The following is a 55,754-nucleotide window of genomic DNA, read 5'->3' as shown; positions in this document are numbered from 1 at the left end:
AACCTGACGCTCATCGACATGCCGTTGGGAAAAGTGCTGTACGAATCGGGCGGCCAGCTTCATCACGTCTATTTTCCGACCACGTCGATCGTGTCGCTGCTGTACGTGATGGAGGACGGCTCGTCTGCGGAAATCGCGATCGTCGGGCATGAGGGAATGATCGGTGTGTCGCTGTTCATGGGCGGCGAAACGACGCCGAGTCGCGCCGTCGTGCAAAGCGCTGGGCAGGCCTACCGGCTCGACGCGAGCGTCCTGAAAGAAGAATTCAGGCGTGGCAATGCGATGCAACGCCTGTTGTTGCGCTATACCCAGGCGCTCATCACGCAGATGGCGCAGACTGCGGTGTGCAACCGCCATCATTCCATCGATCAGCAGCTGTGCCGCTGGCTGCTGCTCAGCCTCGACCGCCTGCCTTCGAACCAGTTGCGCATGACGCAGGAACTGATCGCCAACATGCTGGGCGTGCGGCGGTCGGGCGTGACGGAGGCTGCTTTGAAGCTGCAGGACGCGGGCCTCATCCGCTACAACTACGGCCATATCCAAGTGCTGGACCGACCCGGGCTCGAAAAGCGCGTGTGCGAATGCTATGCGGTGGTCAAACGCGAATTCGACCGCCTGCTTCCCGATCTGAAGCGACTCTAGCCGCCACTGAGCCGCATCGTGCCGGCCTTTCCCGCAACTGCCCTCGATGTCCGAGAAGGCCCGGAAGCGGCCGATCGACACCTTGCCGCCAACCTCGCCTCATCCGGCGACCCAGTACGGCGCCCGGTTGTAGTACTGGTGAAGCGACAATCCCCACTGCGATTGCGTCATCACCGGCCAATGCTCGTCGTCGAAGCCAGGGGTACTTTTGACATGCGCGGCGGTCACGTCCAGGTGGAAACATTTGTCACCGACATCGTATTTCATCGCACTCCACGGAATGGCACAAAGCATCTCGCCCATGCCGCCGCTGGACGCTACCGCGTAGGCAATTTTGCCGTGGTGCAAATCGAGCACGATGTCGAACACGTTGCCGATATCCTCACCGTCCGACGCGATGATCTTGCTGCCCCTCAGGACATCGGCGGTCGTCACCATATGACCGGGTTCATCGCCAGCATCGCGTTCGACGAGCTTGCCCCCGTTGCCGTCATCCCCGGATCGGTCGGGGGTGTGGAGCATCCTCATGATGTCCTCCTTGGACAAGTTCCGGGAATATCCGTCTCGTGCACGGCCTCGACATCGAAAGCGGCACTCGACGTACGAGGAAACGCTGCGCGCACCGGCATTGGAAGTCGGTACGGTTCCGTACCCGGGCACCTCGGGAATGTTGGCTCGCCGGCGCTCCGACCGATTCCGCCACGCTTATCGATATCGCCGAATACCGGCGACGACTCGATCCTTCGTAGTCTCGCGGGGCGCTGCCCCTGCGCTAGCGGTGCTTGATGTGCAACGACTTCCGGTGATGCTTTCGATGGGCCGGGCGGGAGATCATCCTCGTGACACCACCGATCGACGGCGGATCGCTGGCGGGGAACGTTCCCTCCACCGCCTCGTCGACATTGCGCTCGCTCTTGCCACCGTTCGTATGCTGCTCTCGATACCTGCTGCGCATAACCGCCTCCGTGGAGTTGATGGTCGGATCGGGCCGGATTCATCTGGCCCACCAGCGTGAAACGCCCCCGGTCACGATGCCAGCATAGGCCCGATTGGAATATTCCGCCCGGTGCTAGCGTGATCCGCCGGACATCGCGAAACGGCCACGTACACCGGCAAACCGTCCGGCATCGGACAGACTGAGCCCGCGCATCCCGCGTATAGCTGGGCTACCGGGCCGAAATTCGCCGCCGACCGGATGCGTTGCGGTACGTCGACTTCTCCCCAATTTTTCACCAGGATCCGCCACGACACTCGTTCTTCTCGCCCTCCCCCGACAGATTGCCGGCGCGTTCTCCGTGGCGGCGACAGTCGCCCTCGGCGCGGCCGTCTTCCCCTCACTCTCGAATGCCGGCGGCTCCGCACCGGATCAAGCACCGCCCCACATCATGACCGTAGCGGCGCAAAGGTCGATCGACGGGCGCATCAGCAGCCTGCACCAGCGGCTTGGCATCACGCCTGGCCAGGAATCGCTGTGGCAGCCGGTGGCGCAGGTGATGCGCGACAACGCGAACGCGATGGAATCGCTCAGGAAGGCACGTAGCGATCACGCGAACGACATGAGCGCGATGGACGATCTTCATTCCTATGGCGAAGTCGCCAACGTGCACGCAGATGGCGTCAAAAAGCTGACCACGGCGTTTCAGCCGCTTTACGACAAGATGTCCGATACGCAAAAGCAGAACGCGGATGCGATTTTCCGTGGCAACGGTCGCCACCTGATCAAGAAGCAATAGTTCCGGACCTTCCGCCGATACCGACTGTCGATGACAGCCGCTGACCGGCAGATTGCGGATCGTACACGGGAGAACATGATGGACGTTTCTATCGGACACGCACGTCGAACCACGATGGCGCCGAGATCGGGCATGCGACTTGCCGGCATGATCGTTGCGATCGGCTGCCTTGTCGTCGCACCGCAATTGCATGCGGAAAGAATGAATCACGGCGGAGATCAGGGCAATCACGAACACATGAAGCATCAAGGCGGCCGCCACTACGACCATCACCGGTATGGCGGCGACGGCTACTACGGCGGCGAGGATGATGCCTATGCCGCGCCGCCGTTGGTTTACGCGCCGGCACCGGCGCCCGGCGTCTCGCTGTTCATCCCGCTGCGGCTGCGTTGACGCACGCACCGAATCCTGTCGCCGGGTACGCCCGTCGGCACGTCGGCGCGGCGATCCTCACTGCTTCGTGATCCTGATGACGAAGCTGGCGAGGAGGTGTTGCGACATGCCGGGAGGGGCGGTTCGCGCCCGTGCGCGCTTTGTACGGTTTCGTACCGCATCGGGCATTCGTCGCGTGTAGCGTCTCAATCATGCCGGCCACCCGAGGGGACGCGCTCGGCAGGCATCGCTCCGCATCGGCGGGCGAACGGCTGGATACCACTGCACGGCAGGCAGGTCAGCCGGATCACCGAAGTGCCGGGCATCGCTCTGACGAGGACATCATGTTGCGAAGCATCCGAAGGTTGCACGGAGACACGGTTCGAGCGAAGGACGGCGATATCGGGCATATCCACCAGGCCTACTTCGACGACGACAACTGGTGCATCCGCTACCTCGTCGTCGAGACCGGCGATTGGCTGCACGACAGGCAGGTGCTGGTCTCGCCGTATTCCGTCACGCATGCCGATCCCGAAACCCGCACGCTCTACGTCAGCCTCACGCAACAGCAAGTGAGAGACAGCCCGAATCTGGACACGCACAAGCCGGTATCGCGCCAGCACGAGATCGAGTACCTGCGTTACTACAACTACCCGACTTACTGGGGCGGCCCGAACCTTTGGGGGATGGGAGCTTACCCGGCTTTCGATCCGGCCGGACCGTCGCAGGATCTCGATGCCGGCGACCCGCTGTTCTCGCACGGCGCGCCGGCCAGCGCGCCGGCGGATACGCATTTGCGCAGCACCGGCGAGGTCGACGGATATCGGCTCGAAGCCACGGACGGACATATCGGTCACGTGTCCGACTTCATTTACGACGATGAAGCCTGGGTGATCCGCTATCTGGCGATCGACACGTCGAGCTGGTGGTCGACCGGCAAGGAAGTCCTGATCGCGACGCACTGGCTTGACCAGGTGGAATGGCCTACGGAAACGGTGTCGGCCACGCTCACGCGCGACGCGATCCGCCGCAGCCCTCCCTACGACGACTCGCAGCTTGTGCATCGAAGCTACGAAATCGAGTTGCACGAATTCTACGGCAAGCACGGCTACTGGCCCCGAGACCGATAACGCGGACGACGGGCCGTCAACGCAACCACCATCCCGTGCGGGATGTTGCGTGACCGAACGCCAAGGAGCAGTTGCATGACCTCAACCGATTTCCCGTCAATCGAAGGGGCGGCACTCGATGCGCTCTGCATCAATACGCTGCGCTTCCTGTCGATCGATGCCGTGCAGAAAGCGGCGAGCGGCCATCCAGGCCTGCCGCTCGGCGCCGCGCCGATGGCCTATGCGCTATGGATGCGCCATCTCAAGCATCACCCGGCCAATCCGGCATGGTTCGATCGCGATCGCTTCATCCTGTCGGCCGGACATGGATCGATGCTGTTGTACAGCCTGCTCCACCTCACCGGCTACGACCTGCCGCTCGATCAGATCGGCCGCTTCCGGCAATCGGGCAGCCTCACGCCCGGCCATCCGGAGCGCGGCCTCACGCCGGGTGTCGAGACGACGACCGGCCCGCTCGGCCAGGGTTTCGCCAACGCCGTCGGCATGGCGATGGCGGAAACGCAGCTCGCCGCGTGCTACAACCGTCCCGGCTTCGAGATCGTGGATCACCACACCTACGCACTCGTCAGCGACGGCGACCTGATGGAAGGCGTCGCGGCGGAAGCCGCATCGCTTGCCGGCCATCTCCGGCTCGGCAAGCTGATCTGCCTGTACGACGACAATCGCGTCACGCTGTCCGCCGGCACCGCGATCACCTTCACCGAAGATCGCGCACAACGGTTCGACGCCTACGGCTGGCATACCGAAACGGTCGAAGACGGCAACGACCTGGCCGCCATCGATGCGGCGCTGGTCAACGCACGCGCCGAGCAGCGGCGTCCGTCGTTGATCCTCGTGCGCACGCATCTCGGCTACGGCTCGCCCAACCGGCAAGACACGTACCAGGCTCACGGATCGCCACTCGGCGATGCCGAGGTGCGCCTGACCAAGCACAACCTCGGCTGGCCGCCCGATCCCGCGTTTCATATTCCCCCACCGGCGCTCGCGCATTTTCGCCGGGCGCTGGCGGAGGGGCGAGTACGGGAAGAGCAGTGGAACGCGCGGTTCGAGGCCTATACGCGCGCGTTCCCCGAGCTGGCTCAGATGCTGCTGAACACTGTGCACGGCACGCTGCCCGACGGTTGGGACCGCGATATCCCGGTCTTTCCGGCCGATCCGAAAGGCATTGCGACACGGGTCGCATCCGGCAAGGTGCTGAACGCCCTCGCCTCCCGCGTCCCGTCGCTGGTCGGCGGCTCCGCCGACCTGAACCCCTCCACCTTCACCGCGCTAACCGGGCTCGGCGATTTCGAGGCCGCCGGCGTGAACGCGCTCGACCGGCAAGGCTCCGACGGCGGCGGCTGGAGCCGTAGCGGCCGCAATCTGCATTTCGGCGTGCGCGAGCATGCGATGGGCGCGATCCTGAACGGCTTGGCGGCCCACGGTGGCATCCGGCCATTCGGCGCGACCTTTCTGATCTTTTCCGACTACATGCGTCCGCCGATCCGGCTCGCCGCATTGATGCGTCTGCAGGTGATCTACGTGTTCACGCACGACAGTCTCGCCGTCGGCGAGGACGGTGCGACACATCAGCCGATGGAGCAGCTTGCCGGACTGCGTGCGGTCCCGGGCCTGCTGGTGATTCGACCGGCCGATGCCAATGAAACCGCCGTTGCGTGGCGTGTGGCGCTCGAAGCGCGGGAGCGACCGACTGCGCTGGTACTGACCCGCCAGGACGTGCCGACCATCGATCGCCTCCGGTTCGCGCCGGCCGAGGGCTTGCGGCGTGGCGGCTACGTCTTGGCCGATGCCCCCGATGGCCACCCCACGCTGATCCTGATCGCGACGGGCTCGGAAGTCACGCTCGCGCTGGCGGCACAAGTCGAATTGCTCGCGCGCGGCGTAGCGGTTCGGGTGGTGTCGCTGCCCTGTTGGAGATTGTTCGACGCTCAGCCCCAGCCGTATCAGGACGCCGTGCTGCCGAAGTCGGTCGGCGCGCGGCTGGCGATCGAAGCGGGTGTGTCACAAGGCTGGCACCGCTATGTCGGCGATCGTGGCGACGTACTCGGCATCGCGGGTTTCGGCGCGTCGGCGCCGGGCGCCGAGCTGATGCGAGATTTCGGCTTCACGGTCGAGAACGTCTGCGACCACGCACTGAAACTGCTCGCCTGATCCGTGGACGGCCCGTACGCGTATCAACCGTTCGGGCCGCCGCTGGCATGGCACATACCGGCTTCGAATACCGCGTCGACCATCGATTGGACATCGGACACGATGCGCCACGTGATCCGCTCCGCTCTCCTGTATGAGGCACTGTCGCATTCTCGTTCGCGCACGGGCCGTGACTGCCGACATGCGCGTGGCGGACGGCGGGCGCCGGGATCTTCCACAACCAACCGAACGCGCGAAGCGCCGCCCATTCCGCCACCCGCCATGCTCAAGCGGTGGCCGGCTTGCCAGCTCGGCGCTCGAGCATGAGAATAAGGGCGATGATGCTGACGAAATGCATGCGTTCAGATGGCGTCAGACTGCCGTGTTCCAGAATCGATTCCAGCCTAATTCGCCAGAGTGCCCATGGCGCAGGCTCACCAGGCGCGACGCGTGCAATGAGTCGTTCGAGTGAACGCAGGTCTCCCTCGATTGCTGGGTGGGCCATGGCCATGCTCCGATTGTCGTGAGGAACGGCGAACAGTCTATGACGAAGCACCGCGCCGCTCTGCCCGCTACCGTACATCGCGCGCGCGGGCCACTTCCCGGCAGCGACGGCCGCAATGCAGGCACCCGGCGCGATACGGTGCGACGGGCGCGGGGGCATCGGCGCCCCGTCCGGCGCGAGCCGTCCCGTGCGTGCCGCGCACCACCTCCACGACGCCGCATGGCGACCTGCGGCCGACACGCGGCGAGCGCAACGTGATCCACGCGAGGTATGCAAAGTGACCGAAACGATCGGATGCCTCATCTTCGGAGCCCTGCTGATTTTCATGGGACTCATCGGATCGTCGCTCAAGCGCCTGCCGCTGAGTGCGGCCATGGTGTATCTCGGGATCGGCTTTCTGGTCGGACCGGCCGGCACCGGCTTCCTGTCGCTGACATTGCCGGACGACGTCACGAACTTGCGCATTGCTGCCGAAATCGGCTTGCTGATCTCGTTGTTCGCGATCGGCCTGAGGCTGCGTGTCCCGCCCGCCGATCCCCGCTGGATGCTGCCGCTGCGGCTCGGCGTCGTCGCGATGATCTTCACCGTCGCGTCGATTGCCGCTCTCGGCGTGTTGGTGCTGCATTTGAGTCTCGGCGTCGCGGTACTGCTAGGCGCGATGATCGCGCCGACCGACCCCGTGCTCGCTCATGACGTCGGCGTGCGCGACGCGGGTGACGTCGAGCAGGTGCGTTTTTCGTTGTCCGGCGAAGGCGGAATCAACGACGGCACGGCCTACCCGTGCGCGGTACTCGGCCTGCTTTTGTGCGGTTCCGGCACGACGTCGGCGCTTCACTGGAGCATGGTTGGCAATATTGCATGGGGCATCACGTCCGGTGCGGGCGCAGGCTGGCTGCTCGGCTTCGTCACGGCCCGGCTCGTCGCATTCCTGCGCAGCCGTCACGGCCAGGCGCTCGGCCTCGAAGGGTTCTTCGCGCTCGGCCTGATCATGCTGTCGTACGGTGTGGCGCTCGCCATTCATGGCTACGGGTTCCTGGCCGTGTTCGCGGCGGGCGTCGCGATGCGGCGCGTCGAACATCGAACGAGCGGCCAGAAGACGTCGAAGGAGACGGTCGGCGTCGTGAACAGCGAGGATGTCGAAGCCACCGCCACCGATCCCGACAAAGCCCATGCATTCGTCGCGGAATCGGTCATGGGATTCACGATCGAGCTTGAACACATCGTCGAAGCCGTCCTGATCCTGCTGATCGGCGCGCTCGTCTCACGGTATTGGCTCGACATGCTCACCTGGACTGTCGCGGCCGTTGTCGCGACACTGCTGTTCGTCATCCGGCCGGCCGCCATCCAGCTCGCGCTGATCGGCTCCCGGGCGTCGCACCACCAGCGCCGGCTGATCAGCTGGTTCGGCATTCGCGGCGTGGGTTCCCTGTATTACCTGACGCTGGCCATCGAGCAAGGGCCGCGTGCGCAACTGTTGCCGCTGGTTCCGTGGGTACTGGCCATCATCGCCATGTCGATCGTGCTGCACGGCATTTCAGCCGCGCCGCTGATGCGTCGTTATGCGCGAGACCCAGGACGGGCATAGTGACGCGATGCGTGGGCGGGTCCAACGGTTTGGAGCGATGCCACACCCGACACTCAAGGTGCCGGGCGACAGTCCTTCCATGAACTTGCAGCGTCGATGATGTCCCGCGTCACAGCCTGCCCAGCAGCATCAGGATGAGTAACACGACCAATACCAGGCCCAGCAATCCGCTTGGACCATAACCCCAGCCGTTGCTGTAGCGCCAGGTCGGGATCACCCCGACCATCAGCAGCACGACAACGATCAGTAGAAGCAGTCCCAGCGACATGTCGTCTCTCCTCAATCAATCCGGCCGGTCATGCCGCGATGCGTCCGCATCGATGGCCTCGCCGAATGCAATCGAAACGATGTTTCCGTCGATACGCTCCCGTGCGATTCCACGTCGACGCGCACACGCGCCGTTCGTCGCCGGTCGCGTCGAAATTCGCGGCGCCGCATCTCGAATGCCGGAGTTCCCCGGACGAAAGTCGTCCCGCTTCTTCATGCAGGGCTCGTGCGCGATGCACCCGGTTCGGGACGTGCATCGGCTCTTTCGATATCAAGGTAGGCGGACGCTGGCGTGGAGTCTGTCCGGCAACGTACCGGACGCACGGCACCGCGCGACCGATCGACCTGTCGACACCGACGAGCCGACGATCGTGGGTACCGCCTGCGAGGTTCGTCACCTGCTTTTTCGGGTGGCGGGGCCCGGTTCAGTGGAGATGCCCTCCGAACAAACCGAGCAACCCGATGACGATCAGGTAGATCGCAACGATGTAATTCAACAGCCGTGGCACGACGAGAATCAGAATGCCGGCGATCAGCGAAACCAGTGGGCCCGCGCTCGTGAGGATGTGCATATGCCCTCCGCAAGATTGACAACGACAGATGGATACGAATCCGCGCTGCCTCCGATGCTCGTTACAGCGACTTGAGCCAGGTGACACGCGGGCTCTTGGCGGTCGTGCAAGAGCGCGCAAGGAGCGAGCCGACGCCGGCGGCGGTGATGTGGCATTCGTCGATCTGGCGGCCGCTCGCGTCGGATGTGCCGGTCGTCGTGCATCCCTGCACCACGACGCGGATAGCAAGACGCGATCCCGGCGTACCTCATGTAAGTGTTCGTCGCTGTATGATTCGCCTCAGGCTGTGCGTGGATATCCCCGACGCTACACACTGGCGAACGTGAATGCGGTACGAAAGCGTACCAAGCATGTAAAAACAGACAACCACCCTTCGTAGCGATCGACCCGGGAGCCGCCCGCATACACCTGCTCGCGTGGCGGTGCCGGTTCACGTACGGCATCGTACCGACTTCCATCACGAATGCGCTCAACCTGTATTCCGGCATCCTGATTGTCGCGCGCCAAAGCACCCGGTACGACGCTTCGATGGTTCAGGATTTCGCACCGGTGAAACAAGCGATCCATGTCAAGGAACAAGATGATGAACAGGGACCAGATGAGAGGCCGCATCGCGGAAGCGAAGGGCAAACTGAAGGAAATGGTCGGCAGAATCATGGGGAATCGATCGACCAGGATGCAGGGCAAGGTCGAACAGGTCGTCGGAAAGACGCAAGCGTCATTCGGTGACGCGAAAGAGCAACTCAGGAAGCGGTCGTAGGATGCTCACGCGAACGGTTCGGTTCTGTCGCACCGCGCGATCGGGCAACGTGACGCGAATTCACCGGATGTTGACGGCGCGTGCAGGCAACATCCGGCACTACCCGCCTCCCGACCGACCTTCACGATACCGCAATGCGTCGAGGGTGGTCGCTGTGCACGTCGGCAAGCGGCTTGTGCTGCGCGTCTCCCACGCCGGGAAAGAACGCGTCCCGGACACCTTTCGCCGAGGTCGCATCCACTGCAAGCGTCTCCTGGTCGCTCGACTTGGCCGGATCGGAACACAAGCCTCGCCAGCGCATAAAGGTGAGCATCGGCTTTTCCGTCCATTCGCCGTCGCCGAACTTCGCAAACGCCGTGTCTCCGCTCACCAGTCGAACCTCATACCATCCGTCGCGCACAGGCGCATATTGGTCCAGCGTAAACCATCGTGTAGATGGGATTTTCATCGTTGCCTCATGGGTCCATGGATCGTTGTACAGGACAAACCCGGTCGACGCGTGCGCGCTAATCGGCGCACCGATTCAGCCACAGCCGGCCTGCGGCGGTCATGTTGATCGAACCGCCGGTGCGCGACTCGTATGCAAGCCCGTGAGTCAACAGTTCATCGGCTATGACGCGTGGAATATCGGCTTGTGAATCGGGAATCCGATCAAGCGATTTGAGGGTCTCGACGACCTCGGGTGAAAGTGGGATGCACATGGCGGCCTCCTCGGTATTGACTTCATGTTGAACCGAACGACACGCGCGGGTCTGTACGGTATCGACTATTTGGACGCAGGTTTTGCGGCACCTCGCTGACGCCCGATGATCAACCTGAATCGACAATATGATTCGGTATCCGATATTTTGTATTGCGCAACCGGTTTCGAACGCGCACACTACAGAGACCTGCCGGTTCGTTGTCAAGGCATCGGCGCCCTCGAATCCTTCGGCGCCAACGGTTGCTCTGTCAGGAGCACATCATGACCATTCCCACTCTCGAATATCGCGGCCGTGAACTCCGCGTCTATTCACAAATGCTTTTCCCGCCGTTCGGCGATCCCCACGCCCCCGGTCCGAAACGCTTCGGTTCAATCGTACGCATCGACACGATTCCGTCGACCTCGGCAACGGCGCCGCGTTACTCGACCATTTTCGAGCATGGCGCTCCGCAAACGGCGGCGCTCGCCCTCGATCTGGCGATGCAATTCGGCAAGGACATCGTCGACGGCAGAATCGCCCCTACGGCGATCTGATCCATCCGCCGCATCGGACTCGATGCGGCGTCTCGCGACGCGAGCACATCTCACTCAGGAGCGATCCATGAAATATTACTCAAGCACCTCGATCGACCGGCGCGATGACGCAACCCGGCAAAAACAGCGGGACGATCTCGCGCGTGCCGACGTCGAACGCGCCGAAAAGCGCATCCGTCAGGATGCCGGCATCAACTCCAATGCGAGCAAGTGGCGTTATTTGCGCCCCGACAATCGGGCGAGATGAGCGACGGATGCGCCACGCGCCGTGGCACACCGGTCCCGCACCGCAGGTCGCGGGCGGGCCGGGATCACGCATACCGGCGCAGGTGTATCGAGAATTCGGCGATCGCGTCGATGCCGCTCTGCTCCGCGCAGCGGCACCAATCCTGTAACTGAGCCAGCAATTGCTCGTGCGACGCGTGTGGCCACGTCCATAGCTCGAGCAACGCGTCGTACATATCCGCATACACGCGTATTCGCCGGTTGGCATTGGGGCTCGTCAGCACGCGCAGGTCGGGCTTGTTCCGATGGCCCCAGGCCTGGCGCAGCCAGCGTTTCATGCCGAGCGCGAACGCGCGTTTGTCGTCTCGACTCATGTCCTCGACGCGGCGCAGTTCCCGCCGGCAGGCGGACTCGAGCGTGCGCGCAAAGGCGGCCATCACCGCATGCAGGTTGCGGATGACCGCTTGCAGCGTCGCGTCGTCGGCGACTGCCTTGACCGGGAGCAGGCGCGGCTGCGTTGCGACTCGCCGAACGGTCGCCAGCCGCAATGCCGCCAGCAGGCGGATGTACGCCCAGCCGATATCGAACTCGAACCAGCGATTCGACAGCCTGGCGGACGTCACGTACGCGTGATGATTGTTGTGCAGCTCTTCGCCGCCGATCAGGATGCCCAGCGGGAAAAGGTTGGTACTCGCATCGGGTGTCGCGAAATTCCGATAGCCGCTGAAATGGCCTAAGCCATTGATCACGCCACCGGCCCAGAACGGAATCCATATCATCTGGATCGCCCACGCCGCCACGCCGGGCAACCCGAACAGCCCGACGTCGATCACGACCAGCAGCCCGACGCCGAGATTCGGATAGCGGGCATAGACGTGGCGTTCGAGCCAGTCGTCCGGCGTCCCCGATCCGTATCTGCGCGCCGTTTCCTCGTTCCGCACTTCCGCACGGTACAGTTCCGCGCCGCGCAGCAGCACGGTCGCGAGGCCGCGGGTTCGCGGGCTATGCGGATCGTCCGGGGTCTCGCTCCGCGCGTGATGCTTGCGATGCACCGCGACCCATTGCGAGGTCAGCATGCCGGTCGTCAACCACAGCCAGAACCGGAAGAAGTGACTGATGCACGGGTGCAGATCCAGCGCCCGGTGCGCCTGGCAGCGGTGCAGGTACACGGTCACGCTGATGATGGTGACATGCGTGAGCACGAACACGACCCACGCAAGCTGCAACCAGGACAGCCTCAGTTCGCCGTTCAGAAGAAATGCCGACATTCCGTTCGCACTCCGCGCCACACTGGTATCCGCGCACGCTTCGCCGTGACGACGCGTGCGCGTGCCGATTCCCTGCCCTTCGACGAGCCTCCTATTTCCCGACCTGATTGCCGACAACCCCTCCGACGACGGCACCGCCAACGGTGCCCAACGCACTGCCGCCCGTCAGGACCGCACCGGCGACGCCGCCGACACCAGCCCCGATCACGGTATCCGTTCCGCGGTGGGACATGTCGCCGCAACCCGCCAGTACGATCATCGTTATGGTGACTATCGCCGTCCCGACCGGCACGGAATGTAGCTTTCTCGTGATCATCTCCTCGGGTCGCCGCTACGCTGTCCGATCCCGCACGGCGCGCGGCCCCCCCTGGGCTGACGTCCCGATGAAATTCGAGACGTCGAATCACGATGGGGGGTAATTCGCGCGAAGTCCGTCCGCTAACGTACCGGACTGGATGCCGGCCGACCGTCTCACGGAAGCGCCGCTTGCACCGCGCCCGGCGCCAAAGCCGGCGTTGACCTGACTTCCTTGTAGTCGACATCGCGCGGCGAACAGCTCCCTGAGCCTTGCCGATCACGGCCGTCCCTGGCTCGTCAGGAAATCGGGCTTATTTTCAGCTACCGTACCGTCAAGCTGCGAACGACGAGATACGATAGTGAATCCCGCTCACTCCCCGCTGCGCTCGAAGCGACCAGACAACGCCATCGCGCCAGATGCGAGCCTAGGAACCACGCATGCCAGACATCCCCCCCATCACTGAAAATCACCTGCTTGCCGCACTGCCGGAGAACGAGCTTGCACGCATCATCCCGAACCTGACGATCGTCGACATGCCGCTCGGGAAAGTGCTGTACGAATCGGGCGGCCAGCTTCATCACGTCTATTTTCCGACCACGACGATCGTGTCGCTGCTGTACGTGATGGAGGATGGCTCGTCTGCGGAAATCGCGATCGTCGGGCATGAGGGCATGATCGGCGTGTCGCTGTTCATGGGTGGTGAAACGACGCCGAGTCGCGCCGTCGTGCAAAGCGCTGGGCAGGCCTACCGGCTCGACGCGAGCGTCCTGAAAGAAGAATTCCGGCGCGGCAACTCGATGCAGCGTCTGTTGTTGCGCTATACGCAGGCGCTCATCACGCAGATGGCGCAGACCGCGGTATGCAACCGTCATCACTCGATCGATCAGCAGCTGTGTCGCTGGCTGCTGCTCAGCCTCGACCGTCTGCCATCGAACCAGTTGCGCATGACGCAGGAGCTGATCGCCAACATGCTGGGCGTGCGCAGGTCGGGCGTGACGGAAGCGGCATTGAAACTGCAGGACGCTGGCCTCATCCGCTACAACTACGGCCATATCGAGGTGCTGGACCGACCCGGGCTCGAAAAGCGTGTGTGCGAATGCTACAGCGTGGTCAAACGCGAATTCGATCGCCTGCTTCCTGACCTGAAGCGGCTCTAGGAATCCGTCAGCAACGGCGCTGGCCGACACTGCGCGGCATCGTACCGACTTCTTCGTCCGGCCCGGTCATCCTGTATTCGACACGCGTGCGTCGTCGATGCCGATACGCCCGCGCAAGGCGAATTCACGGGAGCAGGCAGATGAACGACCGCAAGCAGAAAGACGACGCTGTCGGGCAGCAACGCCGTAAATACGAGCAGGACAATGCAACGGACGACGGTATGCCCGCCGCGCCCGAAGTGCCGACGCATACGTGCCCGACCGAGCAAGAACGATTGCGGACCGCGAAGCAACGGATCGCCGATTCGAGAAAGCGCTGGGGTATGGCCTATCCGCCGAATTGAGCACGCACTGTGATCATGATACGGCGTTGCTCCCGACACAGGCGGAGCATGACATTCGCGCTCCGCGTTGTCGTGCGCGCGTCCCGCAGGCTACGTCGCCGACGTTCCGGCATCGGGCCTACTGGCACAGGCGGATCAAGAATTCGGCAATGGCCTTGATCCGCGCTGTTCCGTTCGGGTCACGATTCCATGCCAGTAGCCCTGCAAACGTCCGGCGAACTTTTGCAGGGCGGCCATCCCGCTTTCCCGAGCCTGTTCGAATCATTGCCTCCCAAGCCTTTTTCGCCCAGGCCGGCTTGCGGTAGAACTTTGCCGCGACGCGATACAGATCAATGATGATTTCTGCTTGCGGGCACTGTGCCTTGATCCCCAGCTCATAGGCCGTAGTCATGTCGATGGTGACCGTTTCGATGCGCGCGGCGATGCCTTCAGGCAACTGTTCGATGCAGGTTCGAAACGTGTCGCGCGAGCCATCCATCCCCCCCAACCCACAGCACTCACCGGCCAATCGGATCGGCCATTCCCCACGCTTTAACCAATAACTCGCCCAGCAACCCGGCGCCTGAAGTGCCTAGGGTCGAGTAATTATCTTTCCCGCTCCCTTTAAGGTCAGGCGTCAGATTACGCAATCGCCCTCAAGCCCTCCACGATTTTCCGCGAAGCATCTTGATGAAGGGCGGTAAAGTGATCGAGAAAGATTGCCTTTTCAAGTTCGATTGAAGGCGGCATCGTACGGATGCCCTGCCCGCTAGACGCGCCGGTCACACTAACTTGCGGAAGATGGCGTCGAATTTGTTTCTGGAAAAGCAACGGCCGGAAAGTTCATCCGCGAACCGGTTATCCTGGAACCACTGGATCAAGCAGTGCCACTGGCGCATCGATTCGACGGCGATCATGCGATAGGGAACCCCGGAGTCATTCCGGACGGCGATCTGCATGCGGGGAAGCGACGCCCACAGGCGGACGGTCTCGATCGAAAGCCCCGCCACGATTTCCGCGTCGAACGTCGCGAGGCTCGCGCCGGCGAGGATGCGGCTTTTCGTGGCGACGAGCGGCAGCACGGCCTGGTCGGGGATCACGCCGGCGACATCCGATGGCGATGCGAGCAGACCCTCATCACAAGCCAGTGCCGTTCGTTTACAACGAAAGGCGTGCCCTCGGTCCAGCACACGATGACGTAACCGTTCGAATGCGCGAGGTATCGCAGGCGTCTGCCGCTACCGCCATCCACGCGATCCCTGCAATCGAATGCTGGTTTCCTGACGGTAGTGGGCAAATCGTCGGGATTGAGTCTGTCGTGCACAACGGCAAATGTGCCCTTTTCCAGAATGAGGGCCGCACGCTCGCCATTCGCCCGACAGCGCTTCAATTCGGCGAGCGCCAGTCCGGCCAGACTCTGCGGACCGAACGTCTGCGCCAGTCGGGCAGCCAGTGCTTCGATATTCATGTCGCCGCTCCCCCAGCAATCGCTTAGCCACCCTTCGATGGATGGCTTAATCATCATCAATCGGTATGCCGATCGATCCGTCTGAGTGCTTGAGCAGTCTAGTATCGTGCGAACAATTCTTCTGTCCGCTACCGTGCCCGGGATTTGCCGCCGAGCGCAGCACGCGGCCGCGCGGCGTGGAATAGCCGGTCAACAGATTGCGGGCGGTGCAGCCGGTTCAGGTGGGCTGCCGTCGGGCTCATCAACGAGCATCCGGAGAATTTGCTGCAGTTGCCGCGCGCATCGGCGAGCATCCTCGGGGGCATTTGCATCGATCGCCTCGAGCAGGCTAACGAATGCAATGAGGAAGGAATCGGAGACGGGCGTCTCACGCGCATGCTCGCGCAGATAAGCGCTATAATTGAAAACGCGCTGGATGAATTCGATCTGGTGAGCGGCAAATTCGTCATCGCCCACGGAAGGTGGCACAACGGCGAGAACACTGTCGGACAACGAAGGAGGAAGACGGATGTAAGACGGGCGATCACTCATGCGGATCTCGTGAAACGCACGAGCGCGGCGTGAATGCCCGAAGCACGGACGCTGTTTCACGACGGAAGGCGCCTATGCTATAAGTGTCTCTAGGATTTGACATACCAATGCTCATCGTATTTTTTCATCGACCAGGCGTGGTGTCAAATCAATTTGACACCAAACTTAACTATCGATCGATGCGATTTGATTGGAGCAAGCTGTTCGACGAACTGAAGCGCGAGGGGCAGTTCGGCAGCGATGCGCAACTGGCCGACAGCCTGGGGCTTACGCGCGCGCAAATCTCGGCATGGCGCACCGGCAAAAGCGATCTCGGCATCCTGACCAAGATCAAGATCCTCGATGCACTGGGTCACGACACGTTGCGTACGTCGCTGTCGAGCTTGCTGCCCGAGAAAAACCGGGAAACACAGGCAGCACAGCATGCAAAGCTTCTTGCGCGCATCGACCGAATCCGATCGGGAGTAGGCGTCGTGCCCGCAGAGCGGGACGACGCGGCCGACTCGCCCGTAGTAGCGAACAATCTTCTCGGCGAATTGCCCATGGACGAGCGCAAGCGCATCGAGCCCCATCTGTCGTGGGTCGCGCTGCCGCTCGGGCATGTGGTGTATGAACCGGGCGATCACCTGAGCCACGTCTACCTGCCGACGACGGCGATCATTTCGATGCTGTACGTGATGGAAAACGGTTCGTCCGCGGAAATTGCCGTGGTCGGACGCGACGGGCTGCTTGGCGTCGCGCTGTTCATGGGCGGTGAAACGATGCCGAACCGGGCCATCGTCCAGAGCGCGGGCGAAGCGTTCCGCCTGAGCGGACAGATCGTGAAAGAGGAATTCGCGCGCGGCGGTGCATTGCAGCGCGTGTTTCTGCGCTACACGCAGGCGCTCATCACCCAGATGGCGCAGACGGCCGTGTGCAATCGCCATCACTCGATCGCGCAGCAATTCTGCCGTTGGCTGCTGCTGAGCCTTGACCGGCTGGATTCGCGCAACGTGCGGATGACGCAGGAACTGATTGCCGACATGCTCGGCGTGCGCAGAGCCAGCGTGACGGAAACCGCAAAACGGCTTCAGGAAGAAGGCATCATCCGTTATTCGCGCGGATTGATTGAAGTCGTCGATCGCAGCGCCCTCGAGCGGCGCGTGTGCGAATGCTACATGGTAGTCAAGAGGGAAAGCGACCGGCTGCTGTCGCAAAAGTAGGTACTGCCTGGGCTGCGTCCCGCCATCGACATAACACGGATGCCTGCCGAACACGTTTCTCAGCCAGTCGATGTCCATGCTGTCCCAATTGCCCATGTACCGGGTCTTCCGAAAACGCCCGATCTATTTCCCGACCTGATTGCCGACCACCCCGCCGACGGCCGCGCCGCCCACCGTGCCCAATGCACTGCCGCCCGTCAGTACCGCGCCGGCGACGCCGCCGACACCCGCCCCGATCACGGTGTCCGTTCCACGGTGAGACATCCCACCGCAACCTGCCAACACGACAATCGTCATGGTGACTATCGCCATCTCGAGTGCCACGGAATCTAGCTTTCTCATGATCATCTCCTTTGGGGTGCCGCGGCGCCGTCTGATCCGGCACGGCGTACGGAGGCCCATGCGCTGACATCTCGATGAAATTCGGGACATCGGTTCATGATGGCCGGTCGATCGCGCGCAGTCCGTCCGCTAACGTACCGGAGCGGATGCCGATCTGCCGCGTCACAGAAGCACCGCTTGCGCCGCCCCCAGCGTCACGACCACGCTGTGGCGGCGACCGTCGTCCACGAGCCGCACCTCCGCTTCGCCGGCGGCGAGCCGCACGCCATCGACCACGAGGCGGGACACGCCGCCGCTGGCGCCGCCCGGATTCTCGACGACGATGTCGTAGTGCGACGTGCCGTGACGCAGCGTGGCCCTAAAGCCCGGCCAGGACAGCGGGATGCACGGTTGAATGGACAGCATGTCGCCATGCCTGCGCAGACCGAGCACGCCTTCGACGCCCGCGCGATAGAGCCAGCCGGCCGAGCCGGTGTACCACGTCCAGCCGCCGCGGCCGACATGCGGCGCGACGGAATATACGTCGGCCGCGACCACGTACGGCTCGACCCGATAGCGATTCGCCCCGCTGCGCGTGCGGCTGCGATTGACCGGATTGAGCAGCGCGAACAGATTCGCGGCGCGATCGCCGTCGCCCATTTGCGCGAACGCGAGCACCGACCACGTGGCCGCATGCGTGTACTGGCCGCCGTTCTCCCGGATGCCCGGCGGATAGCCCTTGACATAACCGGGATCGACCGACGAACGATCGAACGGCGGTGCGAACAGCAGGGCCAGGCCATCGTCGCGGCGGATCAACTGCGCTTCCAGCGCGTCCATTGCCTGAGCGGCGCGCATCGGGTCCGCCGCGCGCGACAGCACGCTCCACGACTGCGCGATCGCGTCGATCGAGCATTCGGCGTTGCCGGCCGAGCCGAGCGGCGTACCGTCGTCGAAGTAGCCGCGCCGATACCATGCGCCGTCCCATCCCGCATCGGCAAGCGCATCGCGCAACGCGGCGGCACGCGTCGACCAGCGCGCCGCCAGGTCGGCCGAGCCGCGCGCCGCGGCGAGCGGGGCGAACGCCGTGAGCGTCGCATGCAGAAACCACCCGAGCCAGACACTTTCACCCCGCCCGGCTTCGCCGACCCGGTTCATGCCGTCGTTCCAGTCGCCCGTGCCGATCAGCGGCAGGCCATGCTCGCCGACCTGCGCGAGACTGGCCTCCAGTCCGCGCACGCAATGCTCGAACAGCGACGCGCTCGTTTCCGAGATGCGCGGGATAAAGAACGCGTCCTGCTCGTCGGCGGCCAGCGGCCGTCCGTCGATGAACGGGATCGATACATCGAGAATCGCGCGGTCGCCGCTGACGTCGACGTAGTGCGCAACCGCATGCGCGAGCCAGACGCGGTCGTCGGAGATCCGTGTGCGTACGCCGCTGCCGCTTTCCGGCAGCCACCAGTGCTGCATGTCGCCTTCCGGAAACTGGCGCGCCGCCGCCCGCAGCAGATGCTCGCGCGCCAGGGCCGGGCGGGCGATGGCGAGCGCCATGCCGTCCTGCAACTGGTCGCGAAAGCCGTACGCGCCGCTCGCCTGATAGAAGCCCGCACGCGCCCAGATCCGGCAAGACAGCGTCTGGTACAGCAGCCAGCGGTTCAGCATCAGATCCATCGCGCGGTCCGGTGTCTCGACCTGGATCGCGCCGAGCGTCTCGTCCCAGAACGCCGTCACGGCGGCGAATATCGCGTCGAGATCCGCCTGACGGTAATGCGCGATCAACTGTCGCGCCGCTGCCGCGTCGGCGCCCTCGCCGAGCAGCAAGACGATTTCGATGCTGCCGCCGGGTTCGAGATCGACCGTGGTCTGCAACGCGGCACACGGGTCGAGCCCGGCGCCGACGCGGCCCGACAACGGCGACGCGCCGGCCCTGCCCGGAAAACCGGCGGGATCGCTCAGGACGCCATTGCGGCCGATGAACTCGCGCCGGTCCGCGCTCCACGAGGTTTGCAGGCCGCATAAATCGGCGAACGCCACCCTGCCGCGATACACCTGACTCCAGTCGTTGCGGGCAAACAGCGCTCCGGTCGGCTGATCGATCTCGCTCGCGGTGTGCGGCGCCGCGACGCTGCGCGACGCACCCAGCGCCCACTCCGCATAGGTTGCGACGGACAGCCGGCGAGTCCGGTCGGACAGGTTGCGCAAGGTCAGGCGGGAAATCTTGACAGGATCGGCCAGGGGCACGAACTGCAGCAACTCGACGGCGACGTCGGCGGCGGAATGCGCAAACCGGCTGTAGCCCTGGCCATGACTCGCCACGAAAGCGGTCGCGCCCGGCGCGTCGTCGCCGATCGAGGCCGCTTGCGGCCCCCAGCGCACGCCAGTCTCGTCGTCGCGGATGTAGAACACTTCGCTCGGCGGATCGGTGACCGGGTCGTTCGACCACGGCGTCAGCGGATGCTCGCGGCTGTTCGTCACCCAGGTATAGCCGCCCCCCTCCGCCGACGTCAGGAAGCCGCACGAGGGATTCGCGACGACGTTGACCCACGGCATCGGCGTGCATTGACCGGGCTGCAGGATCACGACGTATTCGCGGCCGCCACGCGCGAAACCGCCGATTCCGTTGAAGTACTCGAGACCGGCGCCGGCCTGCGCGCCCTTCGGCGGCGCAATCGTGGGCGGCGGCAGCGGCGCGCGCGCGGGATCCGGTCGCGTGGGCAGCGGTGAACCCGCGAGGCGCCGCAACTGGTCCACCAGCCGGCCGTTGCGCGCGGCGAGCACGGCGCGCGCGACCGCCGGAAACAGCGCGCGCGCCGCGGCCGCCATCAGATCCTCGCGCAGCACGAAAATACTGCCGCGCCCGGCTTCGTCCGGCTGCTGCCGGGTCCGCACCAGCCCCTCGAGCGCCGCCTGCAAATCCTGCACGTACGACGCCGCGCGCTCGTTGATGATGACCAGATCGACCTCGAGCCGCTTCATCCGCCAGTACTCGTGCGCGCGGATCAGCTGCCGCACCATCGCGATGTGCTCGATGTCGTCGATCCGCACCAGCAGGATCGGCAGATCGCCCGATACGCCATGGGTCCATAGCGGCGCCGCGCCCACGCCGCCCGCCGCGGACACCGCCGCCGCATGGCGTATCAGCGCGGCGGACCCCGGCCGCATCGACGCATCGCTGTAGAGCATGTATCCGGCCAGTTGCTGGAACAACGCGGCCTCGTCGAGGCTCACCGCGCTATGCCGCAGCTGCACCTGCGCCTGGGTCCACGCGAGCATCGCCGCCCGCGCGAACGATTCGCCGTCGCGATGCTTGTCGACCAGGTCGAGCAGCTGCGCGCGCGAATCCGCGACGATGGTCCAATAGACGATGCTCGCCTTCGCGCCCGGCTCGATGCGCAGCCGCTGCCGCAGCGTGAACGCCGCGTCCAGTACCGCGCCTTCGCAAGCGCCCAGCGCACGCTGTTCGGTCAGCGCAAGCGGCAGGCGAACGCTGCGCCCGCGTCCGATGACGCGCAATCGATCGGTGTCGAATTCTTCCGCGCCGACGGTTTCGCCGGAGGTCACGGCCAGATGCGCGGCCCAAACTTCCGCCTCGTTCGGCGCGCGCTTGCGCCGCGTCGCCAGAATCGCGCCGGACGCCGGCACGTACTCGGTTTCAATGAACAGTTTCGAGAATGCGGGATGGGCATGATCGGCGGCGGGCGGAGCGAGCACGATTTCCGCGTAGGACGTGAATTCGATCACGCGTGGCCGGGAGCCGGTATTGGCCACCGACACCCGCCGCACTTCCGCATCGTCCTCGGCAGATACCACTACCTCAAGCGACGTCGTCAAGGTGCCGTCGCGGCGCACGAACTCGGCGCGATCTTCGGTGAACGTCACTTCGTAGCTGTCCGGCACCACGCCGGTGGGTTGCCACGTGGCCGACCAGACCTCGCCGCTCTCGGCGTCGCGCAGATACAGATAGCTACCCCAATCGTCGCGCGTCGCGTCTTCCCGCCAGCGCGTGACGGCCAGATCGTCGCGGCGGCTGTAGCCGGAGCCTGCGGCCGTGAGCATCACGGCGTAGCGGCCGTTGGACAGCAGATGCGTGACGGGCGCGGGATCGTCCGCCGACAGCAGGCGCCGTGCAACGCCGGCGTCGACGCCATGCATCCTGCCGGCGGGGCTCGCGTCGATCCGCGGCCGCCCTGCCGCGACCCGGCCCGGCACCCGTTCCTGCAACAGCAGCTCGGTGGCGCGCACGGCCGGCTCGCCATGGAAGAAGGCGCGAATGCGCCCGCCCAGCAGTGCATTGGCGATCGACACGATCGACATGCCCTGGTGATGCGCCATGAATGCCCGCACGATCGCAACTGGCATGCCTTCCGGCACGCGCGCGGGCGTGTAGTCGAGCGCTTCGTAGAAGCCGAAGCGCCCGCACGCGCCGGCTGCACGCAACCGCTCGAAGTTGCGCGCGGCGGCGTCCGGCGCGACCATCGCCGCGAGCGCGGTCGCATAGGGCGCGACCACCAGGTTCTGGTCGAGATCGCGCTTGAGCCCCAACTCCGGCACGCCGAAGCTCGAATACTGATAGGTCAGCTCGATGTCGCGCGTGTTGTACGCCGATTCGGACATGCCCCACGGCAGGCGCAGCCCGTCGCCGTAGGCGATCTGGCGACGCACCACCAGCTGATTGGTGCGCGCGAGCAGGCTGCTGTCCGGCGCACGCATCACGAGCGACGGCATCAGGTATTCGAACATCGATCCCGACCACGAGATCAGCGCCGCGCCGTGCCCGATCGGCGTCGCCAGGCGGCCGAGCCGGAACCAGTGCCGCGCCGGGACATCACCCTTCGCGATCGCGACGAAACTCGCGAGGCGCGCCTCCGATGCCAGCAGATCGTAGTTGCCCGGATCGAGCCGTCCGTCGGCCACCGCGTAACCGATCGACAGCAGATTGCGCACCGGGTCGAGCAGAAAGCCGAACTCCATCGCATAGGCCATCTGCAACGCGGTATCGGCCAGCGCATGCAGGCGCTTGTTCAGCACGTCCGCTTCGTCCGGCGTGCGCGTCGCGTCGCGGCAATGCCCCTGCACCGCGTGCTCCAGCGCCTGCGCCCAAAACAGCACGTCGTCGACGTCGCCGCCCCGCACCCCGCCGACCTCGTCCGTCAGCGCGCGCGCGACATCGGCGACCGTCGCGGTGAGGATCGTGATCCCGGACCATTCCGGCGCGGCGGGGCCGTCCGGGGCGCCGACTTCCCGGGCCGGCGCGGCGAGCGTCTCATCCAGCTCGGTCGCGGCCCGCTCGAATTCGCCGTGCAAGGTCGTCCGGGCATCGCCATCGCGGCACACTGCCTTGCGCAACAGCGCGAGCGTGTCACCGATCCCTTCGTACGCGGCCTGCCACCCCACACCGGCGGGCTGATTCGCCCAGGCCCGGCAACCGTTGCCGAGGGCGATCAGGTGGCCGGCAAGATTGCCGCTGTCGACCGACGACACGTACTTCGGCTCGAGGGGCCGCAGGTCGCGCGTGTCGTACCAGTTATAAAAGTGGCCGCGATAGCGTGACATCAGCCGCATCGTCGCGACGGTCGCCTCCAGCCGCGACACCGCGTCCAGCGTACCGAGCCAGCCAAACTCGCGGGCGCTGACGGCGGACAGCAGGTACAACCCGATGTTGGTGGGCGAAGTCCGGTGCGCGACGACGGGCTTCGGGTCCTCCTGGAAATTGTCCAGCGGCAGCATCTGATCGTCCGCCGTCACGAACGTCTCGAAAAAACGCCAGGTCAGGCGCGCGTCGCGCCGCAGTTGACGCGCATCGTGCGGAGTCACCGCCAGCTCGCCCGCCGACCGTGGTGCGCGGCTCAGCCAATACGCGATCGCCGGCGCGGCAAGCCAGACGAGTACGAACGGCACGGCCAGCCAGCCCGTATGACGATCGAAGCGCCAGCCCGCCATCAGGCTGGCAGCCGCGACAAGCAGCGCGAGCGTCACGCCGCCGCGCATTTGCAGATAGGTGGGCGCGAGGGTCCGCCGGTCGCGCGCACCCGCTGCGGCCGCCGTGGTCCATTCGAGCAGATGGCGACGGCTGATCGCCACACGAAACAGCGTACGCGCGATCGCGTCGCCCATCGACCACGCCTGCTGCGGCAACATGACGATCGACAGGCCGAACCGCGTCAACGCGAACCGCAACTCCATCGACCATGCATGGAGCACGCTGCGCGTGGTCATCTTCACGTGCGTGCGCCGCCAGCGCGGCACCAGCCCGCTCAATACAGGCAACAGGAACGGCAGCGCGATCGTCACCAGCACGAAGGCGCTCCAGGCGAGCGATACGGGGAGCGGCAGCATCCATCCGGCCAGTAGCGCGACCAGCATGGCGGGCGCCGTGAGTGTGCGGCGCAGGTTGTCCAGCATCTTCCAGCGGCCGACCGCCGTCAACGGTTCGTGGCCGAACAGCAACCAGGGCAGGAGCTGCCAGTCGCCGCGCGCCCATCGGTGCAGGCGGCTCGCGGCGACGTCGTAGCGGGACGGCGACGCTTCGACAACCTCGATATCCGACGCCAGTCCGGCCCGCGCGAAAATACCTTCGAACAGATCGTGACTGAGCACCGCGTTCTCCGGCACGCGACCGGCGAGCACCGCCTCGAACGCATCGACGTCGTAGATGCCCTTGCCCGCATAGGAGCCTTCGTCGAACAGATCCTGATAGACATCCGATACGGCCGACACGTAAGGATCGATGCCGTGCGCGCTCGACGACACGCGCTGGAACAGCGAACCCTCGTCGCCGCTCGCGAGCGACGACGTGACGCGCGGCTGAAGGACGCCGTAGCCGCCGACGATGCGCCGGCTTGCCGAATCGAATACCGGCCGGTTGAGCGGGTGCGCCATCTTGCCGACCAGGCGGCGCACGGTATCGCGCAGCAACCGCGTATCGGCATCGAGCGTGATCACGTAGCGCACGTCCGGCGGCACGTGCGGCGTCCGGCCGGCCGCCGCGATGAACGTCGTGTCCGATGCGCCGCGCAGCAACCGGTTCAGCTCGTGCAGCTTGCCGCGCTTGCGCTCCCAGCCCATCCAGCACCGTTCGCCATCGTTCCATACGCGCTTGCGGTGCAGCAGCAGGAAGCGCTCGCCTTCGCCCGGCGCAGCCGGATAAAGGCGATTCAACCGGTCGATGCCCTCCGTCGCGGATGCCAGCAGCCCGTCGTCGCTGTCGGCGTGCGGCGTGGACGCGTCCATCCAGTCGGAGAGCAAAGCGAAGTAAAGCGCGCCGTTGGGGCTCGCCAGATGATGAATTTCCAGTTGCTCGATCTGCTCGTCGAGCACAGCTTCCGTCGTCAGCAGCACCGGCACGGCGACCATCGTGCGCAGGTCCGGCGGAATGCCGTCGAGCAATGCGAGGCCTGGCAGGATCTTCGCGCCGACATCGCGCATCACGCCGCGATTGACGAGCGCGACCGCGGCATCCAGCGCGGGTAGCAGGCCGGCGACGCCGAGCCGGATCAGCCACTGACCGGGCGGCTCGATGCAAGCGAGCCATGCCAGCATGCCCGTCAGCAGCAGCGCGGCAATCAGCCCGATTCGACCGAGATACCCGCCGAGGCCGGCGTGGCGGGTGAGGCGCCGCAACCATAACGCAACGGGCGGCCGATAGCCGATCTCCGCTTCGAATGCGGCGCGGCCGTCCGCCAGCAGGTAGTAACCGGGGTCCGCCTCGCGGCCAGGCATCGCGCCGGCGGCCGGCGCGTGGCTCGGCCCCTGTGCCGCGGCATCGGAGACGACGCGACGGGCAATCTCGAGCTCGCTGACGGGCGCGCCGCGGGCAAGCGCCTCAACCGCGTCGCGATACAGATTGCGCGTGGGGAAATCCATCTCCGCGAAACCCGGGTGGCTGCGCAGCACCTGATCGACCAGACTGATGCGCTCGAACAACTCGGTCCAGTCCACCTCCGAAATCAGCCGCATGCTGGTGATCACGTTGCGCACGGTGAGGCTGGCGGCGCCCTGCTCGTGGTTGACGGAGGCGACGATCTGGTCCGGCGTCGCGCCGCGCGCTGCCAGGTGCCGATGCAGCCACGCCAGTGCCGGCGCGACGGCCGGATCGGGATCGTGCAGCCGCTGGATCAACTGCACCGCGAACGCATCGTGCGATACCACCTGCTCATAACGCGCGACGAGCGGCTCCGTCTCCGCCCGCGCCTGCCCGCGTTCGCCGAGCAGGCGATCCGCGAGCGCGTCGGCGTCGAGCCGCGCGCGCCGGTCGTCGATGATCTGATCCGCGAGCCGCCGCAGATTTTCGATCAGCACGATCCGCAGCGTGATCGCCACCGCCCATAGTTCGCCGATCGTCAGCGGTTCCACGGCCTGATAGGCAAGCATGAAACGGCATAGCGCGTCGGGATCGAAACGGCTGTCGGTATGGGCGACGAAGGCCCAGTTGATCTCGAGCACGCGCGGATAACCGGCGAACGGGCCGTTGCCGAGCTTGGGCAGTTGGCGGTAATAACGCGGGGAGAGATCGTCCCGGATCTGCCGCACCTGTTCCGCGACAAGATAGTAGTTGTCGAGCAGCCACTCCGCGGCAGGCATGATCTCTTCGCCGCGTGCGTCTGCGGCCGCCGTGTTCTGATAGGCCTTCAGCAGATGATCCGCATTGTCTTTCAGCCGTGTGGCGAGCGACGGGCCCGAGATCACGCCAGGCAACACCTTCTGCGCGCGAGCCAGGCTGCCCGCATGCTGCGCCAGTCGCTCCTCGCCGAAGAACTCCTCGCGAATCGGCCGGGAATTGCTCCATGGCGATGTCCGGCGTCGCGACACACGCGCAACGTGAATCTTCAAGGCGCTTCCTCCCCCATCGCCGCACCATCCGCAGCGGCTTCATGCCCGGCACGCCCGGGCCGTCAGGCCGCTTCCGACAGCGATTTCGCGATGGGTTCGCACCGCAACGCCCCGTGCTGCGCGGATCGGACGGCTGCGTTCTCGCACGCCAGCGACACGAAGGCATCGCGAGTCGTATGCAGCGCGTTCGCCGTCCGATCGATGTCGTGCACGATGCGCTTCGGCAAGCACAGCTCGATGCGCACGGAACTCGACGTCATCCGGCTCAGGTCGAGATCGATGAACCGCCAGATCCCGTCCCCGGCATCGACTTCCGACGCCTGCAATACCGATATGTCCGTGGTCGGTGGCGGAACGAGACGCGCGGAGCGGTCGTAGCGGGCCATGACCCGTTGCTCGGCGGCCGCTTGCAGCTCGCCATACGAGTCGCCCTCCACACCGACCTCGGGGAAATCCGGAAGCGCGCCGCGATAGCGGGGCTGCCCATGCTGCGTGATGTAGATCGGATATTTCATTAACGGCTCCCGGCTGAAGAACGTGACAAACGTCATCGTGCATCGCGGAGGCTCGTCGAGTCGGTACGCTGAAGAACAGTCTCCGGGAAGCGTTTCGTGGTGCGCTGCACGTCGTTCACACACCGGATCGCCCGATATTTCGTTATCCGGTCACGCAAGCGCAGCGCGCGCGATCGAGGTACGGCACCGTACCGATCGGCATGGCGATAGGGCGCACGCTCGCATCAGGGCCTCTGCCCCTGTTGCCAGAACGCCCCAGACGACCCGAGATGCAGTGCGCGTCATCGCTCATGCGCCAGGTTGTCGTCACCGAAACGGAGCGTCACCATGAATCCCATCACACTCGTGTTATCTGCCGCGTTCGTCCTCGCGGCATTCGCCATCGGCGCGTGGGGCCACCTGTATCTTGCGGCCCCCCTTTTCATCGTCGCGGTCCTGATCGCACTGTCCGTGCGGGTCGCCAACGTCTGGGAGAAGTTCGTGATCCTGCGGATTGGCAAGCTGCAAAGCGTCAAGGGTGCCGGTTTTTTCATGATCATTCCAATCCTGGACAATGTTGTCGCGATCATCGACGAACGCATTCAAACCACCGCCTTCAACGCCGAACAAGCGCTGACCAAGGACACCGTGCCCGTCAACGTCGACGCCGTGATTTTCTGGCACGTCCATGACGCGCAGAAAGCCGCGCTCGCCATCACCGACTACCGGCAGGCAATCGACCGCGTTGCGCAAACCTCGCTGCGGGAAATGATCGGGGCATCGATGCTGGCTGCCTTGTTGTCGGATCGCAAGGCGGCCGACATGCACCTGCGCGACGAGATCGGCAGAAAGACCGTGGATTGGGGCGTGACCGTCCGCTCGGTCGAGACCCGCGATGTTGCGATCCCAGTCGCGCTGCAGGATTCGATGTCGCGCCAGGCGCAAGCCGAGCGCGAAAAGCAGGCACGTGTGATCCTCGGCTCGGCGGAGGCCGAGATCGCGACCAAGTTCGTCGAAGCGGCGCAGGTCTACGAAAATCATCCAGGTGCGCTTCAGTTGCGAGCGATGAACATCATCTACGAAACGACGAAGGAACGCGGCGCGACGATCCTGATCCCCAGTGCGATGGTTGACAGCCTGAATCCCGTGCTCGCGCTTGCGATTGCCGGGTATGACGCGGCGGGCGCCGCGCCGGCGCCTGCGCTCAAGACAGCAGCGTGATCGCTAGCTCGTATTCGGGGTATGAACACGGTAAGCGTAAATTCCTATCATAAGCATTTTGGTAATAAAGAATCCCCTGTTTATTACGATATGGCACGGTAACGTCTGATTTTTCTTGCGCTAATCTATGCGGCCCGCTGCGATCCCGAGGATTCGCATGGCTACCATCGAACGCACTGCCTACCCGCGCTTTCCCGAGGTCCTGGCGCCCCGGGAACTGGAAGCCTGTTACACGCCGCTGCCCGACGAACTCGAATGGGCGCGCCGGTCTACGCGGGGCGAACGACCTCGATTGGGCCTGCTCGTGTTGCTGAAGGTCTTTCAGCAACTGCACTATTTCCCGTCGCTCGACAGCATCCCGGCCCCCGTCGTTGACCATGTGCGAGCGGTTGCCGACATCGGCGATGCCGTGCAATTCGGTTACGACACCGCGTCGTCCCCCACGCTGTTCCGGCATTACGCAACCGTTCGTGCTTATCTGGACGTGAATCCGTACTACGGCACCGACGCGAACGCGATTGCCACGCGCGCAGCGCACACGGCGTCGCTGACGATGGACCAGCCGGTCGACATCATCAACGCCACCATCGACGATCTGATCGCGCGCAATATCGAACTGCCGGCGTTCTCGACGCTCGATCGGCTGACCGAACAGATTCACGCCCGGGCGCAGTCCAGACTCTTCAAGCGCGTGACGCGACGCCTCACCGAAGAACAGAAGCTCGCGCTCGACAGGTTGCTCGCTCGCGATATGTCGAGCCGGCAGACCACGTACAACCGCATCAAGCGCCATGCAAAGCGTCCGTCCCGGCAGCACCTTGATCAACTGATTGACCAGATTGCCTGGCTCGACGAACTCGGCGATTTCTCACTGGCCCTCGCCGGCATTCCGGCTTCGAAGCTGCGTTCGCTCGCGCAACAGGCGATGGCGCTCGACGCATCGGCACTCAGGAACGACACGCTCCCCGAGAAGCGCTATACGTTGATTGTCGCGCTGCTCAATCGCATGCGCGTGCGCGCCCGCGACGATCTCGCCGACATGTTCGTGCGGCGAATGGGGGCGATCCACAAACGGGCGAGCGACGAGCTGGACGTGATCCAGCGCAAACAGCGGGACCAAGTCGAGGACCTTGTCGTGCTGCTCGACGGCGTGGCCGACATCCTGGCCGAGGAATCCGACGAGACTGCCATCGCCACGGCAATCCGGAAGCTGCTCGCGCCGAGAGGCGACCTGGAACCGCTGCGCGAGAGCTGCGCCGCGATTCGCGCATTCAGCGGCCGCAATTACCTGCCGCTGCTCTGGAAGCACTTCAAGGCGCATCGCTCGGCGATGATGCGCGTCGCGCGCGCCCTTGAATGGGATTCGACCAGTCCGGTTCGCACCCTCCTTGATGCCCTGGACGTCGTGCTGGAAAACGAGTCGCGGCATCGAGAGTGGATCGACGCCGACGTCGATCTGAGTTTCGCGGCAGCACGCTGGCGCAAGCTCGTGCGCCGCTCTCACGGCGACGGGGCACCGACCAACCGCCGTTTCCTTGAGCTCTGCGTGCTTTCATACATGGCGGAGGAATTGCGGGTTGGCGATCTGTGCGTGTCTGGCTCCGACGCCTACGCGGATTATCGCGACCACCTGCTGCCATGGCGCCAATGCGAGCAGCAGTTGCCGGATTATTGCGACAAGCTCGGCATGCCGACGAGCGGCAGCGATTTCGTACGGCACCTCCGGCAATGGTTGACGGACGCCGCCCGCAAACTTGACGAGGAGCTGCCGCGCAAGCGCGAACATGTCGTAATCGACCGCCACGGCGAGCCGATCCTGCGCAAAACGGTCGCGAAGGAGATCCCCGCGAGCGCGATCGCGCTGCAGGAGCGAATCAACACCCGCCTGCCCACGCGGAACATGCTGGACATCCTCGCGAACATCGAGCACTGGACGCACTTCACGCGGCATTTCGGACCATTGTCGGGCAGCGATCCCCAGATTCGCAAGGCCGCCGAGCGCTACCTGCTGACGATTTTCGCGATGGGCTGCAATCTTGGTCCGACGCAGGCGGCCCGCCATCTCGACTCGGACGTGACTGCGCACATGCTGTCGTTCGTCAACCGTCGGCATGTGAGCCTGGACAAGCTCGAAACCGCGCAGCGCGAGCTGATCGAGCTGTACCTGCGACTCGACCTGCCAAAGCATTGGGGCGACGGCAAGACCGTGGCGGCCGACGGCACGCAGTACGATTTTTACGACAACAACCTGCTGGCCGGTTACCACTTCCGGTACAAAAAGATGGGCGCGGTCGCCTATCGGCACGTCGCCGACAACTATATCGCGGTGTTCCAGCACTTCATCCCGCCGGGCGTTTGGGAAGCCATCTATGTAATCGAGGGGCTGCTGAAGGCCGGTCTGTCAGTCAAGGCCGATACGGTCCATGCCGACACGCAGGGCCAGTCGGCTGCCGTGTTCGCCTTCACGTACTTACTCGGGATCAACCTGATGCCGCGGATCCGAAACTGGAAGGATCTTGTCCTGTATCGGCCGGACAGCAAGGCCAAGTACAGGCACATCGACAAGCTGTTCACGTCGACCATCGACTGGGTGCTGATCGAGCAGCACTGGCAGGAGCTGATGCAGGTCGCACTGTCGATCCAGGCGGGGACGATATCGTCCCCGCTGCTGCTACGCCGACTCGGCTCCGAAAGCCGCAAGAACCGGCTGTACCTGGCCGCACGCGAGCTCGGCAACGTGGTGCGCACTGTGTACTTGCTCAAGTGGATCGGCAGCCTCGAGCTGCGGCAGAACGTCACTGCCAATACCAACAAGATCGAGTCGTACCACGGCTTCTCCAAGTGGTTGGGGTTCGGCGGCGACGTGATTGCCGAGAACGAGCCGGAGGAGCAGCAGAAGCGGCTACGCTACAACGACCTGGTTGCTTCGGCGGTGATCTTGCAGAACACGGTCGACATGATGCAGGCACTGCGGGAGATGGTCGCAAACGGCGAAAAGATCCGTGCCGAGGACATCGCATTCCTGAGCCCGTACCCGACGCACAACATCCGGCGCTTCGGACACTATAAACTGCACCTGGACCGTCGGCCGGAAGCCTGGATCAGGGATCCGCTGTTCGGCCACGCGACCCGTCACGCTCCATTCCGCCCATGACTGCACGCCCGGCCATTACCACCACCTATTTCGGCGACGTCGATACCGCCGCGCTCGCGCGCCTCGAATCGAGTTACGACACGACGCGCTTGTTGGCTGCCGTCGACATCGTCGATCGCCTCCGCGCGCAGCTACACGATCCCGAAGGGCTGCGTGATGATCTGCTGGAAATTCACAGCATGGCGCACGCGGTCTTGAACGACGCACCGTCGGTACCGTCGCGACACGAAGGCTCCTTTCCGGAGCAGGTGCTGGATGCGCTGGACCTGATCGACGAATTTATCGTCGAACTGACGCGGGTGAGAACGATCCTCGAGCCGCTCGAAGCGTTGTACCCGGACGAGGCGTTCGGCGAAGATTGAGTGTGTGTGGACGAAACGCTTGCAGGGATACTCGCGGGACTCAAATGACTCTGGGCACCCCGGATGGCGGCCGAAGCAGCGCCGCCTGCCGTGACTGGTGAGCCGAAACGGGAGACGACGGCGCGGCTGCCGTGCCGCCTGCGCTGCTCGCAGCTGGCATGTGCCGAGCGCTTTGCAAACAACCCGCACGCAGCGCCGCCGCCTGCGCCGTCGCCGTACCTGATGCCGAGGTGGGTCCAGACGGACCGTGTTGTTAGCTGGTGGTCTTCGTTCCACTCACGTCTGTCTCCCTCCTTTCGAGACGCAGATAGGTGTCTGCGGCCACCAGCCCGAACACGATGTGAGCGATGAGGCTCATCCAGCCTCTGGCGTCTGCGAACCACGGAAACAACCGGGTCATGCCGTAGAAGTTGACCAGGTACACGGCGACACCGAATAACGCCCCCACCAGCGAGGCCATTCCGATGCTCGAATCGAAGCTGAACGGCGCCACGATCACCGCCAGAATGAGCGCGAAGACGATCGATAGCGCAAAGTGGACGACGAGGGCCACCAGCATGATGCCCGGGTCGAACGTGGCCGGCTGGGCAAGCGCATCACGTCCCAGGGCGATTGCTGCGATCATTCGCGGTGGTCCCCATGGGCTCTGCCCCGTGACCCACATGGCAAGGAGTTCGAGCACCAGGAAAACCACGCAAGCGACACAACCGCCGATCACGGCTGCCCGCCAGTCAGGCGTACGGCGAGTGAAATGGTGCGAATGCATGTGAAGTTCCATAGCGACCTCCTTACAGTAAAGCGGCTCACCTGTGCCGCTTGCGCGAGCTACCTTGGACGACATTGGCGAGCTTGCTCCCTGATTGATACATTTCAGGTTCCCGACAGCATGCCTCGTCGCGCAGCTTCTGCCTTCCACGTTCCGTTTCGCACGAAAACTTACTGCGGCTGCTCGATCATCAGATAACGAACGACCAGCGCCGGATCGACGATTTCCAGAATGAGACGGCGCAGAATGCGATTGCGCATGTGGTCCTCATCCAGCAGCCATGGACCGCCGACGTCGCTCAGATGACGGGAAATCGCGTCGCGCATGGCGTCGCCTTCCGACGGCGCGTCCAGCCGCACCGCCAGCAGCCCGGCGATTACGTCATCAAGCTCAATGCTCAAAGGCGTGGAATCAATCGTCAGGTTCAGCTTCATGTTCACCAAAAATGGAAATCATATACGCCGCCGCAGCGAACGGCGCGGACTGGCTATTACGAAATGTCCGTGTATCGGTTCGTCCACGCCTGGAATCGACCCGAAGCATGGCATTGCTGCGGCCTACCGCTTTGTCTTCACCTCCTTGAATTCCGCATCGACCACGTCCTCCTCCCTTGGTCCGCCACCGGCCTCTTGACTGGCCGAGCCTTCTGAGCCACTGGCTGCCTGCGACTGCACGTCGGCATACAGCTTTTCGCCGAGCTTCTGCGAGGCCGTGGCGAGCGCATGCACCCGGGCGTCGATCTCAACCTTGTCGGATCCCTTGAGCGCCCCCTCGAGCTCTTTGATCGCGGCTTCGATCTTTTCCTTCTCACCCGCCTCCAGCTTGTCGCCGTACTCGGTGAGCGCCTTCTTCGTGCTATGCACCAGGGCATCGCCATGGTTACGCGCGTCAACCAGCTCACGCATCCGGTGATCTTCAGCGGCGTGAGCCTCGGCATCCCTCACCATCTTCTGTATTTCCTCCTCGGACAGACCTGAATTGGCCTTGATGGTGATGCGGCTTTCCTTGCCGGTCGCCTTGTCTTTGGCCGACACGTGCAGGATGCCATTCGCGTCGATGTCGAATGTCACCTCGATCTGCGGCACGCCGCGCGGCGACGGTGGGATGCCTTCGAGGCTGAACTCGCCTAGCAGCTTGTTGCCCGTGACCATCTCACGCTCGCCCTGATAGACCTTGACCGTCACGGCAGGCTGGTTGTCGTCGGCGGTGGTGAAAATCTCCGAAAATTTGGTCGGGATGGTAGTGTTCTTCTCGATCATCCTGGTCATCACGCCGCCCTGTGTTTCGATGCCGAGCGACAGCGGGGTGACGTCGAGCAGCAGCACGTCCTTGCGCTCACCTGCGAGCACCGCGCCCTGGATGGCTGCGCCCACCGCCACGGCTTCGTCAGGATTGACGTCCTTGCGCGGCTCTCGGCCGAAAAACGCCCGAACCTTGTCCTGCACCCTGGGCATGCGGGTCATCCCGCCCACCAGAATCACGTCATCGATCCTGTCCACTGCCAGGTCGGCGTCCTTGATGGCGATGCGGCATGGCGCCATCGTGCGCTCGATCAGATCTTCTACCAGTGCTTCGAGCTTGGCCCGCGTGAGCTTCAGCGTGAGATGCCTGGGGCCGCTCGCGTCGGCCGTGATATACGGTAGATTGATTTCGGTCTGCTGGGTCGACGACAGCTCGATCTTCGCCTTTTCGGCCGCTTCCTTCAGACGCTGCAGTGCGAGCACGTCCTTCGACAGGTCGACGCCTTGCTCCTTCTTGAACTCGCCGATGATGTAATCGATGATGCGTTGGTCGAAGTCCTCGCCGCCGAGGAACGTGTCGCCGTTGGTCGACAGCACTTCGAACTGTTTCTCGCCCTGCACGTCGGCGATCTCGATGATGGAAATGTCAAAGGTGCCGCCGCCGAGGTCGAACACGGCGATCTTGCGGTCACGGTTTTCCTGCTTGTCCAGGCCGAACGCGAGCGCCGCCGCGGTCGGCTCGTTGATGATCCGCCTCACTTCGAGGCCCGCGATGCGACCGGCGTCCTTGGTCGCCTGGCGCTGGCTGTCGTTGAAGTACGCCGGCACCGTGATCACGGCATCCGTGACGGGCTCGCCGAGGTAATCCTCGGCGGTCTTCTTCATCTTGCGCAGCACTTCCGCCGATACCTGCGGCGGGGCGAGCTTCTTGTCCCGCGCCTCGACCCATGCGTCGCCGTTGTCGGCCTTGAAAATTCTGAAAGGCATCAGGCCGATGTCCTTCTGCACTTCCTTCTCTTCGAAGCGGCGGCCGATCAGCCGCTTGACGGCAAACAGCGTGTTCTTTGGATTGGTCACGGCCTGGCGCTTCGCCGGTGCGCCGACGAGCACTTCGTCCTCGTCCATGTACGCGACGATCGACGGCGTGGTGCGCGCACCTTCCGAATTTTCGACTACCTTGACCTGATTGCCTTCCATCAGCGCCACGCACGAGTTCGTGGTGCCGAGGTCGATGCCGATGATCTTGCCCATGGTGTTCACTCGCTCGATCTGGTTCGGGGATGGTCACGTGAGTCCCGCTCCGTCACGCCGCCATCCCACCGCGCATCCCGGTCAATACTCCATCTCGGGCGGTGACACGGCGGGTCGGGCCTCTTCCTTCGGCAACTCCGCCACCACCGCGTCCGTAGTGAGGATCAGCCCGGCGACCGACGCGGCGTTCTGCAGGGTCGTGCGCGTCACTTTCGTCGGATCGACCACCCCCATCTCCATCAGGTCGCCATAGGTATCGGAGGCCGCGTTCCAGCCGAAGTTGCCAGACTGCTCCTGCACCCGATTGAGCACGACCGAGGGCTCTTCGCCCGCGTTCAACGCGATCTGGCGCAGCGGTTCCTCCAGCGCGCGCAGCACGATCCTGATGCCGGCATCCTGGTCGGTGTTGGCGCCCCGTAGTTCCTTGAGTGCCGCACGAGCGCACAACAGCGCAACGCCGCCGCCCGGCACGATGCCTTCCTCGACGGCCGCACGCGTGGCGTGCAGCGCATCCTCCACGCGCGCCTTCCGCTCCTTCATTTCGACTTCGGTGGTCGCTCCTACCTTGATGACCGCGACGCCCCCGGACAGCTTCGCGATGCGCTCCTGCAACTTCTCCCTGTCAAAGTCGCTCGTCGTCTCTTCGATCTGACGTCGGATCGCCTGAATGCGTCCGTCGATCGTCTTGCGGTCGCCCGCGCCGTCGATGATCGTGGTTGCCTCCTTCTCGACCTCCACCCGCTTGGCCCGTCCGAGGTCTTCCAGGACGACCTTCTCGAGCTGCTTGCCGGTTTCCTCCGAAATCACCAGGCCGCCGGTCAGCGTCGCGATGTCTTCCAGCATCGCCTTGCGGCGATCGCCGAAGCCCGGCGCCTTCACTGCCACCGTCTTGAGGATTCCGCGCAGCGAGTTCACCACGAGCGTGGTCAGGGCCTCGCCCTCGACGTCCTCGGCGACGATCAGCAACGGCTTGCCCGCCTTGGCGACCGCTTCCAGCACGGGCAGCAGGTCGTGGATGCTCGAGATCTTCCGGTCATGCACGAGAATGTACGGTTCCTCGAGCACGGCGAGCTGCTTCTCGGGATCGGTGATGAAATATGGCGAGAGCCAACCGCGATCGAACTGCATGCCTTCGACTACCTCCAGTTCGCTCTGCAGCGATTTGCCTTCTTCAAGGGTGATCGCGCCATCCTTGCCGACCTTTTCCATCGCTTCGGCGATAATCTGGCCAATCTCCTCATCGGCATTCGCCGAGATGGTGCCGACCTGGGTGATTTCCTTGCTGGTCAACACGGCTCTCGAGAGCTTCCTGAGCGCGTCGACAACGACCGCCGCGGCCTGATCGATCCCGCGCTTCAGGTCCATCGGATTCAGGCCGGCCGCGACGTACTTCATGCCTTCCCGCACGATGACCTGGGCGAGCACGGTGGCAGTGGTCGTGCCATCACCGGCGACATCGGAGGTCTTCGCGGCGACCTGCTTAACCATCTGGGCGCCCATGTTCTCGAACCGGTCGCGCAGTTCGATGTGCTTCGCCACGGTCACGCCGTCCTTGGTGACTGTCGGCGCGCCGAACGATCGCTCGAGCACGACGTTGCGTCCCCTTGGACCGAGCGTGACCTTGACCGCGTCAGCAAGCAGATTGACACCCGTCAGAATGCGGTGGCGGGCGAGATCGTGAAACTTGACGTCCTTGGCTGCCATTTTCCAGTTCCTCCCGACATGTCGGACAAAATACAACACCGTGCGATGGTGCCGCCATCGATCTCCTCATGGAGCGGAATCTGCAGTCACCACCGCCAGCAGGTCAGCTTCGCGCATGACCAGCAGCTCTTCGCCTTCGACCTTGATGGCGGTGCCGGCATACTTGCCGAACAGCACGCGGTCGCCCACCTTGACGTCCGGTTCGCAACGGCGGCCATCGTCGAGCCGCGTGCCGGGGCCGACGGCAATCACTTCTCCGTGGTCGGGTTTTTCGGCCGCCGTATCGGGGATGACGATGCCTGCCGCGGTCCTGCGCTCCCGTTCCTGCCGCCTGACCACGACCCGATCATGCAAAGGACAGATTTTCATGATTGGCTCCGTGTCGTCACAGATGCTGCCTATGGGGATTCGGTAGCATGCCGAATCGACTGTATGGCGATTCCGCGCGGGGGGCTCAGCCGGCCCCCGACGTCACCGCGGAGCGCCTGATCGCAGATCTTCCACGGCTTGAACGGGGCGCTCGGCCGGCGGCAACTGACGCACTTCCAGCACGTCCCGACGCCCGGCGCGTGTGCGGCGCGCCCGCCTCGAACGCCGGCGTGCACGCAATGGGGTCGCTGGCCGGAAAGGTTTCCCGCAGCGCCTCGTCGAGCAGCGCGTCTGCATCGGCGAGGTCCGAGTGTGGCGTCCTGAGGGTCTTCATCGTTCACCTCCATGGCGAGCCCTACGCGGCGTGTCCCCCCGCGTGGCGTCATCGAACTCCCGGGTCAGCCGGGACGCCGGTGGCGGCATGCCCGCCACGACGTAGTCTCCAGCCACGCCTGCGTCCCGGGGCGTGAATCGCAGCTCGCCTAGTCGGGCCTTGAGAAACGCATCGGCATCCATGAGCCAGCGCTCGAGTTTCTGCTCGCTGGTGCCGAGCACCTGAGCGGCAGAGGCTCGCGGCACGGCTTCCATCCGGCACAGCACCAGCGCCTGGCGCCACGACGTCGGCATGTCTGCAACAAGCGCTGCCACGAGTCGACGTGTTTCCTTTGCGCTCAATTCCTCTTCGGGCGTGCCGCCGGCCGCCGGCGTCACGTCTTCGAGTCGCAGCACTTCGTCGGGTTGCCAGTATTCGAACAGGATCTCGTCATCGTCTTCGCGCGGCTCGCGCAACTGAACCGGCGGTCTGCCTTCCAGGGAGATCCAGCGGCCCTCGTCGGTCTGCAGGCGGCTCACTTCCTCGGCGAGCACGTCGAGCGCGATCTGGTAGAGCCACTGTCTCGGCTCGAGCTTGCGTGGACGCTGTGCGAGTCTTTCGCAGGCGCGGGCCAGTGTCTCGTCGACGACCTCATCGACGGCAGGGTCCCCCGTTGCGAGATCGCCGCGCGCCTGCAGGTAGGCGAGTTCGCGCTCCACGAAGCGCTTAAGCTCCGGCAGCGATGGGCGCACGAGATCGCTGAACAGCGCCAGCCCGGCGCCAGCGGGACCGGCCGCCGCGCCTTTGAGTCGGCGCAACCCGGCGCGGCGCTCCTTGCGGCGCCAGTTGTCCTCGTGACGCAGATGGGCGATGTGGCGCTCGAGCTGCCGCTCCAGTTCCGCGAACGAGAGTTCGAGGGCTTTGCCTAGCTCGGGTGATTCGTCCGAGCAGGCGAGCGTGGCGCTCGGCAATCCGAGCCGGAGCCTTGCCCGGTAGAGACTGCGATGGCCGCTTCGTTCGAGCGTCGCACGCAACCGGACGAGTTCGTCGGGGAAGTGCGACAGGTGCGGCTGAAGATGTCGGTCGCGAAGATTGCCAATCAGGCCTTTCAGGTCGGGGCGGGCAAGCTCCGAAATGTTCCGGTAACTGATCGCCGTTTTCATGACAGCCCTGCACGTCTTCCACTGGCCGCCGCATCGGAGGCGGCCGTCACTCCCTCAGGGGCGGACGCGCGATCGCCGGCGGGACCACCGGCCCGACGCTTGCGCTGCGAGGCTCACCGTATCCGGTGAGATTTCGCTTCGCACCCCTGACTCTGCCCGCTCGCTGTGTTTCCCAGACACGCGTCATCCGACGTCACGGGCTTACGCCATTTGCCCTTCATCGCTATCCGGGCTGGCAAAACAAAATATAAAAACAGTTGCGAAAAAATCAAGGACCACGATGCCTTGTTGGACATCGCGGGCGACCGCGAGCACATCCACCCGAGCGGGCGGACTGAAGACGCAGAAAATGGACACCGCTCACGGTCGTGCATGCGCCTTCGAAGCTCTCCCGTCGGGTCAGTAGATCGGAAACACGAAGTCCGGCGTCGGTGCAAACTGGATTCCGGAATCCGGACAAGTGATGCGTCCTCTCACCGCGACCCGCTGATTCAGATACTGCAACAGCAGCAAGTGTTCGGTGGTGCCGGCCTGGCCGAGCAGGATGTCGGTCACGACCTTGTCGCTGCACGGTGAAGCGGCCGGACGATCCAGCCGGATCGTCGTATAGTCTCCCGGCACGAACTGCCCGTTGCCCCGCTGGATCGTGCCGGCGATCCAAATGTCCTGCAGGATTGGCAATGCCCGCGGCAGTGGCGCAATAGCAACCACCGCTGCAGGGAAGGCACCCGCGGCCAGGGCGACCGCGGCGAATAATCGGCGTGACCCTATTTTCATGGCGGTGCTCCCATTCTGCGACCGGCGCCGGCACCGGCCGCACGGCGAGGCGCCGGACCGATCGCTCATCGGATCGGCGGTGCCGCACCCAGCTTCTCTGACAACATTCGCTCGTACACACCAAAGTGTAGATCGACCTCCTTCTGCGTGACGTGAGTGACCGTGATGTTGATCTGGTCAGGTAACAGGCCCAACACGACCGCGATCGCAGCTTCAAGTTGCGGTGCACAGACCTTGTCCTCCACCATCGTCGTGCCGACCAGCACGTCGTAGGTCTTTTCCTGCCGACAGACGACCTCGACGAGCCGTGCCCGCGCGCTCATGTTGTTGTCGATCGCGAGCCTGACGACCTCCACTACGGTGCGCATCGTCTCGGTCGGAAAGCCCTTCGTCGAGCGCAGCCGGACACGATGTCTACCAAGCGTGAGCCAGTCCGTGTCGAAATCCATGGCGTCCTCCGGATTCAGTTCCAAGCCGCTGCGATGATAGGTGTCAGCGCCGAAATTTCAAGTGCAAAAATCTGCCGACGCCCCTTGAAATTTTCTGCAAAGTTCCTATCTTGAGTTTCGCTCAGGCAGACGCGCGAGTCGCTTCATTCCGCGCGCTGCGTGTTTCGATTTGTTTGCCAGCAGTCTGGCAGGCGAACTGGAGCGCGTAGACCCGTTCGCCTCCCGGCTGCACTCAAGGAGGATACGATCATGAGCGATCTTTACTTCGGAACCGATCTCTTCAGCGAGTTCGACCGTCTGCAGCAGCAGATGGCGCAACTCTTCGGCGGTTTCCCGTCCAGCATCCGCGCCGGTCGGCTCGGCGCATTTCCTCAGATCAACATCGGTGCGACCGACGAGTCGATCGAGATTGTCGCCTTCGCCCCGGGCATCAACGCCACCGAACTCGACGTATCGATCGACAAGGGCCTGCTGACCATTAGCGGCGAACGCAAATCGACACAACCCGACACTGGAAGCGAGACGCGCACCTATGCGCAGGAGCGCTTTGTCGGCACCTTCCGGCGCGTCATCGAGCTGCCCGACACCGCCGATCCGGACAAGGTCCAGGCGCGCTACGAAAATGGCTGCCTGTCGATCAGTGTCGGCAGGCGCGAATCGTCCAAGCCACGCGCCATCGCTGTCCAGTAATCCGAGGAGCCGATCATGACTGACACGACCCAACTGGCGGAACGCGACCAATCCGCCGTAGCACGTCGCGACACTGAACAACCCACGCGCCGGATCACGCTCGTCCCGGCCGTCGACATATACGAGGACAGCCAGGGCGTCACGCTATGGGCGGATCTGCCCGGTGTGACGAAGGACAAGCTGGACGTCAAAGTTCACGACAGCAGCCTCTCGATCGCGGCCGAGGCGGCGGTGCCGACGCCGGCAAACCTGCGACTGCAGCATGCCGAGGTCCGCGAACCGCACTTCGCCCGGACGTTCACGCTGTCACCGGACTTCGATACGTCAAAGATCGAGGCGAGCCTCCAGGACGGGGTGCTTAAGCTGACGATCCCACGCCGCGACGAAGCGCGCCCACGGCGCATCGAAGTCAAGTCCACCTGACCGTCAGCAACGGCAGGTCAGAAGCAGCGGCGGAAGCGATCGCGCTGCCGCCGCTGCGAATCAGGAGCAGTGGCACCGGTGTCTGATGTCATGCAGGAGTCCTGGAAAGGACATGCGATCCGCATCCGTACGATTCCCGTGCGACAGATCGCGACATGCATGTCCGCGCCGGACGGCTACATCGCTATCGTCCGGATCGATCGGAACGATGAGGTGTTGGCCGACTGGCATCTGCCGCGCTTCAGCGAACGCTGGACAAACGCGGCCGAAGCGCAACGCGACGCGGTCGAGTACGCGGTGAAACTGATCGGTCGCGGCGTGCTTGGAGCAGTCGAAGCTCAGGGCGCGTTCGCTACCTGGTGGGCTGGCCGCCACGCTCAAGGCAGGTTGAAGCTGAATCGGAGGACGCTATGAATACCGATCTGAAAAAGTGGAACCCCTTCAAGTTCCTTCGCGGGGCTGCCCGCAAGTCCGATACAGACGGCCCGGAAAGCCCGCCGACAAGCGAACAGTGGCGGGCCTCGTGGCCCGACATTCCGCGACTGTTCTCGCGCGAACCGTGGCGTGTAGTGGAGGAGTTCTTTCACGACCCGTTTGCGGGCCGTGGCGCGCTCGAACGATGGTTTGGAGATTTCAGTTCATCACGCTTCCAGCCGCGCATCGACGTCGTCGATGAAGGAAAGGTGCTGCGCGTGACCGCCGAACTGCCTGGAATGGAGCGCGAAGATCTGACGGTGAGCGTCGAGGATGGGGTAATCGTGCTGCGCAGCGAGAAAAAGCAGGATGTGCGCAGCGAGGAAAACGGCTGCTACCGGCTGGAGCGATCGCATGGAAGCTTCATGCGAACGATCCCGATGCCGGAAAACGCCGACCCCGACCACACCTTGGCAAAGTTTGATAACGGTGTACTCACGTTGACCGTGCCGAAATCGGAGCCGGCGCAGACCATGAGTCGCACGATCGATATCGGCTAGGGTAAGCACGCAAAGTGCCACGGTGGAGGGCGGATATCAGAGGAACCGGGCCGTTAGCCCGGTTGGTAGAGCCGCCGACTTTTTTGTCCGTTGGTCACTGGTTCGAATCCAGTACGGCCTACATGAAACCGAGAATCCGATGCCACCCGACAAACCCGGCTTGTCACCTTTGTTTGGTTGCGGGCATTGGAGCAGCAATCCCTTGGGATCGCGCGTTGCAGGGTCGTCCTCGTCAGGATGGGCGACGAACGCATCGAATCCATGGATGGCAGTCAGCCAGCCGAGGCGGAAGGGTCGTTACGGAAACGCATGAAGCTGGAGACGCTCGACGCATATCGCACGGCGTCGTCTTTTTGGCCTGGCTCAATCTCGCACCAGAATTCCTGATGGCGGGCACCGAGACGACGGGCCGCCTCATAGCGGTGAAAGTGACTGGCGAGCCAGAACCGGCAGCCATCAAAGAAAACCCTCATTGCCGGCCGTGCCGCGCGCATTGAACCAACGCGGATGGCAGTCATGGCGTCCTCCAGCGCTTCATTGCCGAGTGACTCCTCGCCGGGAAGATCGTCATTAACCGAGAGCTGTAAAAACTTGAGGTAGTCGATTCCGAGCACGCCAACGGGAAGCCGAATCGATGAGCGGACAGACGAACGAGAATCGCTGGGCATGGTGATGTCTGATTCTGCGGGACAGCAAGACAGTCGAGACACGGGTCTATATCGCCACGGCCCCGACCTGGCTGGTCGGGCAAGTTTATTCGTCAGCCATGAGATGGCGGATGACCAACGCCGGGTCGGCGATATCCAGAATCAGCCGGCGAAGTATGCGCCTGCGCATGTGCTCCTCGTCGAGACTCCAGGGCTCGCCCTTTTCGCTGAGATAGCGCGCGAGGGCGTCCTTGTTATCTGCACCTGCGGGCAGGTTAAGTCGGGCGGTCAGCAGTCCTGCCACGACGTCGTCGAGCTCAATGTCAAGCGGTTTTGCGTCAATACGAAGTTCGAGTTTCATGTTGGTTGCCGATAAAAAGCGGCACCGCATGACGAGGACAGCGTGCGGCGCCGAATGAGTTGCGCCGGCCGCGACTGTTGGCCGGCGCGTGCACGACCCGCTGCCAGGTCAGTACTCGAGTTCCGGTGTGGTGGATTGCACCGGCTTTTCGTCCTTTGGCGCTTCGGCAACCGATGCATCCGTCGTCAGGATCAGCCCGGCAATCGATGCGGCGTTCTGCAGAACCGTACGCGTGACCTTGGTGGGATCGACCACACCCGCCTCGACAAGATCGCCATACTCGCCGGTGGCTGCGTTGTAGCCGAAGTTGTCCTTGCCTTCGAGTACTTTCGCGATGACCACCGAAGGCTCATCCCCTGCGTTCGAGGCGATTACGCGTAGCGGTGCTTCGAGCGCGCGCAGCACGATATGGACGCCCGCGTTCTGATCACTGTTGGCGCCTTTCAGGCCCGTCACCGTCGAGCGCGCGCGCAGAAGCGCCACGCCACCGCCCGGCACGATGCCTTCCTCTACCGCCGCACGCGTAGCGTGCAGCGCGTCGTCCACGCGGTCCTTCTTCTCCCTCATCTCGACTTCGGTCGCTGCCCCGACCTTGATGACGGCTACACCGCCCGCGAGCTTCGCCACGCGCTCCTGCAGCTTCTCGCGATCGTAGTCGCTCGTCGCTTCCTCGATCTGCGCGCGGATGGACTTCACGCGCGCTTCAATGCGCGTCTCGTCGCCCGCGCCGTCGATGATGATCGTGTCGTCCTTGCGCACTTCGACGCGCTTGGCACGTCCGAGATCCTCGAGTACTGCCTTCTGCAGTTGCTTGCCGGTTTCTTCGGAAATGACGGTCGCGCCAGTGAGGATGGCGATGTCCTCGAGCATGGCCTTGCGCCGGTCGCCGAAACCGGGCGCCTTGACGGCCGCGACCTTCAGGATGCCTCGCATCGCGTTGACCACGAGCGTGGCCAGTGCTTCGCCGTCGATATCTTCCGCGACGATCAGCAGGGGCTTGCCTGCCTTGGAGGTCGCCTCAAGCACGGGGAGCAGATCCCGGATGTTCGAAATCTTCTTGTCGTGCAACAGGATCAGTGCGTCGTCCAGATACGCTGCCTGCTTTTCCGGATCGTTGATGAAGTAGGGGCTGACGTAGCCGCGATCGAATTGCATCCCTTCAACCACATCCAGCTCGTTCTCGAGCGACTTGCCATCCTCGACCGTGATAACACCTTCCTTGCCGACCTTCTCCATGGCGTCAGCGATGATCTTGCCGATTGCCTCGTCGGAGTTCGCGGAGATCGAACCCACCTGCGCGATCTCTCTGTTCGTGGAAATCGGCTTTGACAGCTTGCGCAGCTCGTCGAGTACGGCGGCCACGGCCTTGTCGATGCCGCGCTTGAGGTCCATCGGATTCATGCCGGCGGCGACGTGCTTCATGCCTTCCTGCACGATCGCCTGCGCGAGCACGGTGGCCGTGGTGGTACCGTCGCCGGCCACATCGGCGGTCTTCGATGCGACCTGCTTGACGATCTGCGCGCCCATGTTTTCGAAGCGGTCCTTCAGCTCGATTTCCTTCGCCACCGACACGCCGTCTTTCGTGATGGTGGGTGCGCCGAAGCTGCGCTCGATTAGCACGTTGCGGCCTTTCGGCCCGAGCGTGACCTTCACGGCATCGGCGAGGACGTTTACGCCTTTGACGATACGGGCGCGGGCGCTGTCATGGAATCGGACGTCTTTTGCACTCATGTTGTTGCTCCGGATAGTAGTCGTTGACTCAACGCGTCGCGAACAACCTGTCGGGTGTTCGCGACCGGCTCAGGATTTCAGGCGGCCTTGCGGGAGGCGCCGATGTCGGCCTCGAGGACGCCCATGACGTCTTCCTCGCGCATGACGAGTAGCTCCTCGCCATCGACCTTGACGGTCTGGCCTGCGTATTTTCCGAAGAGAACCTGGTCACCGACTTTCAACTGGAGCGCGCGCAGCGTTCCATCCTGCAGCAGCCGGCCGCTGCCGACCGCGACGACTTCACCCTGCTCGGGCTTTTCCGCGGCCGAGTCGGGAATCACGATGCCCGAGGCCGTCGTCCGCTGCGTCTCGATTCGCTTGACGATAACCCGGTCGTAGAGGGGACGAATCTGCATTTCCATCTCCTGAGCGATTAAAGGATCACCAATTAGGGAATCCGGCTGCGGGTACCGGGGCGCGTGGAGCGCCGCGGTGCAGCCGAGCCAATGTCTGGCGGAAAGCGAAATAGAGGCGCCCATCGCGCGCTTCAAGAGGGTGTGAAAATGCGTCTTTGTAACAAATTGTTTCAGCGCGGCAGCAGGATGCGATGGACCCTGCCGAGACGATATACCGTGCGGCCGTGCCCATCCGGACGGCGGGGTTCAGGCGGCACGGGACAGGGGGGGCGGCGTCCGCCATCGGCCTCAAGGGTGTCGTCCGGTTCATCGAGCGTGCGCCACAGGCCACCCTTGACGGGCCGGAACAGCCAGCGCACATAGCCCCTGCGCGCAGCAAGCTGCATCAGCTCGTCGCGAGCGGTCTCGTCAATGAGAAGCTGCAGGTCGCGGGCGACGTTCTCTCCGTAGTCGCCGAACGCCTGACGGCAGGCGAGCGCCTCGGCAGCGCTGGCGCCGATCACGTTGCAGCCGCGCCGCTCGACGCGCTCGACATCCCACGCGCCGGATTGCCAGGCGGCATCAAGCAGCATGGCATCCACGGTCTCGAAGCTGTGCCACGGCGCATCGATCTGGACGGCCGAGCCCGGAACCGGTCGTGGTGGGATCTCAACGCCGGGCAGGATGAGCGGCGTCGCGCGCCGGAATCCGTGCCAGTGGAGTATCGCAAAGAGCGGCGTATTCACCTGTGCGGCCGCCGTGACCGTGACGGCAAAGAGCGGCATGCGCACACTCATGATTTGTTCCTGAAGCCTGTCAAAAAGGTCCACGAAGCCTCCCGGATGACATGTTGCAGGGCCACTTGAAATTCCCGTTGCTTGCGCTATTTTATGCATCGCTCAGGCAGTCGCGATTAGCGCTGCGTGTTTCGATTTGTTGTCAATGGGGACTCCCCAGGCAGCGAACTGGAGCGCGTGGTCCGGTTCGTTCTTCGTGAGAGGCCCCGGTTTCAAGGAACCAGTCATGAGCGATCTTTTCTTTGGCACCGAACTGCTGGGCGAATTCGACCGCCTGCACCGGCAGATGGTCAGCGCCTTTGCAGGCTTTCCCGCGAGCCCACGTGCCACGTGCAGCAAAACCTTTTCTCCCGTCAGCATTGGCAGTACCGACGACAGCGTCGAGATCGCCACGTTCGCGCCGGGGCTCGACCCGGCAGCGATCGATGTCTCGATCGACAAAGGGGGGCTGACGATCAGCGGCGAACGCAAGCCGCCAGAACCGGAAAGGCGGGAGGGGACGTCCGTGGCCATTATGCGCATCCGGCGCTCGGAGCGGACCGTCGCGGACTGGCACCAGCCGCGCTGCGCCCGGCACTCGGCAAGCGCGGACGAGGCGCACCGGGAAACGGTGAAGTACGCGATACGTGCCATCAACGGGGGGCGTCGCGACGACACCGGTTCGCCGGCGCGCTTCTTTGCGTGACGGCGTCGCACTACATGGCACCGCGCCCCCTATACAGCCTGCACTACGTGTCGTTTTTCTGCACCGTGCCCCTGTTTTCGGGACCATGACTTACGGGAGGCGGAAATGCTCAGCCCACACGAATTTGCGACCTTGATGCTGGTTCGTCAGGCGCCGGACCAGATCCACATGAATCGCGCCGAGCTCGACGTGCTGCTCGAACGCCAACTGGTAATGCTGGAACATAGCGCCGCAGGCGCACGCCGCGCATACCTGACCGAGATTGGTAAAACGTTCCTCGACGCGCTCCACCCGAGCAGCACATCACGCCGAAGCCGGAAAACCGCTGGCAACGGCGGTGGGGAAAGCACGGAGAGGCCTTCCGCGCCGGGCGGCCGAACGACGGATATCGTGGTGCCTGGACGCGCAGGCTGAATGGCTGCGCGATCGCAACGACAAGCTTGTCGTTGCCCAACGTGACGCGCGCGCGCGAGGTTACCGGAGACGTCCCGGTAACCTCCTGGCGGCAACCGCCTTCGCGGTAGCGTCCTCGCGCATTCTCGGTGACCCGCGCCCGGGCACGCGCCCGCGGTGCGATGCGGAATGCCGTGCGCGCCCGGTCGACCTGCAAATCCCGCATTGCTGGGCTTGCTTCGGGCGCAACGCTCTGCAGGAGGTGTCTTATGCAAACGGACAACGTCATGAAGTATCACGGCTGCGAGGTCCGGCCTGTGGTAACCGTCACCGGAAAGGGCCGGTACGCAGCAGCGGCCATCGTCACCGACCGGACCGGAGAAACACGCACGCTTGGGGTCGATGGGGACTTCGCCAACGCCCAGGAGGCACGCGATGAAGCGCTGGAGCTTGCCATCGCATGGATCCAGCAGCGCTCGGTCGTTTCGGAGCGGTATGTCCGGCGGATCTAGCCCGCCGGTCGAAAGCTGAGGGCCGAGCGCGACGTGGGTACCTGCGGAATTTATGGGCGATTCGCTCCCGGTTCGATGTGCCTCTGGAGGCGTCCAAACTCCGTTCGCCGCGAAGAAAAACGAGTGACGCTGCTGTCGTCAACCCCGCCGAAGATAACCCCGATTCCAGCGGCTACGGCCGGTTAGCGGCAGTGAACGAAAGCGACGAGCAAGAGTATGGTCAATGCTGGACAGATAACGCATATTATCAGCCCATCATCAAATTTGATCTAAACTGGCAGTCATGAAAACGCGCGACTCCCTCCCCACCGACGAGACCGAACTTGGCTTTCCCGACGAAGCCGAACTCGCGGCATTGCGCAGTTGGTACGCCGGCCTGGACGCGAGGGCAGCCGTCGCCCGCTATCTGGGCGATCGCCGGGCAGTCGGGGCGTCGTCGCGCGGCGTCCTCGGCCGGATTCGCCGGCAGCTCATCGCGTACGCGCAAGCCCGCCACCGCGCGGACCTGGTGGCCGCGTTCGTAGATCGCCCGATGCGTGCGTCGGCCGACGGCGTGGCCCGCGCGATCGAGACGCTCCGCAATTTGCCCGCGCCGGCGCCGCTGATTACCGATGCCGTCGAGGTGTGGCTGACGCCGCGCATAGCCGAAGCTCTGCACGCGCACGGTATTCGGACACTCGCGGACCTTACCGTACGGATTCCGCGGCGCCGTCGCTGGTGGTCGGCGATCGCCGGACTCGGCGCCGCCGGCGCGCGCCGCATCGAGTCGTTCTTCGCCGCGCATCCGGCGCTGACCGAACGGGCGCGCGCATTGATCGTCGTGGTGCCGTCCGACAGCATCGTGCCGTGGGAGCAACTGCGTGTGCCGCACAAGGTCGATGGTTCGCGCGGACAGTTCCGCGCCCCGGAAAGCGCCTGCCTGCTGAAGGCTTCGAACGACTATGAGGCGGTTCAGTCGTGGCTGTCGCTGCACGAATCGGCCGCCACGCAGCGCGCCTACCGGAAAGAGGCCGAGCGCCTGATCCTGTGGGCGATCGTCGAGCGCAGTTGCGCGCTGTCGTCGCTCACCACCGACGATGCAATCGCCTACCGGAGTTTCCTGCGGCGGCCAACACCGCGCGAGCGCTGGGTTGGCCCATCGCGGCCGCGGCACAACGTCGAATGGCGGCCGTTCACCGGTCCGCTGTCCGCCCGCTCGGCAGCGTATGCCCTGAATGTCTTGTCGGCGCTGTTTCGATGGCTCGTCGAGCAGCGCTATGTGCTCGCGAATCCGTTTGCCGGTGTCAAGATCAAGAGCCACGTGCAGCGAGCGGGACTGGACGTGTCCCGCGGCTTTACCGAAGGCGAGTGGCTGCTGATCCGCACGCTTGCCGATGGCCTCGAATGGTCATATGGCTGGAGCGCGCCGGCAGCCCAACGCCTACGGTTTATGCTGGATTTTGGCTACGCGACCGGCCTGCGCGCGAGCGAGCTGGTCAGTGCGACGCTCGGCGATATCCGCCGCGACGAGCACGGCGATCACTGGCTGCAAGTGCTCGGCAAGGGTGGAAAGCTCGGCAAGGTGGCGTTGCCGTCGCTCGCTCGAACCGCGCTGGATCAGTATCTCGTGCAGCGCGGACTGCCCGTCACGCCGGCGCGATGGAACCCAGCGACACCACTTGTCGCGAGTCTCGACGGGGATGGCGCGGGCATCGAACCCAGGCGGCTCTGGCGCGTGCTGCGCCGGTTCTTCGTGCTGGCGGCCGACGCGATTCAGGACGGGCAACCGGCGACCGCCGAGAAGCTGCGGCGCGCGAGCCCGCACTGGATGAGGCACACACACGCATCGCACGCGCTCGCGCGTGGTGCCGAGCTGATCATGGTGCGAGACAACCTGCGCCACTCGTCGATCTCGACGACGTCGACCTACCTGCACAGCGACGAGGTGCAGCGCGCCCGGCAGTTCGATCAGGCGTTTGGCGCCAGAGATCGCAAGTAACTGCTTTATTGCAATTTCGGCATAAGAACGAGTGTTTTCATAACTTCAATGCTTATGATAGGAAATTACGCTTACCTTGTTCATACCCGTATTCACTCCCCCGCGACGCCTTGCGCAGATCGCCCGAACATTGCTAGAACGGGGGGTACCCCACACGATTTGATGATGAGACTGTTGCGAATACTTCACCGTAGGCAGGAGGCGGAAATTGCTTCATCACGTTACAACGCGGGGTTGGTCGCGGCGGGGGCGAGTCCCCCTCTCATTCGAGGTCGGCCGTGGATCCTCACATAGCATCGATTGATGACCGCCATGAACATATCGTTGCAAGAAGATAGTGGCCGCGTTCACCTCACAAAGGCTGATCGTCGAATTGCAACTTGTTCGTCACCGAGACGATGCCGTTGACGCGCCAGGCGACTGTTGCTACGAAATTCGCCTCGTTCGCGTCGGCAACCGAGCCGACAAGCGTTGCGATGACGGTGCATCACCTTGCGGGCGACCCACACGCCCTTTTCCGCGCCTTCATTTCTTGTTACTCGTTGGTTGGATGGTATGTCTGTAGCCCGCTGGCTTGAAAAACAGACAGCAACCATTTGATTTTAAACAAATATTTAGAGGCGGCGGGGCGCAACCCCGCATGCAGTCCAGATCGCTCTAACCGGAAAATTGCACGGAGATCAAGGTTACCCCAATCGGGGGGGTTTCGCCGGACTTCATCCAATGTTCACGCGCGTAGTTGAGGTAGAGATGCATCTGCCCCGCGTCCGCATAGCTGAAGCGCCCGACCTTCAAATCGATAATGAGCAGGCATCGCAAGCGCCGATGAAAAAACACGAGATCGACTCGAAACCAGGCGTCATCGATCCGTAAACGCCGCTGCCGACCTATGAACGCAAAGTCGTCGCCGAGCTCGAGGAGAAAGTCCGCCAAGTGCTGGATCAAAGCCGCTTCGAGATCCGACTCCGAATATTCGTCCTTCATGTCAAGAAATTCGAGGACAAACGGATCGCGGATCGCTTCCTCAGGCGATAGAAGATCGCCGGGTTGCGCTACAGCCGCCTTTCCGAGCAAGGACGCCTTGTTGCGTGACAGCACCAGCCGCTCATAGAGCTGACTGCTGATCTGACGGTCAAGCTGCCGCACAGACCAGCCCTCACGCAACGCTTCAGCCTCGTAAAAGTCGCGAGCAGCTTGCGCTTTGACCGCGAGGAGGCGAACGTAGGCGGACCAGGGCAACGGAAAAGCCTGAGCGATAGCATTCAGCTCAAACGCCACGCCCGGCGACGCCTTCACCGCAGCCTTGGTTGATTTTGCAGACGCTGTCGGGACAATCCGGGCGGGCGTGGATTGTGCAGACAGTGTCTGCACAATCCGATCCGCAGGCCACGTCAAGTAAAAGGCGCGCATCTGTGCGAGATTGCGCCATCCGAAGCCGCGACCGAATCGCTCTGACAGATCAGCGCCCAAACGGCGGATCACCGCCTCGCCATAAGCGGCCCGTTCCTCCCCGCCCTGCTCGAACTCAATGATTCGTCGCCCGATCTCCCAATATGTCGCCGTCATTAGGGCGTTCACCGTGCGAGCCGTCGCCTCGCGCGCCGACGCGACTACATCAGCAATTTCACGGTGCAGTCCCGCATAAGCGGCCTGCCCGACCTCGCGCTGCGTCACAGTGCGTTCACCGCGTCCTTGAACGCCTTGCCGGCGGTGAACTTCACAGTATTCGCGGCCGGGATGGCAATCTCCGCGCCCGTCGTCGGATTACGTCCCGTGCGGGCAGTGCGCTGCGCCTGCGAAAACGCGCCGAAACCTATCAGCTGTACCGATTCGCCGCGACTCACCGCGTCCGCGATCGCTTCCAGGACCGCCTGGACGGTTTTGCTCGCGTCGGTTTTGCTGACGCCTGCGCCCGCTGCGACCGCGTCAATGAGTTCCTGCTTGTTCATGAACAGCCTCGGCAACAAAGTCAAAGCTGCACCCTACCTCATCCCGCTGCACACACGCAAATCGCTGGCCTCCGCCGCACCACTGCCTGCGGCGGGCAGCCCACCAATGAACTCCGGCTTACACCTGTCGCAGCCACGCTCGCCAAGAGCAATCGCGAACGTTTTCTGCCCGGCCAGCGCTCACACAACCAGCGGGCCGGTGCGGGTGTCATCACTCGCGCTGACTACGTGGTCCGGCTTCCGGTGTCACACAACCTGACTGTTTCTCCAGCCGAATCTGCCCGGCCGACCTGCGCGGACTACGGCATCGGTTCGTGCCGCGTCTCCTGCCTCCCCCTGCCCGCCACCGGCAGCCGGGCCTAGACTCAACTTTAGTCGTGTGAGCCCCTCGAGCTGCGGGCGTTCGCCCGACGTCCCGAAATGAAGGGTAACATAGCCCTTACTATGTTACCCTTCACTTTATTGGCCGATTCGCCCCATTTCTGAGCGAACCTGGCGCTCACGCTTGTCCGGCAAGGCTCACCGGCCGGTCACCGGGGATTGGGGACGGCTCGTCGCACGGCGCGCCCAGCCGCGGTCGAGGCCGAGCTGACGCGGCCGCGCCATAGGACTCGTATCAAACAACACGCTTTCCGTATTCCCTCGAAGCCGCCCATGACGACCACCGACGATCCAGACGTGCTCGATGTCGAGTTCCGCGAGCTGCCAGCGGCGCCGCGCCGCGCGACCACGCCGGCCGCGCGCCGCAAGTCGCGCTCGCGCGCCGCACGCCGCGATGCCGCCGCCGCGCGCCGGATCGGCCTGCAGCACCTCGCCTTCTTCCGTGGCTATCTGGAAGGATTGGACCTCGCCGAGCTGGCCGACCAGTACCTCGAATTCGGCCGCGACGCGCGCAAGGCCGCGGCCACGCGCACCTGGCTGGTGACCGCGTTCGTCGCCGCCGCGCGCAAGCGGCAGGATTTTGCGACCGCGCGCCTCCTCGCGATCCGGCCGGCCGCCCTCGCCGCGACGCTGGCGGCCGACGCCCCGGCGCAGGCCGCGCCGTCGCTGGAGGACTTCGCCGCCGAGCACGATCCGGAGGGCTTTTACACCGAGAAAGAGCTGCTCGACCTGTTCGCCGCCCGGCATGCCGGCACGGACACCGACGCCGGCGCGGCCCTGCGTCGGCAGCAGCGCAACGCCCGCCTGCGCGCGCGCCAGATGGCGGCGCTCGAGGCGCTCGCGCGCCTGGTGGTCGAGGATCCGCGCCCCGAACACCACGTGCTCGGCTGGTTCGACACCGCCGTCGCGCTCCGTCTGGCCGACGTCGGCCTTACCACGATCGGCAAGCTGGTCGAGACGATCAACGCGCTTGGCTACCGCTGGTACCGCCGCGTGCCACGTCTGGGCGAAGTCGGCGCGCGCCGCATCACCGCATGGCTCGCCCACTACGGCGACGTCGCCGGCCTGCAACTGGCCCCCGGCGTGCACACCCACCCGTCAGAATCCACCCTGCCCGGGCAACGGCTTGCCGCGGCCGGCCCCGTCACCGCGATCGTGCCGCTCGAGCGCTTCTTGCTGCCGCCCGAGCTGGACGGCTCGCACGGCACCCACCGCAGTCTGGTCAAGAACAACAGCCGCGCCAACAACGACCGCGAGGCGATCGAATTCTGGCTCGCCGACTACGAGAACCCGCATACGCGCCAGCGCTATCGCACCGAAGCCGAGCGGCTGCTGCTCTGGGCGATCTTCGTGAAGCGCAAGGCGCTGTCGAGCCTCGACACGGACGATGCGCGCGACTACATCAACGGCTTCCTGACCGATCCTCAGCCTGCGAGCCAATGGGTCATGACCGGCACCGCGCATCGCGGTGATCTGGGCTGGAGGCCGTTCCGCGGGCCGTTATCGGTCAAGAGCCGGCAGGACGCGCTGTCCGCGCTCAAGAAATTCTTCGGTGAGCTGGTCGACGCGCAGTACCTGGATCACAACGCGTTCGCGAAGGTTCGCGTGTTCACGGGGTCGACGCACGACGACGCCGGCAACGAACGACGCGTGGCCGCGAAGTCGCGCCTGCAGATCGAGCGCGGCTTGACATCCGACGCCTGGCGCTTCGCGATGCGCGTGCTCGACGCGATGCCGGACACGGCCGCGGCAACGCGCATGCGCTTCGTGCTGAGCTTCGCGTACAGCACGGGGCTGCGGCGGGCCGAGTTATGCGGGGCCTTCACGGACGATGTGCAGGAGCGGTACGCCGGCCCGGAGCTGGGCACGATCCGGTTGCTGCGCGTGGTCGGCAAGCGCGCGAAGGAACGCTTCGTGCCACTGGTGCCGGCAGTGCTCGACTTGATGGGCGACTATCTGGAAGCGCGCGGCCTGCCGCGCGATCCCCTCGCCTGCCCTGCCACCACGCCGTTGATCCCGGCGCTGCTGTCGAATGCCGAGATCGGCCAAATCCGGCGCGCGGCAAAGGCCAGCAAAACCGATCCGGCGCCTGAGCTCGCGGCGCGCGCGCGGCAAACCGGCCCGATCCATCCGATTCAACTTTATAAGGCGGTTAGGCAGTTTTTCGGGATGGCGACCGCCACTGCGCTGCGCGAGGACTCGCCCCATGCGCGCGCCTTCAGCGCAGCCAGTCCGCACTGGCTGCGTCATACGTTCGTGTCGCACGCGCTCGCCAATGGCATGAGCCTCGAGAGCGCGCGGAATTTTGCCGGCCACGACTCCCTCGATACCACGTCGATCTACGCGACTGCCGAACTCGGTCGGCAGTACCGGGAGGCGGAGTCGTTCGTGCGACGTGCCAGTGCTTGAGGTCAGTGGTGAAGCACGAAAAGAGAGAACCCCGAAAGATAGGCCATCTAATCGTGAGCAAAACCGCCGACCTGAACGAGCAGCTCAGATCTCTGGCGACGACAACGCGGGAGTTTTGTTGACTCAGATCGGGCAATACGCAACTAACGGTCGAACTCGTAAGCCCCTCTTACAAACACCTTCGCACCCGAACCGCCCTATGTCTACAAATGAAGGGCGTCCCCATAGGGAGAACTCAGCTCCAATCCTTAAAGGGCCTTGGCTCTAAAGGACTTCGTTTGCGTGAACACGTAGCCAGCAAAGGCGTCCTTCAGCGCCGGATGCATCTCGAAAATCACGGCAGTCAGATCTGCCATTGGGTCAATACTCAACCGACGCATCGTCAGCTTCGCAGCAGGCGTTCGCCTATATTGACGACGCCAATCGTCGCGCTGCTCGGGCGATGCGGCTTCGTACGCCTCCCACCCTTGGCGCACCTCGTCTCCCATCCGTTCCTTGGCATTGACTTCCTGAGCAGCGGTCTGCAACGCCATGCGCGTTTGGACCTGTACCTTGGCCTCGGCGTCTTGCTTCTCGCGTAGCACGAGGGTCTGCTGAACTTGCACCATCTCTCGCTCAGCGTCGGAGACGACCCACCCTTCTTTGAGCGCCTTCATGAAAAATCCGGCCGGGCTCTTCGTTACCTTCCCGATCTTCAGACTGAACCGAGTGCGGTCGATCGCCTGTTCCAAGCGTTCATCAGTGTAGGTGTCGCGGTCGCCAGCGATCTGGTTGAACTGCGCGGTGGAAAGACCAAACTCCTGCTTCAGGGTTTGGTAGATCGCCTGGGCATGCTCGTGCGTGTGCAGCACGCGTTCAGCCAGATCCTTACGGGTGATTCGGAACCGCAGACTACCAATCTTGCGCGAGCCCTGCACGGTGCGTGTCTCGTACGTAATCGCAAGGTCAGAGACCTCGTTGATCTGCTGCACGGCTGGTTCAAGCCAGTCGCGCTTGAAATACTTGAACACTTGAGCGTTGGCGCCCATCTCACCCTGCCATCCCCGCAACTCGTCGAGCGGGATCCAGTCGGTAATCCCATCGTCAGCGATCGGCAGGAGGTTGTCGTACATCACGCGCGCGTACGAGAGCGTGAACAACGACGTGATGCGCAAGCTCAGCCAATGGGACTTGCCCGGCCCTCGGATGATTCCGATCAGATCGGGCGGCACGCGGAACTGGAAACGTCCCCCCTGGTAAGAGATGCGGCCAATCAACTGTGTAGACCCAAAGGGACGTTCACCGTCTTCCCCGACGGCGGCGGTCGCCTGAATCAGTGCCTTTTGCGCTTCGGTGATCACCTGCTCCAGGTGCGTGTTGTTCCGGCTCGAGTAACGCATGAGCCACTTGAAGTAGTCCAGCTCAACGTCGTAGAGGTCACGCGGTCGATCGTCGTAGGCGACAATGAAGTAGGCTGCATCGATCAGGCGTCGCGCGGCCACACCTAAGTCAACGATTCGGATGAGGACGTTGTTACGCGAAAAACCGATGTCGGAGCGGGCGTTCTCTACGGCCAGACCTTCAGCCTGCGCGTCATCGAACAGGGCCAGCGCTAGCTGACGGGACGTTGCCATTTGCCCTGTTTCCGCCAT

57 protein-coding genes, 1 tRNA gene and 1 pseudogene (1 of these 59 running past the window's edge) are annotated in these 55,754 nt (G+C 64.0%); 25 read left to right on the top strand and 34 right to left on the bottom strand.

The window, feature by feature from the left end; genetic code table 11:
* Positions 1–642, top strand: the 3' portion of a protein-coding gene (locus ACWMMN_RS37695) for a Crp/Fnr family transcriptional regulator (RefSeq protein ID WP_059234121.1). 78 nt of this gene lie to the left of the window's left edge; the window shows 642 of its 720 coding nt (coding positions 79–720); its start codon lies off the left edge, out of view; it ends in the stop codon at positions 640–642.
* Positions 643–741: 99 nt separating this feature from the next.
* On the opposite strand, the gene ACWMMN_RS37690 is transcribed toward ACWMMN_RS37695, so the two are convergent.
* Together ACWMMN_RS37690 and ACWMMN_RS37685 are read right to left on the bottom strand one after the other, a co-directional pair.
* Positions 742–1,170 (bottom strand): PRC-barrel domain-containing protein, encoded by a 429-nt coding sequence (locus ACWMMN_RS37690; protein WP_011548866.1) that lies wholly within the window; start codon positions 1,168–1,170, stop codon positions 742–744.
* Between the two features lie 244 nt (positions 1,171–1,414).
* Complete coding sequence (locus ACWMMN_RS37685; protein WP_011548865.1) at positions 1,415–1,597, bottom strand: hypothetical protein; 183 nt, start codon at positions 1,595–1,597, stop codon at positions 1,415–1,417.
* Positions 1,598–1,937: 340 nt separating this feature from the next.
* Between ACWMMN_RS37685 and ACWMMN_RS37680 the strand changes: the two genes are divergently transcribed.
* From ACWMMN_RS37680 to tkt, 4 genes are all read left to right on the top strand, one after another.
* On the top strand, positions 1,938–2,375 hold the full coding sequence (locus tag ACWMMN_RS37680; RefSeq protein WP_081051825.1) for a Spy/CpxP family protein refolding chaperone: 438 nt from the start codon (positions 1,938–1,940) through the stop codon (positions 2,373–2,375).
* 132 nt (positions 2,376–2,507) lie between these two features.
* On the top strand, positions 2,508–2,768 hold the full coding sequence (locus tag ACWMMN_RS37675) for a hypothetical protein (RefSeq protein WP_230950356.1): 261 nt from the start codon (positions 2,508–2,510) through the stop codon (positions 2,766–2,768).
* A gap of 323 nt (positions 2,769–3,091) precedes the next feature.
* Positions 3,092–3,877 carry a PRC-barrel domain-containing protein gene (locus ACWMMN_RS37670; protein WP_059234124.1) on the top strand — a complete coding sequence of 262 codons (786 nt, stop codon included), beginning with the start codon at positions 3,092–3,094 and terminating at the stop codon, positions 3,875–3,877.
* A 75-nt stretch (positions 3,878–3,952) separates the two neighbouring features.
* Positions 3,953–6,028 carry a transketolase gene (gene tkt / locus ACWMMN_RS37665; protein ID WP_486424494.1) on the top strand — a complete coding sequence of 692 codons (2,076 nt, stop codon included), beginning with the start codon at positions 3,953–3,955 and terminating at the stop codon, positions 6,026–6,028.
* A gap of 265 nt (positions 6,029–6,293) precedes the next feature.
* Here the strand turns inward: tkt and ACWMMN_RS37660 are convergent, their stop codons facing one another.
* Positions 6,294–6,512, bottom strand: coding sequence for a hypothetical protein (locus ACWMMN_RS37660; protein ID WP_081051901.1), 219 nt, complete (start codon positions 6,510–6,512; stop codon positions 6,294–6,296).
* Between the two features lie 277 nt (positions 6,513–6,789).
* Between ACWMMN_RS37660 and ACWMMN_RS37655 the strand changes: the two genes are divergently transcribed.
* On the top strand, positions 6,790–8,097 hold the full coding sequence (locus ACWMMN_RS37655) for a cation:proton antiporter (protein WP_059234126.1): 1,308 nt from the start codon (positions 6,790–6,792) through the stop codon (positions 8,095–8,097).
* A gap of 109 nt (positions 8,098–8,206) precedes the next feature.
* Here the strand turns inward: ACWMMN_RS37655 and ACWMMN_RS37650 are convergent, their stop codons facing one another.
* From ACWMMN_RS37650 to ACWMMN_RS37635, 4 genes are all read right to left on the bottom strand, one after another.
* Positions 8,207–8,365, bottom strand: coding sequence for a DUF3309 family protein (locus ACWMMN_RS37650; RefSeq protein ID WP_089448652.1), 159 nt, complete (start codon positions 8,363–8,365; stop codon positions 8,207–8,209).
* Between the two features lie 15 nt (positions 8,366–8,380).
* Positions 8,381–8,581: a hypothetical protein gene (locus ACWMMN_RS37645; protein ID WP_059234127.1), complete on the bottom strand. Its 201-nt coding sequence runs from the start codon at positions 8,579–8,581 to the stop codon at positions 8,381–8,383.
* A gap of 208 nt (positions 8,582–8,789) precedes the next feature.
* Positions 8,790–8,936, bottom strand: coding sequence for a DUF3096 domain-containing protein (locus tag ACWMMN_RS37640; RefSeq protein ID WP_006413561.1), 147 nt, complete (start codon positions 8,934–8,936; stop codon positions 8,790–8,792).
* A gap of 306 nt (positions 8,937–9,242) precedes the next feature.
* Positions 9,243–9,593: a hypothetical protein gene (locus ACWMMN_RS37635; RefSeq protein ID WP_174993880.1), complete on the bottom strand. Its 351-nt coding sequence runs from the start codon at positions 9,591–9,593 to the stop codon at positions 9,243–9,245.
* Here ACWMMN_RS37635 and ACWMMN_RS37630 point away from each other — a divergent pair.
* Positions 9,520–9,696 (top strand): CsbD family protein, encoded by a 177-nt coding sequence (locus tag ACWMMN_RS37630; RefSeq protein WP_059236743.1) that lies wholly within the window; start codon positions 9,520–9,522, stop codon positions 9,694–9,696. The genes ACWMMN_RS37635 and ACWMMN_RS37630 overlap by 74 nt on opposite strands.
* A gap of 121 nt (positions 9,697–9,817) precedes the next feature.
* Here the strand turns inward: ACWMMN_RS37630 and ACWMMN_RS37625 are convergent, their stop codons facing one another.
* Both ACWMMN_RS37625 and ACWMMN_RS37620 read right to left on the bottom strand, forming a co-directional pair.
* Positions 9,818–10,144 (bottom strand): hypothetical protein, encoded by a 327-nt coding sequence (locus tag ACWMMN_RS37625; RefSeq protein ID WP_059234128.1) that lies wholly within the window; start codon positions 10,142–10,144, stop codon positions 9,818–9,820.
* Between the two features lie 58 nt (positions 10,145–10,202).
* Positions 10,203–10,397, bottom strand: a complete 195-nt coding sequence (locus ACWMMN_RS37620; RefSeq protein ID WP_034196223.1) for a hypothetical protein — start codon at positions 10,395–10,397, stop codon at positions 10,203–10,205.
* 263 nt (positions 10,398–10,660) lie between these two features.
* On the opposite strand from ACWMMN_RS37620, the gene ACWMMN_RS37615 reads away from it, so the two are divergent.
* Positions 10,661–10,933 carry a hypothetical protein gene (locus tag ACWMMN_RS37615; RefSeq protein ID WP_006413577.1) on the top strand — a complete coding sequence of 91 codons (273 nt, stop codon included), beginning with the start codon at positions 10,661–10,663 and terminating at the stop codon, positions 10,931–10,933.
* A gap of 67 nt (positions 10,934–11,000) precedes the next feature.
* Entirely contained in the window at positions 11,001–11,180 is a 180-nt protein-coding gene (locus ACWMMN_RS37610) for a hypothetical protein (protein ID WP_059234129.1), read from the top strand.
* Between the two features lie 64 nt (positions 11,181–11,244).
* On the opposite strand, the gene ACWMMN_RS37605 is transcribed toward ACWMMN_RS37610, so the two are convergent.
* Both ACWMMN_RS37605 and ACWMMN_RS37600 read right to left on the bottom strand, forming a co-directional pair.
* Entirely contained in the window at positions 11,245–12,426 is a 1,182-nt protein-coding gene (locus ACWMMN_RS37605; protein WP_174993917.1) for a DesA family fatty acid desaturase, read from the bottom strand.
* A 91-nt stretch (positions 12,427–12,517) separates the two neighbouring features.
* Entirely contained in the window at positions 12,518–12,658 is a 141-nt protein-coding gene (locus ACWMMN_RS37600; RefSeq protein WP_233633598.1) for a glycine zipper 2TM domain-containing protein, read from the bottom strand.
* Between the two features lie 503 nt (positions 12,659–13,161).
* Here ACWMMN_RS37600 and ACWMMN_RS37595 point away from each other — a divergent pair.
* Positions 13,162–13,881 carry a Crp/Fnr family transcriptional regulator gene (locus tag ACWMMN_RS37595; RefSeq protein ID WP_011548853.1) on the top strand — a complete coding sequence of 240 codons (720 nt, stop codon included), beginning with the start codon at positions 13,162–13,164 and terminating at the stop codon, positions 13,879–13,881.
* A 140-nt stretch (positions 13,882–14,021) separates the two neighbouring features.
* A complete protein-coding gene (locus ACWMMN_RS37590; RefSeq protein WP_006413539.1) occupies positions 14,022–14,225 on the top strand; it encodes a hypothetical protein in 204 nt (67 codons plus the stop codon).
* Between the two features lie 174 nt (positions 14,226–14,399).
* On the opposite strand, the pseudogene ACWMMN_RS37585 reads toward ACWMMN_RS37590, so the two are convergent.
* The 4 genes and pseudogenes from ACWMMN_RS37585 to ACWMMN_RS37570 all read right to left on the bottom strand — a co-directional run.
* Positions 14,400–14,746, bottom strand: a pseudogene (locus tag ACWMMN_RS37585) (transposase); the annotation flags it as partial.
* 240 nt (positions 14,747–14,986) lie between these two features.
* Positions 14,987–15,304 carry a hypothetical protein gene (locus ACWMMN_RS37580; protein ID WP_226153369.1) on the bottom strand — a complete coding sequence of 106 codons (318 nt, stop codon included), beginning with the start codon at positions 15,302–15,304 and terminating at the stop codon, positions 14,987–14,989.
* A complete protein-coding gene (locus tag ACWMMN_RS37575; RefSeq protein WP_127479540.1) occupies positions 15,301–15,672 on the bottom strand; it encodes a hypothetical protein in 372 nt (123 codons plus the stop codon). Before ACWMMN_RS37575 ends, ACWMMN_RS37580 begins: the two co-directional genes overlap by 4 nt.
* 189 nt (positions 15,673–15,861) lie before the next feature.
* Positions 15,862–16,203, bottom strand: a complete 342-nt coding sequence (locus ACWMMN_RS37570) for a hypothetical protein (RefSeq protein ID WP_486424536.1) — start codon at positions 16,201–16,203, stop codon at positions 15,862–15,864.
* A 107-nt stretch (positions 16,204–16,310) separates the two neighbouring features.
* On the opposite strand from ACWMMN_RS37570, the gene ACWMMN_RS37565 reads away from it, so the two are divergent.
* Positions 16,311–17,405, top strand: a complete 1,095-nt coding sequence (locus ACWMMN_RS37565) for a helix-turn-helix domain-containing protein (protein WP_486424535.1) — start codon at positions 16,311–16,313, stop codon at positions 17,403–17,405.
* Positions 17,406–17,528: 123 nt separating this feature from the next.
* On the opposite strand, the gene ACWMMN_RS37560 is transcribed toward ACWMMN_RS37565, so the two are convergent.
* The 3 genes from ACWMMN_RS37560 to ACWMMN_RS37550 all read right to left on the bottom strand — a co-directional run bounded on the left by ACWMMN_RS37560 (position 17,529) and on the right by ACWMMN_RS37550 (position 27,070).
* Entirely contained in the window at positions 17,529–17,747 is a 219-nt protein-coding gene (locus ACWMMN_RS37560; RefSeq protein ID WP_041489507.1) for a glycine zipper 2TM domain-containing protein, read from the bottom strand.
* A gap of 162 nt (positions 17,748–17,909) precedes the next feature.
* On the bottom strand, positions 17,910–26,555 hold the full coding sequence (locus ACWMMN_RS37555; protein WP_486424534.1) for a GH36-type glycosyl hydrolase domain-containing protein: 8,646 nt from the start codon (positions 26,553–26,555) through the stop codon (positions 17,910–17,912).
* 62 nt (positions 26,556–26,617) lie between these two features.
* The gene (locus ACWMMN_RS37550; protein ID WP_059234133.1) at positions 26,618–27,070 is read right to left on the bottom strand and encodes a type II toxin-antitoxin system HicB family antitoxin; all 453 of its coding nucleotides are present in this window, start codon (positions 27,068–27,070) and stop codon (positions 26,618–26,620) included.
* Between the two features lie 327 nt (positions 27,071–27,397).
* On the opposite strand from ACWMMN_RS37550, the gene ACWMMN_RS37545 reads away from it, so the two are divergent.
* The 3 genes from ACWMMN_RS37545 to tnpC all read left to right on the top strand — a co-directional run bounded on the left by ACWMMN_RS37545 (position 27,398) and on the right by tnpC (position 31,786).
* Positions 27,398–28,270: a slipin family protein gene (locus tag ACWMMN_RS37545; RefSeq protein ID WP_027792660.1), complete on the top strand. Its 873-nt coding sequence runs from the start codon at positions 27,398–27,400 to the stop codon at positions 28,268–28,270.
* A gap of 157 nt (positions 28,271–28,427) precedes the next feature.
* Positions 28,428–31,424, top strand: a complete 2,997-nt coding sequence (locus ACWMMN_RS37540) for a Tn3 family transposase (protein WP_486424533.1) — start codon at positions 28,428–28,430, stop codon at positions 31,422–31,424.
* Positions 31,421–31,786 (top strand): Tn3 family transposase post-transcriptional regulator TnpC, encoded by a 366-nt coding sequence (gene tnpC, locus ACWMMN_RS37535; RefSeq protein ID WP_338641522.1) that lies wholly within the window; start codon positions 31,421–31,423, stop codon positions 31,784–31,786. The genes ACWMMN_RS37540 and tnpC overlap by 4 nt, the downstream gene beginning before the upstream one ends.
* Before the next feature lie 253 nt (positions 31,787–32,039).
* On the opposite strand, the gene ACWMMN_RS37530 is transcribed toward tnpC, so the two are convergent.
* The 8 genes from ACWMMN_RS37530 to ACWMMN_RS37495 all read right to left on the bottom strand — a co-directional run bounded on the left by ACWMMN_RS37530 (position 32,040) and on the right by ACWMMN_RS37495 (position 39,819).
* Positions 32,040–32,564 (bottom strand): hypothetical protein, encoded by a 525-nt coding sequence (locus ACWMMN_RS37530; RefSeq protein ID WP_486424532.1) that lies wholly within the window; start codon positions 32,562–32,564, stop codon positions 32,040–32,042.
* Positions 32,565–32,722: 158 nt separating this feature from the next.
* Positions 32,723–32,986: a hypothetical protein gene (locus ACWMMN_RS37525; protein WP_115779615.1), complete on the bottom strand. Its 264-nt coding sequence runs from the start codon at positions 32,984–32,986 to the stop codon at positions 32,723–32,725.
* A 123-nt stretch (positions 32,987–33,109) separates the two neighbouring features.
* The gene (gene dnaK, locus ACWMMN_RS37520) at positions 33,110–35,044 is read right to left on the bottom strand and encodes a molecular chaperone DnaK (RefSeq protein WP_486424531.1); all 1,935 of its coding nucleotides are present in this window, start codon (positions 35,042–35,044) and stop codon (positions 33,110–33,112) included.
* An 81-nt stretch (positions 35,045–35,125) separates the two neighbouring features.
* Entirely contained in the window at positions 35,126–36,748 is a 1,623-nt protein-coding gene (gene groL / locus ACWMMN_RS37515) for a chaperonin GroEL (RefSeq protein ID WP_486424530.1), read from the bottom strand.
* Positions 36,749–36,814: 66 nt separating this feature from the next.
* The gene (locus ACWMMN_RS37510) at positions 36,815–37,117 is read right to left on the bottom strand and encodes a co-chaperone GroES (RefSeq protein WP_486424529.1); all 303 of its coding nucleotides are present in this window, start codon (positions 37,115–37,117) and stop codon (positions 36,815–36,817) included.
* 330 nt (positions 37,118–37,447) lie between these two features.
* Positions 37,448–38,593, bottom strand: a complete 1,146-nt coding sequence (locus tag ACWMMN_RS37505; RefSeq protein WP_486424528.1) for an RNA polymerase subunit sigma-28 — start codon at positions 38,591–38,593, stop codon at positions 37,448–37,450.
* 399 nt (positions 38,594–38,992) lie between these two features.
* The gene (locus tag ACWMMN_RS37500) at positions 38,993–39,370 is read right to left on the bottom strand and encodes a hypothetical protein (RefSeq protein WP_486424527.1); all 378 of its coding nucleotides are present in this window, start codon (positions 39,368–39,370) and stop codon (positions 38,993–38,995) included.
* 65 nt (positions 39,371–39,435) lie between these two features.
* The gene (locus tag ACWMMN_RS37495) at positions 39,436–39,819 is read right to left on the bottom strand and encodes a hypothetical protein (RefSeq protein ID WP_486424526.1); all 384 of its coding nucleotides are present in this window, start codon (positions 39,817–39,819) and stop codon (positions 39,436–39,438) included.
* 249 nt (positions 39,820–40,068) lie between these two features.
* On the opposite strand from ACWMMN_RS37495, the gene ACWMMN_RS37490 reads away from it, so the two are divergent.
* From ACWMMN_RS37490 to ACWMMN_RS37470, 5 genes are all read left to right on the top strand, one after another.
* The gene (locus tag ACWMMN_RS37490) at positions 40,069–40,509 is read left to right on the top strand and encodes an Hsp20/alpha crystallin family protein (protein ID WP_176042745.1); all 441 of its coding nucleotides are present in this window, start codon (positions 40,069–40,071) and stop codon (positions 40,507–40,509) included.
* Positions 40,510–40,524: 15 nt separating this feature from the next.
* Complete coding sequence (locus ACWMMN_RS37485; protein ID WP_176042744.1) at positions 40,525–40,932, top strand: Hsp20/alpha crystallin family protein; 408 nt, start codon at positions 40,525–40,527, stop codon at positions 40,930–40,932.
* 90 nt (positions 40,933–41,022) lie between these two features.
* Complete coding sequence (locus ACWMMN_RS37480; RefSeq protein WP_486424525.1) at positions 41,023–41,346, top strand: DUF6566 family protein; 324 nt, start codon at positions 41,023–41,025, stop codon at positions 41,344–41,346.
* Positions 41,343–41,906, top strand: a complete 564-nt coding sequence (locus ACWMMN_RS37475) for an Hsp20/alpha crystallin family protein (RefSeq protein WP_486424524.1) — start codon at positions 41,343–41,345, stop codon at positions 41,904–41,906. The genes ACWMMN_RS37480 and ACWMMN_RS37475 overlap by 4 nt, the downstream gene beginning before the upstream one ends.
* A 47-nt stretch (positions 41,907–41,953) precedes the next feature.
* Positions 41,954–42,027: transfer RNA gene (locus ACWMMN_RS37470), tRNA-OTHER, on the top strand.
* A gap of 151 nt (positions 42,028–42,178) precedes the next feature.
* Here the strand turns inward: ACWMMN_RS37470 and ACWMMN_RS37465 are convergent.
* From ACWMMN_RS37465 to ACWMMN_RS37445, 5 genes are all read right to left on the bottom strand, one after another.
* The gene (locus ACWMMN_RS37465; RefSeq protein WP_176042741.1) at positions 42,179–42,574 is read right to left on the bottom strand and encodes a hypothetical protein; all 396 of its coding nucleotides are present in this window, start codon (positions 42,572–42,574) and stop codon (positions 42,179–42,181) included.
* A gap of 85 nt (positions 42,575–42,659) precedes the next feature.
* Positions 42,660–42,914, bottom strand: coding sequence for a hypothetical protein (locus ACWMMN_RS37460; RefSeq protein WP_059557567.1), 255 nt, complete (start codon positions 42,912–42,914; stop codon positions 42,660–42,662).
* A gap of 108 nt (positions 42,915–43,022) precedes the next feature.
* Entirely contained in the window at positions 43,023–44,645 is a 1,623-nt protein-coding gene (gene groL, locus ACWMMN_RS37455; protein WP_486424523.1) for a chaperonin GroEL, read from the bottom strand.
* Between the two features lie 77 nt (positions 44,646–44,722).
* Positions 44,723–45,040 (bottom strand): co-chaperone GroES, encoded by a 318-nt coding sequence (locus ACWMMN_RS37450; protein ID WP_176042739.1) that lies wholly within the window; start codon positions 45,038–45,040, stop codon positions 44,723–44,725.
* Between the two features lie 170 nt (positions 45,041–45,210).
* The gene (locus ACWMMN_RS37445) at positions 45,211–45,849 is read right to left on the bottom strand and encodes a diguanylate cyclase (protein ID WP_176042738.1); all 639 of its coding nucleotides are present in this window, start codon (positions 45,847–45,849) and stop codon (positions 45,211–45,213) included.
* A gap of 193 nt (positions 45,850–46,042) precedes the next feature.
* Between ACWMMN_RS37445 and ACWMMN_RS37440 the strand changes: the two genes are divergently transcribed.
* The 4 genes from ACWMMN_RS37440 to ACWMMN_RS37425 all read left to right on the top strand — a co-directional run bounded on the left by ACWMMN_RS37440 (position 46,043) and on the right by ACWMMN_RS37425 (position 49,384).
* A complete protein-coding gene (locus ACWMMN_RS37440; RefSeq protein ID WP_486424522.1) occupies positions 46,043–46,501 on the top strand; it encodes an Hsp20/alpha crystallin family protein in 459 nt (152 codons plus the stop codon).
* A gap of 105 nt (positions 46,502–46,606) precedes the next feature.
* On the top strand, positions 46,607–46,915 hold the full coding sequence (locus ACWMMN_RS37435) for a hypothetical protein (RefSeq protein WP_338641516.1): 309 nt from the start codon (positions 46,607–46,609) through the stop codon (positions 46,913–46,915).
* A 248-nt stretch (positions 46,916–47,163) separates the two neighbouring features.
* On the top strand, positions 47,164–47,406 hold the full coding sequence (locus ACWMMN_RS37430) for a hypothetical protein (RefSeq protein ID WP_176042737.1): 243 nt from the start codon (positions 47,164–47,166) through the stop codon (positions 47,404–47,406).
* 283 nt (positions 47,407–47,689) lie between these two features.
* On the top strand, positions 47,690–49,384 hold the full coding sequence (locus ACWMMN_RS37425) for a phage integrase family protein (RefSeq protein ID WP_486424521.1): 1,695 nt from the start codon (positions 47,690–47,692) through the stop codon (positions 49,382–49,384).
* Positions 49,385–50,041: 657 nt separating this feature from the next.
* Here the strand turns inward: ACWMMN_RS37425 and ACWMMN_RS37420 are convergent.
* Positions 50,042–51,058, bottom strand: coding sequence for a PDDEXK nuclease domain-containing protein (locus ACWMMN_RS37420; RefSeq protein ID WP_486424520.1), 1,017 nt, complete (start codon positions 51,056–51,058; stop codon positions 50,042–50,044).
* Positions 51,055–51,333 (bottom strand): HU family DNA-binding protein, encoded by a 279-nt coding sequence (locus ACWMMN_RS37415; RefSeq protein ID WP_059677875.1) that lies wholly within the window; start codon positions 51,331–51,333, stop codon positions 51,055–51,057. Before ACWMMN_RS37415 ends, ACWMMN_RS37420 begins: the two co-directional genes overlap by 4 nt.
* Before the next feature lie 654 nt (positions 51,334–51,987).
* Between ACWMMN_RS37415 and ACWMMN_RS37410 the strand changes: the two genes are divergently transcribed.
* On the top strand, positions 51,988–54,123 hold the full coding sequence (locus ACWMMN_RS37410; protein WP_486424519.1) for a phage integrase family protein: 2,136 nt from the start codon (positions 51,988–51,990) through the stop codon (positions 54,121–54,123).
* Between the two features lie 248 nt (positions 54,124–54,371).
* On the opposite strand, the gene ACWMMN_RS37405 is transcribed toward ACWMMN_RS37410, so the two are convergent.
* Positions 54,372–55,754 (bottom strand): replication initiation protein, encoded by a 1,383-nt coding sequence (locus tag ACWMMN_RS37405; RefSeq protein ID WP_354006974.1) that lies wholly within the window; start codon positions 55,752–55,754, stop codon positions 54,372–54,374.

It is taken from the genome of Burkholderia cepacia complex sp. TUM26381 (assembly GCF_057439935.1).
The sequence above is the reverse complement of the archived record's forward strand: the minus strand, read 5'-3'. Positions and strand labels throughout refer to the sequence as shown.

Bases quoted from the DNA above. Each gene is read 5' to 3' on its own strand.
- ACWMMN_RS37430 (WP_176042737.1), top strand. From the start codon at position 47,164: ATGCAAACGGACAACGTCATGAAGTATCACGGCTGCGAGGTCCGGCCT.
- ACWMMN_RS37530 (WP_486424532.1), bottom strand. From the start codon at position 32,564: ATGGAACTTCACATGCATTCGCACCATTTCACTCGCCGTACGCCTGAC.
- ACWMMN_RS37570 (WP_486424536.1), bottom strand. From the start codon at position 16,203: ATGAGTGATCGCCCGTCTTACATCCGTCTTCCTCCTTCGTTGTCCGAC.
- ACWMMN_RS37495 (WP_486424526.1), bottom strand. From the start codon at position 39,819: ATGGATTTCGACACGGACTGGCTCACGCTTGGTAGACATCGTGTCCGG.
- ACWMMN_RS37610 (WP_059234129.1), top strand. From the start codon at position 11,001: ATGAAATATTACTCAAGCACCTCGATCGACCGGCGCGATGACGCAACC.
- ACWMMN_RS37500 (WP_486424527.1), bottom strand. From the start codon at position 39,370: ATGAAAATAGGGTCACGCCGATTATTCGCCGCGGTCGCCCTGGCCGCG.
- ACWMMN_RS37405 (WP_354006974.1), bottom strand. From the start codon at position 55,754: ATGGCGGAAACAGGGCAAATGGCAACGTCCCGTCAGCTAGCGCTGGCC.
- ACWMMN_RS37465 (WP_176042741.1), bottom strand. From the start codon at position 42,574: ATGCCCAGCGATTCTCGTTCGTCTGTCCGCTCATCGATTCGGCTTCCC.
- ACWMMN_RS37690 (WP_011548866.1), bottom strand. From the start codon at position 1,170: ATGAGGATGCTCCACACCCCCGACCGATCCGGGGATGACGGCAACGGG.
- ACWMMN_RS37435 (WP_338641516.1), top strand. From the start codon at position 46,607: ATGCTCAGCCCACACGAATTTGCGACCTTGATGCTGGTTCGTCAGGCG.
- ACWMMN_RS37620 (WP_034196223.1), bottom strand. From the start codon at position 10,397: ATGTGCATCCCACTTTCACCCGAGGTCGTCGAGACCCTCAAATCGCTT.
- ACWMMN_RS37410 (WP_486424519.1), top strand. From the start codon at position 51,988: ATGACGACCACCGACGATCCAGACGTGCTCGATGTCGAGTTCCGCGAG.
- ACWMMN_RS37590 (WP_006413539.1), top strand. From the start codon at position 14,022: ATGAACGACCGCAAGCAGAAAGACGACGCTGTCGGGCAGCAACGCCGT.
- ACWMMN_RS37660 (WP_081051901.1), bottom strand. From the start codon at position 6,512: ATGGCCCACCCAGCAATCGAGGGAGACCTGCGTTCACTCGAACGACTC.
- groL (WP_486424530.1), bottom strand. From the start codon at position 36,748: ATGGCAGCCAAGGACGTCAAGTTTCACGATCTCGCCCGCCACCGCATT.
- groL (WP_486424523.1), bottom strand. From the start codon at position 44,645: ATGAGTGCAAAAGACGTCCGATTCCATGACAGCGCCCGCGCCCGTATC.
- ACWMMN_RS37485 (WP_176042744.1), top strand. From the start codon at position 40,525: ATGACTGACACGACCCAACTGGCGGAACGCGACCAATCCGCCGTAGCA.
- ACWMMN_RS37685 (WP_011548865.1), bottom strand. From the start codon at position 1,597: ATGCGCAGCAGGTATCGAGAGCAGCATACGAACGGTGGCAAGAGCGAG.
- ACWMMN_RS37575 (WP_127479540.1), bottom strand. From the start codon at position 15,672: ATGAATATCGAAGCACTGGCTGCCCGACTGGCGCAGACGTTCGGTCCG.
- ACWMMN_RS37635 (WP_174993880.1), bottom strand. From the start codon at position 9,593: ATGATTCTGCCGACCATTTCCTTCAGTTTGCCCTTCGCTTCCGCGATG.
- ACWMMN_RS37560 (WP_041489507.1), bottom strand. From the start codon at position 17,747: ATGAGAAAGCTAGATTCCGTGGCACTCGAGATGGCGATAGTCACCATG.
- ACWMMN_RS37425 (WP_486424521.1), top strand. From the start codon at position 47,690: ATGAAAACGCGCGACTCCCTCCCCACCGACGAGACCGAACTTGGCTTT.
- ACWMMN_RS37615 (WP_006413577.1), top strand. From the start codon at position 10,661: ATGACCATTCCCACTCTCGAATATCGCGGCCGTGAACTCCGCGTCTAT.
- ACWMMN_RS37670 (WP_059234124.1), top strand. From the start codon at position 3,092: ATGTTGCGAAGCATCCGAAGGTTGCACGGAGACACGGTTCGAGCGAAG.
- ACWMMN_RS37525 (WP_115779615.1), bottom strand. From the start codon at position 32,986: ATGAAGCTGAACCTGACGATTGATTCCACGCCTTTGAGCATTGAGCTT.
- ACWMMN_RS37550 (WP_059234133.1), bottom strand. From the start codon at position 27,070: ATGAAATATCCGATCTACATCACGCAGCATGGGCAGCCCCGCTATCGC.
- ACWMMN_RS37640 (WP_006413561.1), bottom strand. From the start codon at position 8,936: ATGCACATCCTCACGAGCGCGGGCCCACTGGTTTCGCTGATCGCCGGC.
- ACWMMN_RS37510 (WP_486424529.1), bottom strand. From the start codon at position 37,117: ATGAAAATCTGTCCTTTGCATGATCGGGTCGTGGTCAGGCGGCAGGAA.
- ACWMMN_RS37450 (WP_176042739.1), bottom strand. From the start codon at position 45,040: ATGCAGATTCGTCCCCTCTACGACCGGGTTATCGTCAAGCGAATCGAG.
- ACWMMN_RS37475 (WP_486424524.1), top strand. From the start codon at position 41,343: ATGAATACCGATCTGAAAAAGTGGAACCCCTTCAAGTTCCTTCGCGGG.
- ACWMMN_RS37415 (WP_059677875.1), bottom strand. From the start codon at position 51,333: ATGAACAAGCAGGAACTCATTGACGCGGTCGCAGCGGGCGCAGGCGTC.
- ACWMMN_RS37645 (WP_059234127.1), bottom strand. From the start codon at position 8,581: ATGAAGAAGCGGGACGACTTTCGTCCGGGGAACTCCGGCATTCGAGAT.
- ACWMMN_RS37630 (WP_059236743.1), top strand. From the start codon at position 9,520: ATGAACAGGGACCAGATGAGAGGCCGCATCGCGGAAGCGAAGGGCAAA.
- ACWMMN_RS37675 (WP_230950356.1), top strand. From the start codon at position 2,508: ATGCGACTTGCCGGCATGATCGTTGCGATCGGCTGCCTTGTCGTCGCA.
- ACWMMN_RS37565 (WP_486424535.1), top strand. From the start codon at position 16,311: ATGCTCATCGTATTTTTTCATCGACCAGGCGTGGTGTCAAATCAATTT.
- ACWMMN_RS37460 (WP_059557567.1), bottom strand. From the start codon at position 42,914: ATGAAACTCGAACTTCGTATTGACGCAAAACCGCTTGACATTGAGCTC.
- ACWMMN_RS37545 (WP_027792660.1), top strand. From the start codon at position 27,398: ATGAATCCCATCACACTCGTGTTATCTGCCGCGTTCGTCCTCGCGGCA.
- ACWMMN_RS37505 (WP_486424528.1), bottom strand. From the start codon at position 38,593: ATGAAAACGGCGATCAGTTACCGGAACATTTCGGAGCTTGCCCGCCCC.
- ACWMMN_RS37595 (WP_011548853.1), top strand. From the start codon at position 13,162: ATGCCAGACATCCCCCCCATCACTGAAAATCACCTGCTTGCCGCACTG.
- ACWMMN_RS37625 (WP_059234128.1), bottom strand. From the start codon at position 10,144: ATGAAAATCCCATCTACACGATGGTTTACGCTGGACCAATATGCGCCT.
- dnaK (WP_486424531.1), bottom strand. From the start codon at position 35,044: ATGGGCAAGATCATCGGCATCGACCTCGGCACCACGAACTCGTGCGTG.
- ACWMMN_RS37490 (WP_176042745.1), top strand. From the start codon at position 40,069: ATGAGCGATCTTTACTTCGGAACCGATCTCTTCAGCGAGTTCGACCGT.
- ACWMMN_RS37540 (WP_486424533.1), top strand. From the start codon at position 28,428: ATGGCTACCATCGAACGCACTGCCTACCCGCGCTTTCCCGAGGTCCTG.
- ACWMMN_RS37440 (WP_486424522.1), top strand. From the start codon at position 46,043: ATGAGCGATCTTTTCTTTGGCACCGAACTGCTGGGCGAATTCGACCGC.
- ACWMMN_RS37650 (WP_089448652.1), bottom strand. From the start codon at position 8,365: ATGTCGCTGGGACTGCTTCTACTGATCGTTGTCGTGCTGCTGATGGTC.
- tnpC (WP_338641522.1), top strand. From the start codon at position 31,421: ATGACTGCACGCCCGGCCATTACCACCACCTATTTCGGCGACGTCGAT.
- ACWMMN_RS37600 (WP_233633598.1), bottom strand. From the start codon at position 12,658: ATGTCCCACCGCGGAACGGATACCGTGATCGGGGCTGGTGTCGGCGGC.
- ACWMMN_RS37480 (WP_486424525.1), top strand. From the start codon at position 41,023: ATGCAGGAGTCCTGGAAAGGACATGCGATCCGCATCCGTACGATTCCC.
- ACWMMN_RS37605 (WP_174993917.1), bottom strand. From the start codon at position 12,426: ATGTCGGCATTTCTTCTGAACGGCGAACTGAGGCTGTCCTGGTTGCAG.
- tkt (WP_486424494.1), top strand. From the start codon at position 3,953: ATGACCTCAACCGATTTCCCGTCAATCGAAGGGGCGGCACTCGATGCG.